The sequence below is a fragment of the Exiguobacterium artemiae genome (assembly GCF_033342815.1).
Taxonomy (GTDB): Bacteria; Bacillota; Bacilli; order Exiguobacteriales; family Exiguobacteriaceae; genus Exiguobacterium_A; species Exiguobacterium_A artemiae_A.
Genome location: NZ_JAWPEN010000002.1, coordinates 230,687 through 288,357, shown reverse-complemented (window position 1 = coordinate 288,357; position 57,671 = coordinate 230,687). Strand labels below are relative to the sequence as shown.

General features: G+C 47.3%; 59 protein-coding genes (2 of these 59 running past the window's edge). 15 read left to right on the top strand and 44 right to left on the bottom strand.

Going from position 1 to position 57,671, the window contains the following annotated elements; translation table 11 throughout:
* The 8 genes in view from R7V76_RS04000 to R7V76_RS03965 are tightly spaced (at most 17 nt apart) and all read right to left on the bottom strand, a layout consistent with a single transcriptional unit that may run on beyond the window.
* A protein-coding gene (locus R7V76_RS04000) for an aldehyde dehydrogenase family protein (protein ID WP_318091364.1) crosses the window boundary here: on the bottom strand, positions 1–1,328 show its 5' portion. 181 nt of this gene lie to the left of the window's left edge; 1,328 of the gene's 1,509 nt are visible here — the first part of the coding sequence; its start codon is at positions 1,326–1,328; the stop codon falls past the left edge of the window.
* 14 nt (positions 1,329–1,342) lie between these two features.
* Complete coding sequence (locus R7V76_RS03995) at positions 1,343–2,119, bottom strand: enoyl-CoA hydratase/isomerase family protein (RefSeq protein WP_318091363.1); 777 nt, start codon at positions 2,117–2,119, stop codon at positions 1,343–1,345.
* Positions 2,097–2,420, bottom strand: a complete 324-nt coding sequence (locus R7V76_RS03990) for an EthD family reductase (RefSeq protein WP_012369301.1) — start codon at positions 2,418–2,420, stop codon at positions 2,097–2,099. The genes R7V76_RS03995 and R7V76_RS03990 overlap by 23 nt, the downstream gene beginning before the upstream one ends.
* A 15-nt stretch (positions 2,421–2,435) precedes the next feature.
* On the bottom strand, positions 2,436–2,930 hold the full coding sequence (gene paaD / locus R7V76_RS03985; protein WP_318091362.1) for a 1,2-phenylacetyl-CoA epoxidase subunit PaaD: 495 nt from the start codon (positions 2,928–2,930) through the stop codon (positions 2,436–2,438).
* A 14-nt stretch (positions 2,931–2,944) separates the two neighbouring features.
* Positions 2,945–3,730, bottom strand: coding sequence for a 1,2-phenylacetyl-CoA epoxidase subunit PaaC (paaC, locus tag R7V76_RS03980; protein WP_318091361.1), 786 nt, complete (start codon positions 3,728–3,730; stop codon positions 2,945–2,947).
* Entirely contained in the window at positions 3,727–4,071 is a 345-nt protein-coding gene (gene paaB, locus R7V76_RS03975) for a 1,2-phenylacetyl-CoA epoxidase subunit PaaB (protein WP_012369298.1), read from the bottom strand. The genes paaC and paaB overlap by 4 nt, the downstream gene beginning before the upstream one ends.
* Before the next feature lie 13 nt (positions 4,072–4,084).
* Complete coding sequence (paaA, locus tag R7V76_RS03970; RefSeq protein ID WP_071499513.1) at positions 4,085–5,056, bottom strand: 1,2-phenylacetyl-CoA epoxidase subunit PaaA; 972 nt, start codon at positions 5,054–5,056, stop codon at positions 4,085–4,087.
* A gap of 17 nt (positions 5,057–5,073) precedes the next feature.
* Positions 5,074–6,345, bottom strand: a complete 1,272-nt coding sequence (locus R7V76_RS03965) for a phenylacetate--CoA ligase family protein (protein ID WP_318091405.1) — start codon at positions 6,343–6,345, stop codon at positions 5,074–5,076.
* 349 nt (positions 6,346–6,694) lie between these two features.
* Between R7V76_RS03965 and R7V76_RS03960 the strand changes: the two genes are divergently transcribed.
* The 7 genes from R7V76_RS03960 (at position 6,695) to R7V76_RS03930 (ending at position 13,571) form a co-directional block, all read left to right on the top strand.
* Positions 6,695–7,090 (top strand): thioesterase family protein, encoded by a 396-nt coding sequence (locus R7V76_RS03960; protein WP_318091360.1) that lies wholly within the window; start codon positions 6,695–6,697, stop codon positions 7,088–7,090.
* Between the two features lie 44 nt (positions 7,091–7,134).
* Entirely contained in the window at positions 7,135–8,277 is a 1,143-nt protein-coding gene (locus R7V76_RS03955) for a Glu/Leu/Phe/Val family dehydrogenase (RefSeq protein ID WP_318091359.1), read from the top strand.
* Positions 8,278–8,291: 14 nt separating this feature from the next.
* Positions 8,292–9,344, top strand: coding sequence for a pyruvate dehydrogenase (acetyl-transferring) E1 component subunit alpha (gene pdhA / locus R7V76_RS03950; RefSeq protein WP_318091358.1), 1,053 nt, complete (start codon positions 8,292–8,294; stop codon positions 9,342–9,344).
* A 1-nt stretch (position 9,345) separates the two neighbouring features.
* Positions 9,346–10,344 carry an alpha-ketoacid dehydrogenase subunit beta gene (locus tag R7V76_RS03945; protein WP_318091357.1) on the top strand — a complete coding sequence of 333 codons (999 nt, stop codon included), beginning with the start codon at positions 9,346–9,348 and terminating at the stop codon, positions 10,342–10,344.
* A 12-nt stretch (positions 10,345–10,356) separates the two neighbouring features.
* Complete coding sequence (locus R7V76_RS03940; RefSeq protein ID WP_318091356.1) at positions 10,357–11,571, top strand: dihydrolipoamide acetyltransferase family protein; 1,215 nt, start codon at positions 10,357–10,359, stop codon at positions 11,569–11,571.
* Positions 11,572–12,972 (top strand): dihydrolipoyl dehydrogenase family protein, encoded by a 1,401-nt coding sequence (locus R7V76_RS03935; protein ID WP_318091355.1) that lies wholly within the window; start codon positions 11,572–11,574, stop codon positions 12,970–12,972.
* A 77-nt stretch (positions 12,973–13,049) separates the two neighbouring features.
* Positions 13,050–13,571, top strand: coding sequence for a methylated-DNA--[protein]-cysteine S-methyltransferase (locus R7V76_RS03930; RefSeq protein WP_318091354.1), 522 nt, complete (start codon positions 13,050–13,052; stop codon positions 13,569–13,571).
* A gap of 110 nt (positions 13,572–13,681) precedes the next feature.
* Here R7V76_RS03930 and R7V76_RS03925 read toward each other — a convergent pair whose 3' ends face one another.
* The 16 genes from R7V76_RS03925 to R7V76_RS03850 form a co-directional block, all read right to left on the bottom strand.
* Positions 13,682–14,701 (bottom strand): aldose epimerase family protein, encoded by a 1,020-nt coding sequence (locus R7V76_RS03925; protein ID WP_318091353.1) that lies wholly within the window; start codon positions 14,699–14,701, stop codon positions 13,682–13,684.
* Positions 14,698–16,197 carry a UDP-glucose--hexose-1-phosphate uridylyltransferase gene (locus R7V76_RS03920; RefSeq protein WP_318091352.1) on the bottom strand — a complete coding sequence of 500 codons (1,500 nt, stop codon included), beginning with the start codon at positions 16,195–16,197 and terminating at the stop codon, positions 14,698–14,700. Before R7V76_RS03920 ends, R7V76_RS03925 begins: the two co-directional genes overlap by 4 nt.
* 20 nt (positions 16,198–16,217) lie before the next feature.
* The gene (gene galE, locus R7V76_RS03915; protein WP_318091351.1) at positions 16,218–17,216 is read right to left on the bottom strand and encodes a UDP-glucose 4-epimerase GalE; all 999 of its coding nucleotides are present in this window, start codon (positions 17,214–17,216) and stop codon (positions 16,218–16,220) included.
* Positions 17,217–18,389 carry a galactokinase gene (locus R7V76_RS03910; protein WP_318091350.1) on the bottom strand — a complete coding sequence of 391 codons (1,173 nt, stop codon included), beginning with the start codon at positions 18,387–18,389 and terminating at the stop codon, positions 17,217–17,219. It lies immediately after the preceding gene.
* Positions 18,386–20,518 (bottom strand): alpha-galactosidase, encoded by a 2,133-nt coding sequence (locus R7V76_RS03905; protein ID WP_318091349.1) that lies wholly within the window; start codon positions 20,516–20,518, stop codon positions 18,386–18,388. The genes R7V76_RS03910 and R7V76_RS03905 overlap by 4 nt, the downstream gene beginning before the upstream one ends.
* Positions 20,519–20,532: 14 nt before the next feature.
* Complete coding sequence (locus R7V76_RS03900; RefSeq protein WP_318091348.1) at positions 20,533–22,527, bottom strand: beta-galactosidase; 1,995 nt, start codon at positions 22,525–22,527, stop codon at positions 20,533–20,535.
* Positions 22,528–22,552: 25 nt separating this feature from the next.
* On the bottom strand, positions 22,553–23,338 hold the full coding sequence (locus R7V76_RS03895; protein WP_026829378.1) for a carbohydrate ABC transporter permease: 786 nt from the start codon (positions 23,336–23,338) through the stop codon (positions 22,553–22,555).
* A gap of 13 nt (positions 23,339–23,351) precedes the next feature.
* On the bottom strand, positions 23,352–24,317 hold the full coding sequence (locus R7V76_RS03890; RefSeq protein ID WP_114597049.1) for a carbohydrate ABC transporter permease: 966 nt from the start codon (positions 24,315–24,317) through the stop codon (positions 23,352–23,354).
* A 74-nt stretch (positions 24,318–24,391) separates the two neighbouring features.
* Positions 24,392–25,702: an ABC transporter substrate-binding protein gene (locus tag R7V76_RS03885; RefSeq protein WP_131503376.1), complete on the bottom strand. Its 1,311-nt coding sequence runs from the start codon at positions 25,700–25,702 to the stop codon at positions 24,392–24,394.
* A gap of 29 nt (positions 25,703–25,731) precedes the next feature.
* Positions 25,732–26,214 (bottom strand): hypothetical protein, encoded by a 483-nt coding sequence (locus tag R7V76_RS03880; protein ID WP_318091347.1) that lies wholly within the window; start codon positions 26,212–26,214, stop codon positions 25,732–25,734.
* Between the two features lie 235 nt (positions 26,215–26,449).
* Positions 26,450–27,577 carry an ROK family transcriptional regulator gene (locus tag R7V76_RS03875; protein ID WP_318091346.1) on the bottom strand — a complete coding sequence of 376 codons (1,128 nt, stop codon included), beginning with the start codon at positions 27,575–27,577 and terminating at the stop codon, positions 26,450–26,452.
* 179 nt (positions 27,578–27,756) lie between these two features.
* Complete coding sequence (locus R7V76_RS03870; RefSeq protein WP_318091345.1) at positions 27,757–28,461, bottom strand: hypothetical protein; 705 nt, start codon at positions 28,459–28,461, stop codon at positions 27,757–27,759.
* Positions 28,462–28,580: 119 nt separating this feature from the next.
* The gene (locus R7V76_RS03865) at positions 28,581–28,709 is read right to left on the bottom strand and encodes a hypothetical protein (RefSeq protein WP_318091344.1); all 129 of its coding nucleotides are present in this window, start codon (positions 28,707–28,709) and stop codon (positions 28,581–28,583) included.
* Positions 28,710–28,796: 87 nt separating this feature from the next.
* Entirely contained in the window at positions 28,797–29,648 is an 852-nt protein-coding gene (locus tag R7V76_RS03860; RefSeq protein WP_318091343.1) for an MBL fold metallo-hydrolase, read from the bottom strand.
* A 74-nt stretch (positions 29,649–29,722) separates the two neighbouring features.
* Positions 29,723–32,392, bottom strand: a complete 2,670-nt coding sequence (locus tag R7V76_RS03855) for an MMPL family transporter (protein WP_318091342.1) — start codon at positions 32,390–32,392, stop codon at positions 29,723–29,725.
* Between the two features lie 35 nt (positions 32,393–32,427).
* A complete protein-coding gene (locus tag R7V76_RS03850; RefSeq protein ID WP_318091341.1) occupies positions 32,428–32,871 on the bottom strand; it encodes a MarR family winged helix-turn-helix transcriptional regulator in 444 nt (147 codons plus the stop codon).
* A 147-nt stretch (positions 32,872–33,018) separates the two neighbouring features.
* On the opposite strand from R7V76_RS03850, the gene R7V76_RS03845 reads away from it, so the two are divergent.
* Positions 33,019–33,210: a hypothetical protein gene (locus R7V76_RS03845; protein ID WP_318091340.1), complete on the top strand. Its 192-nt coding sequence runs from the start codon at positions 33,019–33,021 to the stop codon at positions 33,208–33,210.
* Between the two features lie 68 nt (positions 33,211–33,278).
* Here R7V76_RS03845 and R7V76_RS03840 read toward each other — a convergent pair whose 3' ends face one another.
* The 3 genes from R7V76_RS03840 to R7V76_RS03830 form a co-directional block, all read right to left on the bottom strand.
* Positions 33,279–33,728 carry a universal stress protein gene (locus tag R7V76_RS03840; protein ID WP_318091339.1) on the bottom strand — a complete coding sequence of 150 codons (450 nt, stop codon included), beginning with the start codon at positions 33,726–33,728 and terminating at the stop codon, positions 33,279–33,281.
* A 29-nt stretch (positions 33,729–33,757) separates the two neighbouring features.
* A complete protein-coding gene (locus R7V76_RS03835) occupies positions 33,758–34,207 on the bottom strand; it encodes a general stress protein (RefSeq protein WP_318091338.1) in 450 nt (149 codons plus the stop codon).
* 78 nt (positions 34,208–34,285) lie between these two features.
* On the bottom strand, positions 34,286–35,014 hold the full coding sequence (locus R7V76_RS03830; protein WP_318091337.1) for a hypothetical protein: 729 nt from the start codon (positions 35,012–35,014) through the stop codon (positions 34,286–34,288).
* Between the two features lie 114 nt (positions 35,015–35,128).
* On the opposite strand from R7V76_RS03830, the gene R7V76_RS03825 reads away from it, so the two are divergent.
* Positions 35,129–35,761, top strand: coding sequence for a FusB/FusC family EF-G-binding protein (locus R7V76_RS03825; protein WP_318091336.1), 633 nt, complete (start codon positions 35,129–35,131; stop codon positions 35,759–35,761).
* Positions 35,762–35,805: 44 nt separating this feature from the next.
* On the opposite strand, the gene R7V76_RS03820 is transcribed toward R7V76_RS03825, so the two are convergent.
* The 4 genes from R7V76_RS03820 to msrB all read right to left on the bottom strand — a co-directional run bounded on the left by R7V76_RS03820 (position 35,806) and on the right by msrB (position 44,376).
* Positions 35,806–37,326, bottom strand: coding sequence for a GGDEF domain-containing protein (locus tag R7V76_RS03820; RefSeq protein WP_318091335.1), 1,521 nt, complete (start codon positions 37,324–37,326; stop codon positions 35,806–35,808).
* 191 nt (positions 37,327–37,517) lie between these two features.
* A complete protein-coding gene (locus R7V76_RS03815; protein WP_318091334.1) occupies positions 37,518–40,055 on the bottom strand; it encodes an ATP-binding protein in 2,538 nt (845 codons plus the stop codon).
* Positions 40,056–40,216: 161 nt separating this feature from the next.
* Positions 40,217–43,129, bottom strand: a complete 2,913-nt coding sequence (locus R7V76_RS03810; protein ID WP_318091333.1) for a S8 family peptidase — start codon at positions 43,127–43,129, stop codon at positions 40,217–40,219.
* A gap of 146 nt (positions 43,130–43,275) precedes the next feature.
* Positions 43,276–44,376, bottom strand: a complete 1,101-nt coding sequence (gene msrB, locus R7V76_RS03805) for a peptide-methionine (R)-S-oxide reductase MsrB (RefSeq protein ID WP_318091332.1) — start codon at positions 44,374–44,376, stop codon at positions 43,276–43,278.
* A 185-nt stretch (positions 44,377–44,561) separates the two neighbouring features.
* On the opposite strand from msrB, the gene R7V76_RS03800 reads away from it, so the two are divergent.
* Positions 44,562–44,948 carry a DUF302 domain-containing protein gene (locus R7V76_RS03800; RefSeq protein WP_318091331.1) on the top strand — a complete coding sequence of 129 codons (387 nt, stop codon included), beginning with the start codon at positions 44,562–44,564 and terminating at the stop codon, positions 44,946–44,948.
* 226 nt (positions 44,949–45,174) lie between these two features.
* Here R7V76_RS03800 and R7V76_RS03795 read toward each other — a convergent pair whose 3' ends face one another.
* The 13 genes from R7V76_RS03795 to R7V76_RS03735 form a co-directional block, all read right to left on the bottom strand.
* On the bottom strand, positions 45,175–45,951 hold the full coding sequence (locus tag R7V76_RS03795; protein WP_318091330.1) for a sulfite exporter TauE/SafE family protein: 777 nt from the start codon (positions 45,949–45,951) through the stop codon (positions 45,175–45,177).
* 54 nt (positions 45,952–46,005) lie between these two features.
* A complete protein-coding gene (locus tag R7V76_RS03790) occupies positions 46,006–46,233 on the bottom strand; it encodes a sulfurtransferase TusA family protein (RefSeq protein ID WP_318091329.1) in 228 nt (75 codons plus the stop codon).
* Between the two features lie 37 nt (positions 46,234–46,270).
* A complete protein-coding gene (locus R7V76_RS03785) occupies positions 46,271–47,407 on the bottom strand; it encodes an MBL fold metallo-hydrolase (protein ID WP_318091328.1) in 1,137 nt (378 codons plus the stop codon).
* Between the two features lie 32 nt (positions 47,408–47,439).
* A complete protein-coding gene (locus R7V76_RS03780) occupies positions 47,440–48,006 on the bottom strand; it encodes a sulfurtransferase TusA family protein (RefSeq protein ID WP_318091327.1) in 567 nt (188 codons plus the stop codon).
* 48 nt (positions 48,007–48,054) lie between these two features.
* A complete protein-coding gene (locus R7V76_RS03775; protein ID WP_318091326.1) occupies positions 48,055–48,351 on the bottom strand; it encodes a rhodanese-like domain-containing protein in 297 nt (98 codons plus the stop codon).
* A gap of 22 nt (positions 48,352–48,373) precedes the next feature.
* The gene (locus R7V76_RS03770; RefSeq protein WP_440137038.1) at positions 48,374–48,733 is read right to left on the bottom strand and encodes a rhodanese-like domain-containing protein; all 360 of its coding nucleotides are present in this window, start codon (positions 48,731–48,733) and stop codon (positions 48,374–48,376) included.
* A gap of 21 nt (positions 48,734–48,754) precedes the next feature.
* A complete protein-coding gene (locus tag R7V76_RS03765; protein WP_014969361.1) occupies positions 48,755–49,234 on the bottom strand; it encodes a DsrE/DsrF/DrsH-like family protein in 480 nt (159 codons plus the stop codon).
* A gap of 56 nt (positions 49,235–49,290) precedes the next feature.
* Positions 49,291–49,554 carry a metal-sensitive transcriptional regulator gene (locus R7V76_RS03760; protein ID WP_318091325.1) on the bottom strand — a complete coding sequence of 88 codons (264 nt, stop codon included), beginning with the start codon at positions 49,552–49,554 and terminating at the stop codon, positions 49,291–49,293.
* Positions 49,555–49,681: 127 nt separating this feature from the next.
* Positions 49,682–50,323 (bottom strand): response regulator transcription factor, encoded by a 642-nt coding sequence (locus tag R7V76_RS03755; protein ID WP_318091324.1) that lies wholly within the window; start codon positions 50,321–50,323, stop codon positions 49,682–49,684.
* Positions 50,320–51,339, bottom strand: coding sequence for a sensor histidine kinase (locus R7V76_RS03750; RefSeq protein ID WP_318091323.1), 1,020 nt, complete (start codon positions 51,337–51,339; stop codon positions 50,320–50,322). The genes R7V76_RS03755 and R7V76_RS03750 overlap by 4 nt, the downstream gene beginning before the upstream one ends.
* 64 nt (positions 51,340–51,403) lie before the next feature.
* A complete protein-coding gene (locus tag R7V76_RS03745) occupies positions 51,404–52,783 on the bottom strand; it encodes an MBL fold metallo-hydrolase (RefSeq protein ID WP_318091322.1) in 1,380 nt (459 codons plus the stop codon).
* Positions 52,784–52,789: 6 nt separating this feature from the next.
* Positions 52,790–53,338, bottom strand: a complete 549-nt coding sequence (locus R7V76_RS03740; RefSeq protein ID WP_318091321.1) for a hypothetical protein — start codon at positions 53,336–53,338, stop codon at positions 52,790–52,792.
* Between the two features lie 11 nt (positions 53,339–53,349).
* Positions 53,350–54,552 (bottom strand): FAD/NAD(P)-binding oxidoreductase, encoded by a 1,203-nt coding sequence (locus R7V76_RS03735; RefSeq protein ID WP_440137039.1) that lies wholly within the window; start codon positions 54,550–54,552, stop codon positions 53,350–53,352.
* A gap of 175 nt (positions 54,553–54,727) precedes the next feature.
* On the opposite strand from R7V76_RS03735, the gene R7V76_RS03730 reads away from it, so the two are divergent.
* The 5 genes in view from R7V76_RS03730 to R7V76_RS03710 are tightly spaced (at most 56 nt apart) and all read left to right on the top strand, a layout consistent with a single transcriptional unit that may run on beyond the window.
* Complete coding sequence (locus tag R7V76_RS03730) at positions 54,728–55,435, top strand: cytochrome c biogenesis CcdA family protein (RefSeq protein ID WP_318091320.1); 708 nt, start codon at positions 54,728–54,730, stop codon at positions 55,433–55,435.
* A gap of 32 nt (positions 55,436–55,467) precedes the next feature.
* On the top strand, positions 55,468–56,154 hold the full coding sequence (locus tag R7V76_RS03725; protein ID WP_318091319.1) for a response regulator transcription factor: 687 nt from the start codon (positions 55,468–55,470) through the stop codon (positions 56,152–56,154).
* Entirely contained in the window at positions 56,141–57,196 is a 1,056-nt protein-coding gene (locus R7V76_RS03720; protein WP_318091318.1) for a sensor histidine kinase, read from the top strand. Before R7V76_RS03725 ends, R7V76_RS03720 begins: the two co-directional genes overlap by 14 nt.
* 56 nt (positions 57,197–57,252) lie before the next feature.
* A complete protein-coding gene (locus R7V76_RS03715; protein ID WP_318091317.1) occupies positions 57,253–57,639 on the top strand; it encodes an OsmC family protein in 387 nt (128 codons plus the stop codon).
* A protein-coding gene (locus R7V76_RS03710) for a hypothetical protein (RefSeq protein ID WP_318091316.1) crosses the window boundary here: on the top strand, positions 57,629–57,671 show its beginning. Its footprint extends 572 nt past the window's final position; only the first 43 of its 615 coding nucleotides appear in the window; the start codon lies at positions 57,629–57,631; its stop codon lies beyond the right edge, outside the window. The genes R7V76_RS03715 and R7V76_RS03710 overlap by 11 nt, the downstream gene beginning before the upstream one ends.

Sequence of the window (57,671 nt, the reverse complement as noted above, 5' to 3'; positions counted from 1 at the left end):
ATTTGATTCGCAATCCGTGTCGCCCGTGCTCCGTCTTTTGTCCAAATCGCTGATCCGAGTCCGAACTCCGTATCGTTTGCGAGACGGACGGCTTCTTTTTCGTCCTTGAACTTCATCACGACGACAACCGGTCCGAAGATTTCTTCCTGGACGGCTTTCATCTCGTGTGTGACATCAGCAATGATCGTCGGTGCATACCAGAACCCTTCTTCAAAGCCGGCTACCTTCTCGACTTGACCCCCAGTCAAAATCGTAGCGCCGTCCGCTTTTGCCGACTGGACATAACCGTCGATGACATCGAGTTGCTGTTGATCGATGATTGCCCCGACGTGTGTACCTTTATCAAACGGATTACCGAGCACTAATTGTTTCGTTTTCGCGACGAATTGTTCCATGAACGTATCGTAAATGTCTTCATGGACGTACAGGCGTGAGCGCGCTTCGCACGACTGACCGCTGTTGTAGAAGATTCCGAACAGCGAACCGTCGACGGCTGCCGTGATATCGGCATCCTCAAAGACGAGGTTCGGTGATTTACCGCCAAGCTCGAGCGTGACGCGCTTCAGACTTTCCGACGCCCGGCCCATGATATCTTTTCCGACTGGTGTTGAACCGGTGAAAGCTACTTTATCGACATTCGGATGCTCCACCAAATGGTTGCCGATTTCACGGCCCGATCCCGGAATGACGTTGACGACGCCCGCCGGTACACCAGCTTCGAGACAGATTTCACCCAGGATGATCGCTGTCAGTGGTGTCAGTGTCGCCGGTTTCACGACAACCGAACAGCCTACGGCGATAGCCGGTGCAACTTTCCACGCCGCCATCATCAACGGATAGTTCCACGGAATGATTTGGGCACAGACGCCGACCGGTTCTTTTTCCGTATAGTTATGGAATTGACCCGGCACATTGTTGACGGCGCCGCGGTGACCGACGATGGCACCGGCATAAAATTCAAAGTCTTCAATCGCTTGCGCGATCTGTCCCTGTGCCGCAGCGAGTGATTTCCCTGTATCCAGAATCTCAAGTTCTACGAGCTCATTGAAACGTGAACGCATGATGCCGGCAATTTTATTCAGGACTTGGGACCGGCGACCGACCGGCCACATTTTCCACTTCCCGTGATCAAAAGCATCACGCGCCGCCTGAACAGCACGATCGGCATCGGCTTTTGACGCTTTTGCGACTTCCGCGATGACTTCGCCCGTTGCCGGATTATACGTTTTGAATGTCTCACCTGATGCCCCTTCGACCTGTTCACCGTTGATGACCAGATGATAGACGGAACGTTTCATCTCAATTGTTTTTTCATGTACCGTTGACATAGCTCCCACTCCTTTTAGTTTCCTTTGAATGTCGGTTGGCGTTTTTCAACAAAGGCTTGCATGCCTTCCGTTTGATCGTTCGTCCCGAATAGTAAGTAGAAATTTCGTCGTTCATGATCCATACCGTCTTGCAACGACAGATCTCCTGCTTTATCGACCGCATCTTTAATCAGACGCACGGACATCACCGGTTGTGCCGCAATCCGGTCAGCCACCGTCAACATATGTGCTTCAAGCTGATCTGCCTCCACGATCCGGTTGATGATACCGAGTTGCTGTGCTTCCGACGCCGGCATCCGGTCTCCCGTCCACAACCATTCCAAGGCACGCGTCCGTCCGATCCGTTTCGTCAACCGTTGTGTGCCGCCGGCTCCCGGCATGACGCCGAGTCCGACCTCCGGAAACGCAAACTGCGTCTCGGGTGTCGCATAGATTAAGTCGCAGGCGAGAGCGAGTTCAAACCCTCCGCCGAGCACAAAGCCATGAACGGCCGCAATTAGCGGTTTATGCAGTCGGCTGATTCGGTCCCAATCCGCAAACGGATCAAGCAATTCCATCGAAACCGGTGTTGCATCGACCATCTCATCGATGTCGGCTCCGGCGGAAAAGGATTTTCCTTCTCCGCTCAAGACGATGACCGCAACCGTTTCATCCTGATCGAACCGCTCCATCGCTTCGACGATTTCCCGGATCATCGGTCGGTTTAAGGCATTGTAACGCTCCGGACGGTTCAGTCGGATTCGACCGATCCGGCCGTCGATACTCGTCTTAACGTACTGTGGCGTCAGCATGGACTTCTTCACCGATCATCAGCGTCACAAGATCTCCTGCAAAGCCCATCAAATCTTTCCCGGATGCTTTTCCTTCAAGCGAACGCATGCCGGCTTTCATCGTTTCATGGCTTTCGTAGACCATTTCGCACATCAGATAATATTTACCGTCTCCGCCCATCGGTGAACCGACGATTTTCGTGACCGTCATCTGTTGCAGACCGGGAATTTTTGCCGTCAGTGGACCATGGACATTAAAGTAATGCTCGTCAAACTGTTCCTTGTTTTCCGGATGTGTATAAAGCGCGATTAGTTTTACCATAATGATTACCTTCCTTCACATGAGAGTAGAGACGGGTTTCATCGCCTCGAATGGATTTTTGCATGATTTACAGTATAAAATGCTGCGACAAGCCGTCGGACCAAACAGATTTTCAATCGAGACGAATGTCGATCCGCAGTACGGACAGTCGATTTCCCATTTCCCATCGACGACCCGCGGCGGGGCAATCCCAAACGACTTCAGACCGGAAATCCCTTGTTCCGTAATCCGGTCCGATGTCCAGGGTGGATCAAACAGGAAGACGACATTGACCGTATTGACCCGAGGTACTTGCAACAACGCGGATTCCGTATTTTTTTGAATGATATCAAGCGCCGGACATCCTAAAAATGTCGGCAACAGTGTAACCCGGACATCGTATCCGAACGGTGTCTCGGTCCATTCCGTCGCTTCGACCATCCCGAGATCGAGGATGCTGACCGCATCGATTTCCGGATCCTTGACCGTATCGAGTGCCTGCCGGATCTCCTGTTCTAAACTTGTCGTCATCTGCCGTTCCCCCTTCACCATACCGCTGACTGATCGAGCAGATACACTTCCCCGAGCGTCGATAAGGCATCGTTCAAATCAGGGGAGTGCTCACCGTTTCGTCCGTTGTAGGTCATCTTCATTTCCGGCAACGTGACGTTTAGATCAACGAGCACCGGTGTCAGTGCCTGATACCAGCGATCCAGTAAAATCCCCTGACCTTCAATCAACCGCATCTCATCAATCATCTCTGTTGCTTCCCCGTAATCGAACAGATCACCGAAGTCTGCCAGCACCCGTTCAAGGGCGGCGTCCATCTTCTGACGGGCGGTTTCGGTTGATTGATACAGCTGGGTGAACCATGTCTGCCAGTGCAGCAGATGATAATACAACTCCATGTTGATCTTGACGGCGAGGGCCGCAAGCGGCGCATAACTGCTTTTTTTCAACGAATCAATCCGAACCTTTTTCGCGAGCGTGTAACAATAGTTGCGGACAACGGCGTAGGCCCAGTCGTATTCCGGATTTTCCATATAATAGCCAGGTCCGTTGACGCGTTCGACGAGAACGGAGTTTTTCCGTTCGTGCGCAAGCCGGACGTGTGCGAGTGCATCGGCTTTTCCTTCTCCGATTTCTTCAAGCAGCTGATAGTACATCGCTGCATGTCCCATCGAATCCTGGGCAATCGAGGATGACGCGACATCTTCTTCGATATGCGGAGCGAGCCCTAACCACTCTGATCCCCGGTAGGCGTATAAAAAGTCATCATCCGCCAGTTGATAGAGCAGTGAAGCCAACGCTAAACGTTCTGTTTCCGTCATTTCGAATCGCCTCCTTGCCAAGACATGATTTCTTTTTCGTCGAGCATCTGTTGCTCATAATGACGCCATTTTTTCTTCAAATAACCGTACCCTTTCGTCGTCCGGTAATCTTTATTGTCGAGCCGTTGCAGCATCAGCTTTTCATCCGGTGTCATTCCCCGGATATCGGCCCGTTTGACGACCCAGATGTCGACGACCGGTTCGCGGCGCATGAAATTTTCCTGCGCCATCAGTAAAGCCATTTCTTTATTCGGTGCCAGTAAACTGAACTGGTGCGTAAAGGCTGCATTCGGCGTCCGCTTACTGAACACTTCGAACTCTTGATAAAACGTTTCCGTCATGGTCTTTCCTCCTTCAGCCGATCGTCTCAGCAAGTGCCTCGCGCACCCATGCATTGTTTTGATATGAAGTTTGGCGTAAGGCGAGCCGTTCCTTCGAACGGGGACCGCCGCCTTGAATGATTTTCTTGAATTCCGTCCAGTCCGGCTGGGCGTAGATCCATTGTCCGGTTTCCTCATCAAACCGTAATGTCGGATCCGGAATGACGAGACCGAGCGAACGGATGCGGGGAACGTATTTCGTAAAGAAGTTTTGCCGCAACTCTTCGTTTGTCTTCGTCCGGATTTTATAAGCGATTGTCACGTCCTGTTTAGACGTGCCGGTCGTCTCTTTTGACGCGGGTCCGAAGAACATCAGCAGGGATTCCCACCACTCGTCGAGGGATTCCTGAATCATCGCTTTTTGTTCCGGTGTCCCTTCGGCCAGAGCCATGATGATCGATTCGCCGTGCTGGGCATGGAACACTTCTTCTGCACAAATCCGTTGCAACGCCCGTGCGTATGGTCCGTAGGAGGCTCCGAGCATGTTCGTCTGGGTAATGATTGCTGCCCCGTCGACGAGCCAGCCGATTGTCCCGGCGTCTGCCCAGGAACGGGTCGGCATGTGGAAGACGTTATGGAATTTAAGACGTCCCGTAAACAAATCGTCCATTAAATCCGCCCGCGTTTTTCCGTACGGTTTCATCAAATCCTCGACGACCCGAAGCAGGAGTTGACCGTGCCCCATCTCGTCCTGGACTTTTGCCATGATCCCGAGTTTTCGGCGTAAGGACGGCGCTTTCGGCACCCATTCTTTTTCCGGTAAGGCACCCATGATTTCACTGATTCCGTGCATCGAAATCAATTTAATCAGCGTGTCCCGGTAGAAATCAGGCATCCAGTCGTCGGCTTCGATTTTTTCCCCGTTTTCGATCCGTTCTTTAAATCGTTCCAATTTTTCCTCTTCGGTCATGACCGGTGGTTCAAAAAGATGCGTCGCATCGTACATTTCAGTTCCTCCTCTGCTTAAACAAACTTCTTCTCAGACTCTGCGCGACGGTCAATGATTCGGACGGCCTTGCCTTCAGACCGCGGAAGACCATATGGCGGGTGACAAATCAGATCCACTGATATCAGACATTCTGTTTTCATCGCATGACAGATGACCCGCTTCAGTTCATCGGCAACTGTCCCGGCTTCGAGCTCGATGTGCAGTTCCAGCGCTTCAAGCCCGGCCCGTTGAATCCGGTGAATTTGATAGTGCGGTGTGACACCCGGTTGTTGCAGCAGCACCCGTTCGATTTCGGACGGGAAAACATTGACGCCCCGGATGATCATCATGTCGTCCGTTCGTCCTTTGACCCGTGACATCCGGGTCGTCGTCCGGCCGCAGGCACAGACTTCCGTCGTCACAGATGCCAAATCTCCGGTTCGGTAACGGATAATTGGAAGCGCTTTCTTTTTTAAACTTGTAAAAACGAGTTCCCCGACCATTCCTTCTGGTAGCGGTTCGCCCGTTACGGGATCAATGACTTCTGTGATGAACAAATCATCCATCAGATGCAATCCGTTTTGTTCCTGACATTCCATCGCGACACCTGGACCCATGATTTCGCTGAGACCATAGATGTCAAACGCCCGAATCCCCCACTTGTCTTCAAGGGTCTGCCGCAGCTCTTCCGACCACGGCTCGGCTCCGAAAATCCCGTACTGGAGGCTGCTCGTCTTCGGATCGAGACCCTTCTCTTCCATCCGTTCCGCAAGATGCAACATATAAGAGGGTGTTCCGCAAATTCCGCGCGGCTGAAAATCTTCAATCAATGTGATTTGCCGATCCGTATTACCGCCGGACACGGGAACAATCGTCATTCCGAGCTGTTCAGCTCCGCTGTGCAAGCCGAGTCCGCCGGTGAACAGACCGTAGCCGTAGGCGTTGTGCAGCAAATCGGTTTTTTCAGCACCGATGGCGACCAGACCACGTGCAACAGCGGTCGACCAGTCATCCAGGTCGCCTTGTGTATAACCGACGACGGTTGGTTTTCCGCTTGTTCCGGATGAGGCATGGATTCGGACGGCTTCATGCGGCGGAACCGCAAACAATCCGAACGGATACTGTTCCCGAAGGTCGCTTTTATACGTGAAAGGCAACTTTTGAATATCCGCCATCGTCTGTAATGCTTCGGCATCAAGTCCCCGTTCCTTGAAGCGGGTTTGATAAAACGGAACATGTTCCATCACATGACGAACGGTCTCTCGTAGACTTATCAATTGTAAGCGGGTCCGTTCTTCCGCTTCCATCGTTTCCAGGATTTCGTTATACAAGTGGCACCCCTTCCCCCGTCTATATAACACAATAAATAAACGTTCGTTTTAAAATGGTTATACCATTAAACTACGATACGTTCACAATGTTGTCAATCCTTCATTTTGTTAAAAGCTCCCAACTTTCTTAAGATTCGTCTTTATTTCGATGAAATGTGCAAATAAAGACCTTTCTTATAGAGAAAGTCAGAAAATGATATTTCTTTTTGGAAAATATTCCTGAAATTGTTTGCTCATTTTGTAACTGATTGATAAAATATCGTGTGACAAGTGTTATACTATTTTTGGTAAGACCAGCTCTGGTCAGGGGTAAGGGGGAATCGATGTGAAAAACGGTTTGTCGCTCGGCGACTCTGCGGTCATCGAAACGACTGTCACAGAAGAAATGTTTGCTCAGTTTGAGGGTGTGGTTGTTCATCCCGCCTATTCGACCGTTTCGATGGTCTATCATATGGAATGGGCTGCCCGAAAACTCATTCTTCCTTATCTGGAAGAACAAGAGGAAGGTGTCGGCGGGGCCGTTTCCTTGAAGCATGTAGGAATGGCGACACTCGGATCCACTATCCGGATCGAAGCCGTCGTCAGTGAGCTTACCCCGGGTCGCGTATTGGCAAAAGTCGAAGTCAGACACGGTGATCGTGTCATCGGTCTTGGAGAAGTCAAACAGATTATCTTAAATAAGCAGCTGATTCAGGAAAAGTTGACGCCGCATGTTTTTTGAACCTAAAAATGAAAGCGCTTACTAATGTCAGGAGGATGTATTTTATGAACATGTTGAACCCATCCACAAATCCATCACTATCAATCATGGAAAAGATTTCTGGTCACGAGCAGGTCGTTTTTTGTAATGATCCTGTGTCCGGTCTACAAGCCATCATCGCCATTCATGATACGACACTCGGCCCCGCCCTCGGTGGTTGCCGGATGGCACCGTATTCGACCGTCGACGAAGCTCTCGATGATGTCTTGCGGCTGTCACGCGGCATGACGTATAAATGCGCCGCAGCCGACGTCGATTTCGGCGGCGGGAAAGCCGTCATCATCGGCAATCCGGCGACGGACAAAACACCTGAATTGTTCCGTGCTTTCGGACGATTCGTCGATTCGCTCGGCGGACGATTTTATACCGGAACGGACATGGGCACGACGATGGACGATTTCGTACATGCCAGCCGGGAAACTTCACGAATCGTCGGGATTCCGGAAGCCTTCGGCGGCAGCGGCGATTCATCGATTCCGACGGCAGAAGGTGTCATTTACGGGTTACGGGCAACCGTCGAAACCTTATATGGATCCGATGACTTAAGCCGGGCGAGTTATGCCGTCCAGGGACTCGGAAAAGTCGGTTATAAAGTCGCCGAACAGTTATTGTCCGCCGGCGCCAATCTGTATGTATCCGATTTGAGCGAAGCTGTTCTCGCTGCTCTCGTCGAGCAGGCGGAGAAAACACCGGGAACGGTTCGTGTCATTGCTGCCCATGAAATTCACCTGACGGATGCGGACATCTTTGTCCCTTGCGCCTATGGCGGTGTCATCCAGTCAGCGAATATCGGACAGTTGCAGTGTAAAGCCATCTGCGGATCGGCCAACAACCAGCTGGCCGACGATGCGCTCGCACTCGAATTACAGCAACGCGGTATTTTATATGCACCCGATTATATCGTCAACGGCGGCGGTCTGATTCAAGTCGCCGACGAACTATACGGGGCAAACCATGAACGTGTCCTTTTAAAAACGAAACATATCTACGACGCGGTGCTCGAAGTGTTTAACGAGTCGCATGCAGAATCAATCACGACACTCGAAGCCGCCAACCGGATGTGCAACAAACGGATTCAGATCCGGTCTCGTCATAACAATATCTTTACGAATACGATCAAACCGAAATGGAACATCCGCAACGACTAATGGAGGTGACACCAATGGAAACTGAATTTCCGATTTACCGGATCCTTGATGATGCGGGACAAGTGACGGATACATCTAAAACCGATTTGCTGACAAAAGACTTGAGCCTCGCCTTATTTACACATATGAACCGAATCCGGACATTTGACCGGAAAGCGATCAATCTCCAACGTCAAGGACGGCTCGGCACCTATGCGCCGTTCGAAGGACAGGAAGCGGCACAGGTCGGCAGTGCGTATGCGTTGCAGGACAAAGACTGGGTCTTCCCGACATACCGGGATCACGGAGCGACACTGACGTTTGGCGCCGACATGGTTCGGACGTTCTTGTATTGGAACGGGCGCGTCGAAGGCTGTGTCCCGACAGATGAGTTGCATATCTTCCCGCCCGCTGTTCCGATCGCCACACAAATTCCGCACGCAGTCGGTGCGGCATGGGCGGAAAAACGAAAAGGATCGACCCAAGTTGCTGTTGCTTACTTCGGAGACGGAGCGACGTCGGAAGGTGATTTTCATGAAGGCATGAACTTCGCCAGCGTCTTCCAGGCTCCGGTCATCCTGTTTAATCAAAACAACGGCTATGCGATTTCCGTCCCGATTCAAAAACAGATGCATTCGGAAACGATTGCCCAAAAAGCACTCGCGTACGGTATGCCAAGTGTACGGATTGACGGCAATGACGTGTTCGCCGTGTATTTCACGATGCAAAAAGCACTGGAGCGGGCCCGTTCCGGCGGTGGTCCGACATTGATCGAAGCGGTCACGTGGCGCTTCGGTGCCCATACGACGGCGGACGATCCGTCGAAATACCGCGATCAGGAACGTTCCCGGGACCGGGTGGATCCCCTCGAGCGACTGGAAGCATTCATGAAAGAACAGGGATTTTATGATGAGCAGGAGATCGAAACGATTCGCTCCCGCCATCAAGAAGAGGTCGAAGCCGCCGTCAAAACGATGGAAGCTTTCCCGCCGCCTGACGTCAATGATTTATTTGACCATACGTTTGCAACATTACCGGATGATTTAGTCCGTCAAAAAACGGATTATCTGACCGCAAGGGGGAATTGACATGGCGACACCTATCAATCGGCAAACGGAGATGACGCTCGTCCAGGCTGTCACCGATGCCTTACGGACAAAACTGACGGACGATGAGACGACGCTCGTCTTAGGCGAAGATGTCGGGAAGAACGGCGGTGTTTTCCGGGCAACGGACGGTTTGCAGGAAGAATTCGGGGAAGACCGGATCATCGATACGCCGCTCAGTGAAGCGGGAATCGTCGGGACATCGATCGGTCTCGCGGTCAACGGATTTAAGCCGATTGTCGAAATCCAGTTTCTCGGTTTTATCTACCCTGCTTACGAACAGATCATGACCCACGTCTCACGGATCCGGATGCGGACGATGGGACGTTACGGTGTACCGATGGTCATCCGTGCACCTTATGGCGCCGGCATCCGGGCACCGGAAATCCATTCCGACAGTACGGAAGCGCTGTTCACTTCGATGCCCGGTCTGAAAGTCGTCTGCCCTTCGACACCGTATGATGCCAAAGGGTTATTGATTGCGGCAATCGAAGATCCGGACCCGGTCCTGTTCCTCGAGTCGATGCGGAGTTACCGGGCCTTTAAGGAGCCGGTTCCGAGTGAAGCATATACGATTGAAATCGGGAAAGCCAACTGTATTACCGAAGGGCAGGACGTGACCCTGATTGCCTGGGGGGCAATGGTTCAAGTCGCACAAAAAGCTGCGACGGAAGCCGCGACCCGCGGCATCTCCTGCGAAGTGATTGATTTACGGACCCTTTATCCGCTGGATCGTGAAACGATTGCGGCATCGATCCAAAAAACCGGTCGGGCCGTGATCATTCATGAAGCCCAGGCAACGGGTGGTCTTGGAAATGATCTGCTTGCGCTGATCAACGATACTTCGTTCTTATATTTACGGGCACCGGTTGCCCGCGTCACCGGGTTCGACGTTCCTGTTCCATTATTCGCCCTGGAGGACCATTACATCCCGACGCCGACGCGTGTGCTTGAAGCGATCCAGCGTACGGTCGATTTTTAAGGAGTGAACGTGATGATTGAAGTAAAGTTGCATGACGTCGGTGAAGGAATGACGGAAGGTGAAATCGCGAATTATCTCGTCCAAGTCGGAGACCGGGTCACGATTGATCAGCCCGTCGTCGAAGTGTCGACCGATAAAATGGTCGCTGAACTGCCGGCTCCGGTTTCCGGTATCGTCACGGATCTTGTCATTCCTGTCGGTCAGACAGTCTCCGTCGGTACAGTCTTGTTGTTGATTGAAGCCAACGACTCGGAAACTGCTGTAACAGTTGAAACACCCAAGCAGACGACACGAATCGACGTGCAGCCGCCTGTCATCCCGCCCCCACCAGCGTTTTCATCAGGTAACCGACGCGTCTTGGCTACGCCTTACACGCGTAAAATCGCACGCGAGCATGGGATCGACTTGGAGCAGGTCCCGCCTTCCGATCCATCAGGTCGCGTAACAGAAGAGGATGTCCGGCGATTCCTCGATACGCGTGTCGTTGTCGAGGAGACACCTGCCGTTGAACCGCTCAGCCCGTCTTCCGTTGCCCCTGCGGAAACGATTCCGTTCCGAGGCATCCGGAAGCAGATTGCTAAAAAAATGACACAGTCCCTCTTTACGATTCCGCATGTCACGCATTTCGAAGAAGTGGATATGACCCGCCTGCTCGCCTTACGCGAAGAATTAAAAGCGGCCGGTAAACCGATCAGCGTTAATGCTTTTTTCATTAAAGCCCTGATCGTCGCATTGAAAGACTTCCCGGTCTTTAACGCTAAACTCGATGAGACCAATGAACAGATCATTCTCGAACAACAGTATCATATCGGCGTTGCGACCGAGACGACGGATGGACTGATTGTGCCGGTCGTCCGTGACGCCGACAAATTGACGATGCAACAGTTGCACACGCGCGTCGCAGAGCTGTCGGCCCGCGCTAAGACCGGCGATTTACGCGCTGCAGACCTGAAACCAAGCACCTTCACGATGAGTAATGTCGGTCCCCTCGGAAGTACGGGAGCCACGCCAATCATCAATTATCCGGAAACTGCTTTGATTGCCTTCCATAAAACAAAAAAACGGGTATGTGTTGACGACCATGATCAAATCGTCATCCGTTCGATGATGAATCTCTCGATGTCCTTTGATCACCGTGTCGCCGACGGCGCAACGGCCGTTGCTTTTACGAACCGGTTCGCCGGATTGATCGAACACCCCACTACTTTATTGATGGAGCTGATTTAAATGGTCGTAGGTGAACTGACGCAAGAACGTGATTTAGTGATTCTTGGCGGTGGTCCAGCCGGTTACACCGCTGCGATCCGTGCCAGTCAATTGGGTCGGACCGTCACTTTGATTGAACAGGCACAGATCGGCGGACTTTGTTTGAACAAAGGATGTATTCCGTCTAAAGTCGTTGCTCATGCCGCAGAAGTCAAATTGCAGACGAAACATATGACCGCTCTCGGCTTCTCGTTTCATACGACGCATGATTTCAGTCAATTGGTCGAGTACCGCGAACGGACCATCCGTCAATTACGAACCGGAGTCGAGGCGCTCTGTCAGACCAACGCAATTGAAGTCGTACACGGAACGGCTTCCTTCTTGGCGGATGACCGGATTGGTGTCGAGCTCGGGCATCAGTTTGATACGTACCGGTTTAACGATGTCGTGATTGCGACCGGTAGTCACAGCATCGAGCAAGATGCGCCTTCCGTACTGAATGCCGAACAGTTATATCAATTGACCGAGTTACCCGAACGTCTCGTCATCATCGGACAGGACTATATCGCGATTGAAGCCGCCATGAGTTTTCAAGCTCTCGGGACGTCGGTCACACTGATTGCAGATGCATTCGATTTTGACCCGAGTCTCGACAAAGAGTTGCGGCGTCTCTTTAAAAAACAAAAAATCCAGTTGGTCACAGGTACCGTGACCGCAATCGAAGCTCAGGAGGACGTGACCGTGACTGTCGTCAAACAGGGACAGGAAACGACCTGGTCCGCTCCTTTCCTGTTTCACTCGTTACCCCGGGTTCCGCATACGTTGGAGCTTGGACTTGAACGAATCGGTGTGACTTTAGCAGAAGACGGAACGATTCCCGTCGATCCATTCGGACAGACGAACCGTCCTCACATTTATGCCATCGGCGATGTGACACCTGGTCCCGCCATTGCGACACGTGCCATCCACGAGGCAAAACGGACTGCTGAACATCTGGGCGGACAGTCAGCAGATGCGACCGTTCCCTATTACCCGACCATCATCCGCTCCCTTCCGCCCATCGTCTCAATCGGCTTGACGGAACAAACGGCGACAGACGCCGGTCATTCGCTCCGGACCGCGCAGTTCGCACTTAACGCCAATGGAGCGACGACCATAGAAGGAGGCAGCGGATTCATCAAAGTGATTTCCGATGCGACGACCAGTCTCATCCTCGGTATTCATATGATCGGCGAAGGTGCGATCGAACTGGCCGGTGTCTTTGCTCAGACGCTTGAACTGCATGCGAAAGAAGAAGACGTCCGCTTCCCGGTCATGCCGCATCCAAGTCGGAACGAAGCCTTTACGGAAGCCGTCGAAGCCTTGCTCGGACAGGCAATCCATTTACCGCCTCGTCAGCAGGATGTCTTAACGAAGTCGTAAGTTGCAACCGGACCGTTCCTTTTCCTAGGTAACGGCCGGTTTGTTGTTTGGATTTTTAGTGCGAAGGAGGTTAGATGATGGAAGTCTACTTTACACGGCTGAACTGGAACGACACATCCTTTCCCATTGCGGCAACGGAAACCGGACTCTGTTATGTCGGTGCGTTAAATGAACCGTCGGACTTATTTGACGACTGGATCCGAAAGCATTTACCCCGGGCTGAACTGATTGAGCATCCACGTATCATGCAACCGTATCAAGAACAACTCCTCGAATACTTAGCCGGGACACGCACCCGGTTCTCCCTCCCGCTTCATTTGATCGGCACCCCCTTTCAATTGGAAGTCTGGCAGGCCTTATGTCAGGTTCCGTACGGTGTGACGGTGACGTATTCAGATATCGCTCAACAGATTTACCGGCCGAGTGCGACGCGCGCTGTCGGGACCGCCATCAGTAAAAATCGTGTTTTGATTGTCGTTCCCTGCCACCGCATCGTCGGCAAAAAAGGCGACTTAACCGGTTACTGGGGCGGTCTGAACATGAAACGTCAGCTGTTGGAAATCGAACAGGTATCGTCCTCGAAACTCCCTTTCCCGTGATTGAATCATATCGGGAAACACTTGATTCATACAGAAAAAGAGAGTTGGCGGATTTTAATCCACCAACTCTCTTTCCATCAAAAAATGTATTTACCAGCCTTCCGGTTGGTTCAGCCGTTACTTACACCAAACCGATAAGTCGTTTCCCAGTAGTAGGTCTGATCCGCTTCAACCAAAATGTCCGGGAAATTAGGTTCATTCACTGCATTCGGATGAACCTGCGTTTCAAGACAGAGTCCAAGTGAAGGACGGGAACGGACACCGCGGATCTCATAATCCGTCTCGAGTTGTGTCCCGGTGTAGAGAATAACAACCGGCTGATTCGTCGTTACTTCGACGTACCGTCCACTCGCTTCCTCTTCCAACCGGATTGGCTGCCCTGATAAAAGAAATGGATGATCGTAGCCGTTTCCTGCGGCTGCCGTTTCCGGATGACCGGATTCCGCTCCGCTTCGAATCAGTCGTCCTGTTCGGAAATCAAGAGGTGTTCCTGTTACGTCCTGCTGTTGACCGGTTGGCAGTAAATCCGCTCCGACAGGCAAGTACGTTTCACTCGGAATCGTCAATTGATGGTCAAGGATATCCCGTTGTAAGTTCCCCGACAGATTCCAGTACGTATGATTCGTCAGGTTTAACGGTGTCGTCTGATCCGTCGTCGCGTGCATCGTCAACGTCAAGGCGAGACCTTTGAGCTGATAGACGGCATCGAGTGTGACGTTGCCGGGATACCCTTCCGCTCCGTCCGGACTGAACAGACGGAGATGAAGGCGATCCGTCGCGGCCTCGACGACCTCAAAAAGCGCTTGATCAAATCCGTGGATTCCTCCGTGCAGATGATGGGTTCCATCGTTTGCTGCGAGCGGATAGACGGTTCCTTCGACTTCCATCTGCGCTTGTCCGATGCGTCCGGCGACCCGTCCGACGATTGCCCCGAAGTACGGGGAGTGGTCCTGGTATTCCTTGACCGTATCAAAACCTAAGACAACACTCTCGATTTGCCCGTTTCGATCTGCAACGCGGATATCATTGATGATGCCGCCGTAGTTCCAAATCTCGACTTCGATTCCCGGTTGCGTCAGTGTGTGACGAATGAGATCCGTTTCCCGGATCAACGCTGTCTGTTTCGTCATCGCCGATCACCTGCCACTTGGCGGCTGACCGTTTCAAGAAAGCGGTCAAGTCCCGCCTGCCCGTCCGGCGTCTGTTTAAAGACACCACAATCTTCGAGTCCGCGGACAAATTTTGCTGCGACCGCTTGCCGGACATAGTCCGTCACGTCTTGTCCGGTGTACGATGCCTTCAATTCCGTTGCCCATTCTTGATGCGAAGGAGCTGTCGAAGCAGCCGTCCCTACGATGAACTGTTCGACTTGCTTGAGTTCACTTAACAGACGGGCCGGCAACACCGCGAGTCCCATTACCTCAATCAAACCGATATTTTCACGTTTGATATGGTGAATGTCGGCATGCGTATGGAAAATGCCGTCCGGATGTTTTTCCGATGTCCGGTTGTTGCGCAGGACGAGATCAAGTTCAAACCGTTCGCCGCGCATCCGGGCAATCGGTGTCACCGTATTGTGGCGGATACCGTTCGTTGCCGCAAGAATCTCATGTTCGGCATCTTCGTATGTCAACCAGGTCTGATAGACCTCATCCGCCGCATCAAGTAATGCGGAAGCGTCGGTACTGCTCAGACGAACGACCGTCAACGGCCAATGCAATGTTTCGCCGGTGACGTCCGGGTGATCCGGTAAGCCAAACTTCTGTAACGTCTTTGCGCGGTCCATCGCAAATTCATACCGGCCGCCCTGATAATGATCATGCGTCAAAATCGATCCGCCGACAATCGGCAGGTCCGCATTGGATCCGGCAAAATAATGCGGGAACTGCGCGACGAATTCAAGCAATCGCGCAAAGGCTTGGCGGTTAATGACCATATCCCGGTGCTCCTGCGACAGGATGATGCTGTGTTCGTTGTAATAGACGTACGGTGAATATTGTAACGCCCAAGACTCGCCACTGAGTGTCAGCGGTACAATCCGGTGATTCGCACGGGCCGGATGATTGCTCCGTCCGGCATAGCCGACGTTTTCAACACACAAGAGACAGGTCGGGTACGTTGATTCGATAATTTCTGTCTGGGCCGCCGCAATTTCACGGGGATCTTTTTCCGGTTTTGACAGATTGATCGTAATATCGATTTCCCCGTAGACCGTGTCCGCCTGATACTGAATATTTTTAGCGATGCGTTTTGTCTGGATGTAATTGTTCGCTTGACTGAGCTGATAAAAATAGTCAGTCGCCTGTTGCGGATGTTCCGCGTACAGCTGACGGAAAGTCGAAGTGATCTGAGACGGGCGATCGACGAACACATCCATCAATTCTGCCGCTAACCGTTCTTTTTCGTCCAGACGCGGTGCCAGTTTCCCGGCCGTGATCTGTTGTTCAATCATCTCGTCCAAAAGATCAGGAATCGGACGCGTCCCGACGGTTCCCGGATCCACGTATGCAGCTTCCCCGAGCAAGGATAAGAGCCGGTTTCTTGCATAGACCGTATCTTCCGGTTCGATCAACCGTTGACGGACCGCCTGCTCTGTTAATTGTTTGATGAGTTCATTCATCGCCATTCACTCTCCTAACTCTCTCTTTACCGTACAGGTGTTTTGTAGCCTTGCGGACGCTGTTCGTGCCAACGCCATGCATCTTGAATGATCGTGTCGATTTCTGTCCGGCGCGGTGTCCAGCCGAGGAGCGTTTTCGCTTTATCAGAACCTGCAATCAACGTACTCGGGTCTCCGGCGCGTCGTGCGACAACCTGTTCCGGAATTTCATGTCCCGTTACGCGGCGTGCCGCTTCAATGATTTCCCGGACTGAAAAGCCGCGGCTTGAACCGAGATTAAAGACGTCACTCGTGTTGCCTTGTTTTAAATATTCCAGTGCCAACAGATGGGCATCGATTAAATCCTCGACATGGATGTAGTCGCGGATACACGTGCCGTCTTCCGTCGCATAATCATCGCCGTAAATCGAAATCACCGGCCGCTGACCGTTAGCGACTTCGAGAACAAGCGGAACCAGGTGGGTTTCCGGTGTATGATCTTCTCCGATTTCACCCGTTGCACGTGCTCCGGCAACATTAAAGTAGCGGAGCGCGACATAGTTCAGACCATACGCCGTTTCACACCAACGCATCATCTTTTCCATCATCAGCTTCGTTTCCCCGTAAGCATTCGTCGGATTCGTCGTGGCCGTCTCAAGAATCGGCATCTGTTCCTGTTCACCGTACGTGGCAGCTGTCGACGAGAAGACGATTTGCTTCACATCATGTGCCATCATGGCTTCAAGCAATACTTGTGTGCCGTAGACGTTGTTATCAAAATAAGCGAGCGGGTGCTCCATCGATTCGCCGACTAACGAAAAGGCCGCGAAATGTACGACCTGATCGATGGTTTCCGTCTCAAACACCGTGTCAAGGAAAGCACGATCCCGGATATCCCCTTCGTAAAAACGGGCTTTCGGATGAACCGCTTCCCGGTGTCCCGATTTTAAATGATCGATGACAACAACATCTTGTCTGGCATCGACCAATTGATAGACTGCGTGTGATCCGATATACCCTGCTCCACCTACTACGAGTACTGCCATTTAGATGACCTCCTGTTCGACTTCTCGTGCTCCATCGCCAACGGTTGCGGTATAAAACGATGCCGGATAACCGATTTCAGTCTCATATGCGTGTCCGACTGCCGTCATGAATGTTTCCACTGTGTCGTCTTCGACGATCGCAATCGCACAGCCGCCAAAACCGGCACCTGTCATCCGGGCACCAAGAACTCCCGGTTGCGCCCAAGCGGCTTCGACCAATGTATCAAGTTCTTTCCCCGTTACTTCATAATCAACCCGTAACGAACGGTGGGAAGCATTCATCAGTTGACCGAATGCTTCGAGCCGGTCTTCTTTGAGTGCGTCCAGTGCCTGCAACGTCCGTTCATTCTCAGAAATCGCGTGCCGGGCGCGTCGTTCCAATCGTTCGTCCTCAAACGAAATCGTTTCGAATTCATCCATCGACCATTGACCGAGTGAGGCATACGGACGGTACTGTTGCAGATAAGCTAGCGCCGCTTCGCATTCCGAGCGGCGTTCATTGTATTTTGAATCGGCCAGTTCACGGCGTTTGTTCGTATTCATGATGATGATCGTATAACCGGATAAATCAAGCGGCGCATACGTGTACTCAAGCGTCTCACAGTCAAGCAACAGTCCGGATCCGGCTTTGCCCATGCCGATTGCAAACTGATCCATGATGCCGCTGTTGACGCCGATGTAATGGTTTTCGACCTGTTGACCGTATTTAACGAGTTCAATCCGATCGATATCCAGATCGTACAGTTTATCGAGTAAGACACCGATGACGAGTTCGAGTGACGCGGACGAAGATAATCCGGCACCATTCGGAATATCCCCTTTAATTAAAATATCGCACCCTGTATCGATCCGGTAACCGGCTTCCCGTAAGACATGAATCATTCCTTTGGCATAGTTGGCCCAGCCGTGAGCAGATTGAGGCGTCAAGTCATCACCTGCGACTTCAATGATCCCGTCATCTTCAAAATTCAGCGAATAAAACCGAAAGACCGCATCGTCCCGTTTTCGGGCGACCGCATGGGTGCCGAGCGTCAAGGCACACGGAAAGACATGACCACCGTTATAATCTGTATGTTCTCCGATCAAGTTAATCCGGCCCGGTGCAAAAAAGCGGTGGGTCGACGATTGACCGAATTGTTGTTCGAAAATCTGTTCTAATGTCTGGTCTGTCATACGATCGGCTCCTTTGACTCTGATGTAGGGATGCTGCGATGAACCGGTTGGATCCGCAGGCAACGTGCTTCATAATCGTTCGTGTAGTTCCAGGTCAAACCTTGTTGCATCAAGTAAGCACCGCTCAGTTGACGGTCTTCAACCTGATAAAGTGTGGTCGCTTCAAGGCCGGCTAACCGGAAATGGTAGTGACCGATTCCGTGTTTGCGCATCGGTGCGACCGCCAGGATAACGGTTTGATCGTGTGACGTATACTGCATCAGCGAGGTCATCACGCGGTCCGCCTTCAACCGGTACTGACGACCGAACTGAACGGTTTCCCGAATCGTTTTGTACGTCGCAATCCATTCAGCTGCTTCCGCCAATTCTTCCGTTGTCCATTCGCTTAAATTACCGCCGATGCCGAGTGTTCCCTGCATCGAAGACACAAAGCGTGTCGCAAGCGGTAAATCCCGCCCGTTGAGCCAGTTTGGACCATCCGTCACCCAGCAACTCATCATCTTCGCATTGTAGGCAAATGAGAAATCGTGTTGAATCGTCAAACGATCCAGTGGATCCGTGTTGTCACTCGTCCAGACTTGTTCCGTCCGTTTGAGAATTCCGAGGTCGATCCGTCCGCCGCCTCCGGCACACGCTTCAAAATCAACTTCCGGATGACGGACGCGTAATCCGTCAAAAATCCGGTACAGTGCATCGACATGCCGCTTCCATAATTCCTGTTGTTCTGCCGGTGTCGCACCCGGGAGAGCCGGTTCCGAAAACGCACGGTTCATATCCCATTTGATGTAATCAATCGCGTGGGTTGCGAGCAGTTCATCCATCATCTCGAACACAAATTGTTCGACTTGCGGTAAACCGAGGTTCAGGACAAACTGATTGCGTGATGTCGTCCGGCGGGCACCGGGACTGTGATAAATCCAGTCAGGATGCGTCCGGTAAAGATTTGAATCCGGATTAACCATTTCGGGCTCAACCCACAAACCAAATTGCATGTTTTGTTGTTTCACGTAGTCAATCAACGGCGTCAGACCGTTCGGGAATTTCTCCGGATTGACGACCCAGTCACCGAGACCGGCCTGGTCGGAGTTCCGTTCCCCGAACCAGCCGTCATCGACGACAAACAGTTCACAGCCGATGGCAGCGGCTTGATCCACCAGTGTCCGTTGACCGTGTTCTGTCACGTCAAAATAGGTCGCTTCCCAGGAGTTATAGAGCACAGGCCGGACCTTGTTCCGGTCCGATTCCGGCATGATGATGTCACGCTGGAAATCATGTGCGCGCGCACTCATCCCGGCAAAGCCGTCTGCCGCGTATCCGATATAAAATTCCGGTGTCGTAAGATGCTGACCGGCTTCAAGTCGCCAGCTGAAATCAAACTCATTCATTCCGCCCGATAGTTGGACGAATCCGAAGGCATCCTGCTCGAAGTGCATCGACCAGTTGCCGGAATAAGCGAAATGTCCGTAAATAACTTCGCCGGCTGATTCTGTTGCGCTGTGTTCCAAAGCGAACCACGGATTTGCCTGGTGACTCGTCACACCCCGTCGGCTGTCAATCGTCTTACGTCCCGGAGTCAGCGGTGTGACTTGTTTTTGGAATTCACCGGTCCATGTTCCCGCGAAGTGGTGTAAGTTCAAGTCCGGTCGTTGTAAAATTCCCATCGCAAACGATTGGGCCGTCGTCAACCGGACGGATTGTGTTCCTGTGTTTTCAATCACGAGTGATCGTCCGATCATATCGTACGTTTCGTACAGATCGTATTTGATACCGACCCGGAGTTCCTGTAACGAATCAAACAACCATAAAATCAATCCATTATCGGATTGTTCGGCGCGTTCAAAAACGAACTGACTGATTCGTTGCCCGTCCTCCCGTTCTGATTTTAAAGTCGGTTCTGTGTAGACCATCTCACCAAATGGAATGAAGTCATAGACCGCAACCCCGTCCGGCGATTCAAACGAGCTGTGTGCCAGGACCGGATTCGGTAAGGCTTCATAGTCGGATGGATACGGCAGGCGGGCTCCAAAATACGTATGCAACACTTTGCCGTGCTGTCCGATTGTCACGACATGCGCGACGTGTTGTCCTTCGAGGACGAACCGCTGATTCGGCAGTTCAAGAATGGCCATGGTCGTTCTCCTCCTTACGTTGTCAGAATCAGCGTCTCGAGTGGGGCGAGCGTCACTGTTCCACTGTATGTCTCGTTCGTATTTAACTCTTGATAGGCAGCATCGAGCACAACGTCCCGGCTTGCTTTCGTATCGTGATTCATCAGGAAGAGAAAATCACGTGTTTCCCCGTGACGGCGGACAATCTCGACTTGATCCGGTGCTTCAAACGTTTGAACACCGGCATCAAGAAATGCTTGCCGGTAAATTGTATCGATCATCGCATCGTCGATCGATGCGCCGATATAGGTAATCGTTCCTTTGTATTCGTTGCGTGTCACGGCAGCGACGCCGTCATAAAACGTATCGCGGTAGACAGCAAGCGGTTCAGCTGTCGTCGGTGTAATCAAATCACACCAGAGACGGGCCGGTGAACCTTGTCCTTCGAAGGCACCAATCCCTTCCACCCGGTTTTCCTGCACGGCCTGCAACGATTCGTACTCATCGATTTCGATTCCTGCGTACGGTGCGAACTTCCCTGGCAACGTCAGTGGCAGGACATTGTTATGCGGATCCTTGACACCGGTCCGGTACGTAAAGATGACGTGTCCGCCCTGCTCCATATAATCAATTAACGACTGGTCAAACGTCGGATTCGTCAGGAAATACAGCGGAACGATAATTAATTTATATTGATCCAGTTTGTCCCCCGGGAAGACGATATCCGTCGACGCTTGACGCCGGACAGCACCACCATAGAACCGGACGAACTCGGTCCGGAAATCAAACGCATCACTGTGCGGCTGATGGGTCCAGGCCCAAACGTTCTCTTGATCAAAATAGACGCCAACTTCCGCCTGATAGCGGCTTGCATTGATCTCGTCACCAAACGTGTTCAGTTCAGTCATGATTTGTTTGACTTCATTGAATTTACGCTTCGGTTTTCCATCGTGATCGATGATCCCGTGGCAAAACTCTTCTGTTCCGAACAAAGCCGCCCGGAAACGGAAATAGACGATAGCTTCCGCACCACGTGCGACCGCCTGATACGTCCACAACCGGATGTGACCGGGACGCGGCAAGTAACCGATTTTACTCCAGCCTTGCGCGCCGCTGAGTTGCTCCATCACCCAAAAACCTTTCCCTTGTTTTGAGGAGCGGCAAAGGTCATGATCGCTCGCCATCTTCTCGAACCGGTTCGGTTCCGGCAATCCACCCCAGACCGGATAGTTGTCAAAGGCGACGTAATCAAGATCCTGTGCCATCTGCTGTTGATTGACGGCCATATCACTGTACACGAGGTTATGGGTAATAAAGGCATCCGGATGAATGTGTTCCCGGAGGGCATCGACTTGCAGTTTGTTGTAATGGTTGTAACCGTCAGCACAAAAGCGGTCGAAGTCGACGAGTAATGACGGATTATGTTCCTGATAGACTTTCCGCGGCACCGGGATCTGCTCCCATGCCGTATAGGTCTGACTCCAGAAGACGGTTCCCCATGTTTCATTTAACGCATCAAGCGTGCCATAACGGTTTTTGAGCCAAACCTGGAAAGCAGCCCGGTCGACATCGCTGTAGGAACGGTCTGATTTCTCATGGCCGTATTCATTGTCCGTCTGCCAGCCGATGACACGCGGATGTTTCCCGTACCGTTTCGCCATTTCTGTCGTGATGGCAACGGAAAAACGTTGGTACGTTTCGCTGTGAACCGTATAGTGGCGACGGGCTCCGAAGCTGATTGTCACGCCATGCTCGTCTGCCGGAAGAATCTCCGGATACTTGTGACACATCCATGCCGGTGGTGTCGCCGTCGGTGTCCCGAGGACGATATCAAAACCGGCGGCACTCAAGCGTTCGATGATATCGTCCCAAAACCGGAAATCGTAAACTCCTTCTTCCGGCTCCATCATCGTCCAGGCGAATTCCGCCAACCGAACGACGTTGACACCAAGTTCTTTCATCAATCGGAAGTCTTCCTCCCATAACGCACGTGGAGTTTGTTCCGGGTAATAATCGACGCCTAAATACATTGTGCTCCCCCTGACTCAAAACAAATTATTTTACTGCACCTGCCGTCATTCCTTTTTGGAAGAAACGTTGGAAGAAGATATAGAAGACCATTGTCGGTAAACTGATTAATACGAGTGACGCATAGATTTTCCCCGGATCACCGCCGAGCGCATCTTTGAAGAAGCTTGGTGCCATCGTGACCGTTTGATAAGCCGGATCCGTCATGAACGTCAAGACCATCAAATACTCATTCCACGAGTTGAGGAAAGCATAGATTAACGCTGTTGCCAGTGCCGGTTTCGCAAGCGGCAACATGACTTTAAAGAAGACTTCAAGAATCGTCGCGCCGTCAATGTACGCGGCTTCCATGAGTTCGTTTGGCAGCTCGTCAAAATATCCTTTGATCAGCATCAGACCGAACGGCAGGAAGAATGCGACTTCCGCCCCGATCAAGCCCCAGTGGTTATTCAGACCGTCAAACGACCGTAACGTGAAGAATAACGGAACGATCATGGAAGCGACCGGTAACATCAGACCGGCAAGTACCATGTTGAACAACAGACGTTTTCCGGCGAATTCGAGTTTCGAAAAGGCGAATGCTGCAAACGCGAGAATCGTGATCGAGATGATGATCATGAAGAAGGCGACGAAGAAACTGTTAAAGACGAATGTCGGGAAGTTCGGGTTTTGCAGCGTTGCGATATAGTTTTCAAATCCGTTGACACGTAAGCTCTCCTTGAACATGACAAAGATCGGGAACAGCCAGACGATCGAAGCAAGCATCAGGACGAGGTTGATTACCCAACGGCTTTTTTTAGATTCTACATTCATGGGACGTTCCTCCTTAGTTATCCATTTTCTTTTGAACACGTAACTGGATGTACGTAATCAGTAAAGCGATTGTCAGCAAGATGATGGCAACGGCACTTGAAAAACCGACTTCTTGTTGCAGCATCGATTTACGGAACAGGTACGTCGAGATGAATTCTGTTGAAGAACCGGGGCCACCGGCCGTCGTGATCCAGACCAGATCAAACGTCTTCAGACCACCGATTACACCGAGAATCGATAACGTGAACGTCGTTCCTTTTAAGTTCGGGAAGACGATACTCCAAAGCGTCCGGAAGAATCCGGCACCATCGATTTTAGCGGCTTCAAAGATTTCTTTTTCAATTGTCAGCATCGCCATGTAGTACATGACCATCGATGAACCTGTCCATTGGAAGATGTTGATGGCAATGACCGAGTACAACGCGATATCCGGATCACCCAGCCAGTTTTGTTCTAAGCTGCCGAGACCGATTGCCCGGAGAAATTCGTTGATGTAACCGAATTGGAAGTCATAAATTTGTGAGAACGCGGCACCGAGTACAACCGGACTCAGGACAACCGGGAAGAAGAAGACCGATTTCATGGCAGTCCGTAACGGTCCCTGTGTGTGCAGGAAGTACGCGAGAACAAGACCGATAAAGGCTTGAATCGTAACCGTTAAAATCGTGAAGATGAACGTGTTTTTAAGCGAGAGATAGAAATCCGGATCACGGAACATTTCCGCGTAGTTTTCAAACCCGACGAAGACTTTATCGAACGAAATCCCGTCCCATGAGAAGAAGGAGTTATACGCGTTATAGAAAATCCCGTAATAAATAAACGCGACGACAAACAGGACGATGGGTCCGACGAACGCCCAACCGACCATGTTTTGCTTCATTTTGCCTTTTCTTTTCTTTTTCGGAACGTTTGAACGGGGTGCTGGTTTCAGCGTTTCCGCTTTTGGTTTGATCGGCAATTCTTGTTGCTCTGTCTGCATAACGATTTCCCCACTTTCTTAATCTTAAAAATCAGGAAGTGGCACGCAGGGCGCACCACTTCACTGTATCGTTCTTATTTTTTCGATTGATCGGCTGCATCCTGAACACGTTGGAGTGCTTCTTTCGGATTTTGACCCGTCGCGATGTTTTGAAGTTCCTTACCGAGGATATCGTTAAGTTTTGTATCACGGATACCACGGCTTGCTACAGCTTTAGAAAGTGTTTCGTTCAGCATTTTGTACGACTCTTTTTCCCCTTCGGATGTGAAGGCTGCATCTGAATCAATTTTGACCTCTTTGATTCCCGGTGCCATTTCGAACTCGCCCATGTAGACTTCCTGTCCTTCACCTTGGCTCATGAAGGCAACGAACTCAGCTGCACCTTCTTGTTGTTTTGATTCTTTGTTGACGGCAAGCGCCATGTCGATTGATGCGATGATTGGTTGTTCTGTTCCACCTGCAAGGTTTGGAAGTGGTGTGAAGCCAAGCTCATCTTTGATTTTCCATTTGTCTTTTTTCTCAGCTGTCGTCATCGAGTGCGCTTCCCATGAACCGATGACCCACATTGCTGCTTTTTTATCGAAGAACTGGTTCATCCCGTCATTGTATGTCGCAAGTCCGAGTGCACCTTCTTGGAAGACTTTCTTTTCAAACAGATCTTGCCAGATTTGCGCTGTCTTGACCATCTCGTCGTCTGTCCATTTCGCTTCGCCGGACAAGACTTTTTGGATGTAACCCGGTGCTACCTGGTGGCTTAAGACGTTGTAGACATCGATATCGATCCAGGCATCTTTTGCTCCGAGCATCAACGGAATGACTTTATCACCGGACGCTTTGATCTTTTTGACAGCATCGACTGTTTCTTTGTAGTTTTTCGGTGGCGTCACGCCGTATTTATCAAGCATCGTTTTGTTGTACATCAAGTAGGCTTGACCCGTAAAGCCGATTGGAACTGCATATTGTTTGCCGTCAATCGTCGTTTGATCAATTCCGAGCTCGACGAATTTATCTTTCCATCCTTTGCCGGCTGCTTTATCCATGTAAGAATCGACCGGTACGACACGGTCTTTGTATTGTTGAATCATTGGTTCTTTTAAGCCGATGATGTCTGGTCCCTTACCAGATAACATCGCGACTTGAAGTTGCTTTTCGTAATCTTCACTGTACCGTTTGAATTCGACGACGTATTTGTCTTGTGATTTATTGAAGGCATCGACGACTTCCTTACCCGCTTCAGGCTGAGGTGCCCAACCCCACCAGGAAATGATGGTTTTTCCGTCTTTTGTTGTTGCCTGTTTTTCATCTTCGCCACCACAAGCGGCAAGTAATGCCGATAATGTCAGAACTGATGCGGCTGCAAGTACTTTGGTTTTTTTGAATTTCATGTGAGTGATCCCCTTTTGTATGTGAGTGGTCAAGCGTACTTTCTCAGCTGTTGCCCTTCAAGCTTTGCGTGTCGACACCATTGTTCGATGACTTCCATGCCAATCGGCATCCGTTGGAGTTGAATCAAGACCCGTGCAATCAGTCGCAGACGATAGTCAAGCGTGTCCACTTCCGGTGTCACGAACAGATAAAATTCTCCACCGAGCGTCAAACAACCGGCGGTGCGCATGTGTTGCATCAACACGCGTAGTTCAATGTATCCGTTCTCATTTTTTCGAAGATGAAGTTCTGAAGACCGAATCGTCAGTACCCCTTGTACGGACGACATTCGAAATTGAAAGACTCCATCTTGTCGTGGCCGAACGAGCACGCCGTCTTGATTTGCAGACCGCTTATCTCCCGGCTGTTGTTCCGTCATGTCTCCTGTCAAACGGTTCACGTAAAAGCCACGGATTGCTCCGTAACGCCCGAAAGCTTCACGGTAGGAAACCCATAAATCCTCTGTTTCCATCTGCGCGACGCCCCCTTCTTTCTGTTTCAGCTTAACCGGTCCCTGCCGGTCTGCATCCACCTCCACTAGTTGATGAAAACTTAGTAAATTAAATTTATTATCTAACTTTAAGAAAACTATAGCATATGCTGTTTTGTTTTGTAAACGGTTTCAAAAAATATTTTTTTCTTTGCTCTTTTCATAAAAAAAAGCTTGTTGGATCCGGTGAAAACACCGTCATCCAGCAAGCTGTGTTTTAAATGGTTTGAAAAATACTGTTTGTTGCGAGTGCCGCTGCACTGAGTGCCCCTTGTTTTTCACTCCAGGGGACCATTTTGACATCGGTTTCACGTGAAGCCGTCGTCAAGGCCGTGTGCTCAACCCGTTCTTTGATTTGGTCAACGATGGAAGGCGCCAGTTCAAACATCGGTCCTCCAAGTAAAATACGTTTCGGATTGATCAGATGAATCGTATTCAGGACACCGATTCCGATGTATTCGCCGGCCCGGTGGTATGCGGCTTTCGCATACGGATCCCCGTCCGTCAGACGTTTTCTCAGTTCCGTCAGTGTCTTGACTTGCGGGTCAATGGCTTCAAAATCACGCAACAACGCTTTTTCCCCAGCCAATGCTTCGAGACATCCTCGATTCCCGCAGGAACAGATAGGGCCGTCCAAATCAAGCCGCATATGCCCGACCTCACCTGTAATGTGATTTTCGCCGTCAATCAGCTTCCCGTCCAGGACATACGCGCCCCCGATCCCTTCTCCGGCATACAGGTAGAAAAATTGATCCACTCCGACACCTTCTCCGAATAACAATTCGAATGAAGCGAGAGCCCGGACATCATTTTCGATGAAGACGGGATAAGGAAAACGTTGCTCCAAATGTTCTTTTAACGCCACATCATGGAGATGAAAACGAGGGGCAAACAGAATCACTCCGGTCTCCGGATTGACCATCCCGTGAACGGATATTCCGATGCCATGAATCGTTCCGACCTGCTCCGTCGCCTCAATCAGTTCTTCACACAACAAAACGACAGCCTCCATTAATTCTTCGTTTGTATCAAATTTACCCATCGTTTCCACTTCGTGAATCGTATTTCCGCTTAAATCCGCGATGACTCCGATGAAACGGTGACTTGTCGCATCAATCCCGATGACATATTGTTCTTTTGCCACAAGTTCAAGCAAAATCGGCTTTCGTCCTCCGTTTGAGACGCCGAGTTCACGCTCTGTCACGAGTTGGTCGGCAATCAGTTCTCCGACGATATTCGAAACGGTCGGTTTCGTCAGTTTTGTTTGTTGTGCCAGTTCCACCCGTGAAATCGGTTGATGCATCCGAATCAAACGTAATACCAGTGCCCGATTGTAGGAACGCATCCACTTGGAATTTCGTGGCAGCTCTTTAACCATGTTCGTCCCGCATCCCTTCCATTCTTGTCTCTATTTCTATTCTCGCATATTTTGTAAGGGATTTCATGGTTACCTGAAGATTCGTTATGATTTAACTTTTCCGTCAACACCCGGGTCAATTCACACGATCTCATTGTGCTTTATAGTCACGCTTCATCATATGGTTGTTCGATGACAAGGACACGGCTTCCATCCGGATTTTCTGTCAGTTCCATTTCGATGATCGCTGTTCCGACTAACACGACGACCGGGAGATCCGGATCAGTTTTCCGGAAAAATCCGACATGTCCCTGATACGTGTCCATATAATCCGCGAACAAAAATGTGCCGTTGACATGAATCTCATCCTGACTCGGATTGAATTCCAGGTGAGGCACTCCAAAACGGGCTTCTCCGTTTAAATACAGCAAAGGTTTTTTTCCGATGACTTCACTTGATTCCCGCCGCATCTCAATCGCTCCTTCAGTCTCATAGTACAATCGATCGGTTCCCCTCGTCGCAATGACAATCGGGTTTCCCTGATATAAAACGATTTCTAAAATTTCATCCGCCTGTTCCACGTAATATCCGGTCGCGTCCGCCGTCGCAAAACTGATCGTGTAGAGTTGCATCCACGCGACGATATCCGAAACTTCAACCGGCTTTAAAAAAAGGGCGGATACGAGATGTGCACCTTTTTCAGTCATGACAAGATTGACATAGATATCCGCCAACTGAATTGTCCGTACTTGGGTTGAAGGATACGATTCATCATAGTTTGATACCAATACCGCTTCGTAATAATCATCCATCTCTCGCAATTCAAGTGGCGGCATACGACGATCAAAGTCGGCAATCTGGATGCGTTTCATGGGGAAGTGCCTCCTTTTTGTGAGTTCTCTTTTTGTCCTCAATTAAGGATTACCCAATATCTGGTTCGCTTGCACTCCCCTAAAACAAAAAAATCACCCTGCAACCCAGGGTGATTGAATCATTTCCAATACAATTGATACAGCAGGTATAGGGCAAACCCAATGACTAAAATGACAGTAAAGATGTTGGCTGTTCCGAAAAAAACACGGTTGGCCGTTTCGTTCCGATCTTCCGGCTTACGGTCCATCATGAGAACTCCTTTGCTAAAATCCATTTTTTTCTATCTTATACATAAGGAATTCTCGGGGTGACCGGAAAGGACCTGCTCGTTTTATTATTTTTTCGTACCGTTCGCGAAAAAGACAAGCGTTTCTTCTTCATCTGTCGTCAGTTCCCGTCCGACGAGTTCCCGGTACAGTCGTTGCATCCCCGATAGATGGCCTGTCGCTTGTTGCGTTACTTCAATGATTTGGCGTAAGATGTGCACTTCTTGCTCAAACGCCTCTTTGGTCATGGCTTCGCCGTGAGACCAGACATAATAATCCGCCTCATACGCAGCAATAGTATCCAACAACCGTGTCATCTGATCAACCGTATAATTCCACTCGGCTGAAAAAATATCCGCATACATCGCGTCCCCTAAAAATAAGACACGTTCTTCCGGAATGTAGACAATCGCACTCCCCGGTGAATGATCATTCTCTACTTGACGCAACAGACATGTCACGCCTCCGAGACTGATTTCCAGTTCCCCTGTAAAACGAATTGTCGGCAGGATGACTTCGATGTCCCGTTCCTTTCCGAACTCCAGCTTGATTGCATCGGCGCAAAACGGAATTTCAATACCTTGGCGGATCCGGTCTTCTAGTGCCTCATCCGACCATTCGTAATCGAGCATTTTTTGCATTTCTTCGACTGTCCGGTTGGTTGCAATCGTTGGTACAGCCATCTGTTTCATGCCAAATATATGATCCCAGTGCCAATGCGTTAATGCCACGAGATCCGGTCGTCTCAATCCGTGTTTTTCCACCTCATCCAAAAAGAGTGCCGCATGCTGACTTGAGTTTCCGGCGTCAATCACAAGACTCCGCTCATCCCCCGTAATGACGGCAACAATCGGCCGATCCGTTTCACTGACGGGCGTTTGATACCAGATCCGGTTCGTCAATTGTTTAAACTGTTGCATCTTTATCGCCTCCTGTCTCTAGTATAACGAAACAGCCCATCCGGATGATGACCGGACGGACTGTTTCGTGTGTATTACTTCTTATTCTGTTTTGGACGGAACGGCCACCAGACACCCTGTCCAAACGATACCGTGATCGCCGGAATCAGGAGCGGTAAGACAATCAATCCGTACAGGAGCAGACCTGTGATGACAATTGTAGCGATTTGAACCAGACTCAGCACACCGGACGGCATCATCGCGCCGAACGTTCCGGCAAGGATGATGGCCGCTGTGATGATGACGGATCCCATCTTCTTCATCGAGATATACATCGCTTCATTTGTCTCCAGTCCGTTAATTGTTTCTTCACGGAATCGGTCGAGCAGGAAGATCGAGTAATCAATCCCGAGCGCGACGAGCATGACGAATCCGAAGAATGGAACCGCCCAGCTGATGCCGTCATAACCAAGACCGTTGACGAAGATCAGTTCAGCAATCGATACCGACGTATAGTACGTCAACAGGAGCGAACCGATCATAAACAGCGGCATGATCAATGAACGGAACATGATCGCAAGGACGATGAACAAACTGATGATCATGATGACGACCGTCCGTGAAAAATCGGCTTTAGACGTATCATTTAAATCACTGTTGATGCTTGAGATACCGCCGTACGCAACTTGTGCCTGTTCAAGCGGTGTATCTTTCAGTGTGCTCGCTGTCGTTTTCTTGATGGCAGCAACCGTTTCGATCGCTTCCGGTGAATACGGATCATCATTCAGGATGACTTCGAATTTCAGACCGGTTTGATCATCAATCGTATAACGGTCAATGACAGGTTCGAAGTCTTTACTCGCTAAGGTATCTTTCGGAATGAACATCCCGGTACCGCGAATCGTTTTGGAGTTCCCCATCTCTTTCAGGAAATCGGCAGCTTCCGTTAATCCGTCTTCAATTTTACCAAGCCCTGCATTGGCAGATCCGACACCATCCGCCAGTTGGGTTAATCCGGTACCGAGTTGACCGGCTTGTGCACCTTGTGTTTCAATCCCGGTTGCCGCTTGTGCGATCCCCGTTTGAATTTGGGTCAATTGACCGGATAATGCTGTCAATGTCCCGACAGTTTGCGGAATGTTTTCCGCAGATTGTAACCCTTGACCAACAAGCGTTAACTGTTGATTGATTTGACCGAGACCGTCTGCGGCCTGCTGCAGCTGTGCTGCTCCTGCCGACGCTTGATCTCCGGCCGGAAGCTGACCACTGATAGTCTGTAAGTTGTCTTCTACAGTCTGAAGACCCTGTCCGACTTCACCGAGTCCATCTTTTGCATCCGTCAGACCGGATGCTACTTGTTTTAGTTGTTGATCGACGTATAAATCGTTGATCACTTCACCCGTTGGACGCGAAATCGAACGAACGGCTTTGACCCCATCCAGTTTGACGAGTTCACGGCTCAACTGTTCTGCATACGGAACTGTTTTTTCAGTCACGATGTTCTGATCGTCCTTCAGGATGATATTGACCGGCAATGACTCACCTGCACCAAAGCCGTCTGAAATGGCATTTAATCCTTTGACCGTTTCATATTTTGCACCAATCTCATCAACAGTATTGAACGACAGATCGTCATCATATGTGAACAAGGTCGGAATCGTCACGACCGCGACGATTGCCATCGCAAGTAAAGGACGACGAATCGATAATCCTCCGTACCGTGCCCACAAACGGCTGTCCTGGTGACTCGCCGCATTTTTCGACGGCCAGAACAGTTTCTCTTTTAACGTCGCCATGAAAAACGGCACCAGTGTAAAGAGAACCAATAATAAGACCGCAATCCCGACTGCAACGGCGACCGACGATTTAAAGATCGGGAAATCAGCAAAACCGATTGCCGAGAACCCGACGAGGACGGCAAGACCACTGATGAGCAGCGTCCGTCCCGCTGTTTTGTACGTGTTGACGATGGCTGTCTCGACATCGTGTCCGGCTGTCAATTCTTCTTTATACCGGCTGAGAAGCAAAATACAGTAATCCGTCCCGATCCCGAAGAGAATCGCAACAAGGAAAATCTGTGTGAAGTTCGAGACAGGGAATCCGAACCAATCGACGAAAAAGGCAACAAACGATTGACTCATTAAATACGTCACCCCAACAGCGAATAATGGAACAAATGGTGTGACAATCGAACGGAACACGATTAACAACAGACCAAAAATCAGACCGACTGTGATCAATTCCGTTCGTTTCAATCCTTCTTGTGAACTTTTATTAACATCGGCATTGATCAGTGACTCACCGGTCAGATAAATCGTCCGGTCGTCCGGTAAGAGATCACTCCGGATGTCTTCAGCGAGTGCCGTGATTTCTTCCTGCGAACCATCGACGGTAATCGGAACGAGGACCGTTTTTTTATCTTTTGAAATCAATTGTCCTTCCGTTTCCTTACTTTCAAACGGATCGAGAACTCCCGTCACCGGTTTATCCAATTTCTCCAAATCTTTGACGATTTGACCGATTTCGGTCCGATCCTGTTTCGTGACGGCTTCCTTTAACGGGATAACCAGCGAAATCGTTTCTTCACTTGCACCGGCTGCCTTTAAAATATCGGCTGCCCGTTGTGAATCCGTGTCACTCGCGAGCTGAATGGCACCCGCATCTTCTGCCTGTTTTGATAAGTTTGGTGCCGCTAAAAATAATCCGACTGTCGCAAGCAACAAGACGACTACGATTGGCCAACGCCATTTGACGATTTGTCGCATTCCCATTCCACCTCTTCTTTGTCTGTTTTTCTGAATTAATCTTCAATCTTTAAAATGGCTTTGACTTTTCGGAACGTCTCGATGAATTGTTTAATTTCATCATCGTCGACCTTTCCATCAATCAACTGTTCCAAATAACTGTAAATCGCTTGATCTGAAGCTTCGACGACTTCTTTTCCGGCATCCGTCAAAATAATCCGCTTGGTCCGGTGATCATCTTCTGAACGTTCGACCTCCACCAAGCCGTGTTCATTTAACTTTTTCAGACGATTGGAAATCGCACTTTTATGAACCCCTTGGATAACGGCAATCCACCCGGAAGCAATCGGTCCGTATTTACCGACCAGCTTTAACAAATGCAGCTGCTCCGGTGAATAGAGACGCCACACCGGTGAATCGACTGATTTCAAGACACGTTCCGTCCCATGAATCATCACTTCTTCAAATAACTGAACGGCTTCCCGAAGATTTTCTTTCATGATTAGTTTACCCCCTAAACTCATACCAGTAGTTTAGCCCCTAAACCAGATTGCGTCAACTCCAAACTGTCACAAATACTCTGACATTTACACCCAATTTTCGTTATGATGAAAGAGAGGATTCATCCGAATGAAGGAGGGCTGAACATGACCATATTATTTTGGATTGCTTTAGTAATCTGTGTACTTGGACTTATTTTTACGTTAATGGTCGGACAGAGTCGAAACGAAGAAACTTACAGCAACAGCCAGACAGCCAAAAACATGTCCTGGATGTATTTAGTTTTGTTACCGGTCATTTTGATCATCTTAGGAATTTTTTATTATTTATTGACTTAAAACAATCTGACAGGACATCAAACAGGCTGCTTCGATAGATGATCGAAGCAGCCTGTTTACGTTTTGATTCAGTTGAGTGTTTTCGGGCGAACGATATAGATATCACACTTCGCATAACGGGCAATGTTTTCAGAGACACTTCCGATCATAATGCGTTCCATTGCATTCATTCCGACAGCACCGCAGACAATCAGTCCCGCTCCGACACGCGGTGCGATGACTTTAGGAATCAGTGTTTTCGGCGATCCGCTTTCGATGACTAGTTCGACTTCCGTTACCCCTTCCTCGACCGCCCGGTTTTGATATTTATCGAGCAGTTCCTGGGCGTATTCCGTGACATTTTGATCGATGAATCGTTGATTCGCACGGACATTCGCAAAAGTTTGAATGTCGATGACATGCGTGATGACGAGTTTCGCTTGGTCGAGCTTTGCGAACTGGACGGCTTTTTCAAAAGCTAAATCCGCGGTTTTGGAGCCGTCGACTGCAACTAAAATCGTATGATAATGGCTATCCATCGTCGTTCACCCTTTCCACTCTGGCACGATTACAACATCCGGTCGTTTTCGTTCTCAAGTGCCCGGTTTTCGTGGTCAAGCTTCCGCTCGGCCTCGATGCCTTCCGGTTCACTCTCTAAAATACTTTGGGGCTCCGGTTTAGGACGTCTTGCGCCTTCTTCATCCGCCAGCAGAACGTAAGCCCCGTGTTTGACGCTCGCCACATGCCGTTCCATGTCGCCTTCAGCCAGTCCTAGGGATTCAAACGCTTCACGGGTCTCTTCATCCGTCACCGGCTTCCCTGTAAACCGTTCAAATAAAGTCCGTTTTCCCGAAACCAGCTGGGCTGCCGATTGACCGCGTAACATCGCCATATCGGTTTTATCCTGCAAGACGATATATAAATCTTCTTCCAGGTATCCGGCAAAGTGTAAATCTTCAATCTGACGAATCAAATCCGTCTCATTCTCATATGTTCCGATCAACTGCTTTTTCCCCATTGGTCATTTCCCCCTTTTATACTTCTATAAGGCATATACCCCAAAAAACCAAAAGCAATGACACCAACTGCCGCTTTCTTATGAAACGGGTCTTTTTTCTTCGGCAAACAGCCGGTCCCGTTTCCGAAAGACAAGAATGACCGCTGCCAGAACGGCAATCACACTAAAGACCGCCACCCCTTGCTGAAAGTCCGTCAACCGTCCGTTAAAGAACAGACCGACGTAATACCAAATCATGACGAGACCGAATACCCAATCGGTGTGGACGAAAATAAAAAATACGATGCCACAGGCAAATAAAATCAACATGATCGTCACCCACTCCGATGTCGTCAGTCCAAACAAATCTTCAAACCGGAAGTCACGCAAAATACGAAATGGTAAGATTAACATCTGGATGCTCGACCAGGCGAGAAATACGGAAAATGGAGAACGCATCCAGGGGGAACGGTTCGGATGATGTTGTACTTTCATATAGATGATACATAAACTGATAAACGAAATTGTCATTAATACAAGTTCCCACGGAGGACCGACGATACTGCTCGCTCCGTATCCGAGCATCGTCAATATAAACCAGCCGCTGATATCAAAAATTAATGTCCGGTCAGCCGGGTACGCTTGCACAGGCCGGATACACCAAATCAGCAAAGTCGTATAGACAACACCAAACACCGCATCTGTAAATGATGCCGGCATGATGGCAAGAGGCTCTCCCGTCGGCGGTTCATACCAGACGACACGTGCTAAAAGGACAAATAAAAAGCTGATTAAATTTAACAGGCGAAGTCCGGTCAATGCTTGCATTCCTGTACACCTCCTCAGGTATTTATTTCCCGGGTGTTACATGAAGAAAACAAAAAAATGCCGTTTCGCTGAAACTGATTTCGTGAATAAAGAATTACAAAGGAGCGATATATTATGGAACCTTTCATTCAACCATTTCAGTATAATTTCATCCGCAGTCAAGTCGACTCGATGATTCAACAGTTGGGCGCTGTCCATGACCCGGACGTCCGGGACGCTGTCGTCTACAGTGCCGCCAAAAAAATCTTTGATCTGCTTCCTGTTTTGACTGCTGAACAGGAGGAGTTGTTAATGAGAGTTCGGACCGTTCAAACTGAGGCGGATTCCGCTTTGTATCTTGAGGATATCCAACCAGTCGTCCGGTCCTTCCCGTCGATTACCGAGATCCAACTGCAACAACTGTTCCGAAAAACGAAGAAGTTACGACACCCGCCCCTTCACTCGATCGATTTTCTTAAGACAACCTATTTAAGTTGGAACGATACCGGGAATAAAAAGAAATTCTTCGTCTATCCATTGAACGGAGAATGGGTCGGAATCGAAGGAACATATCTGCCGACGATTCAAAAAGGCATCTGTACCATCTGCAATCAATACAGTGATGTCACTCTCGTCTCCGCCCGGACGAATCCATCCGCTGATCAATACCGGGCAATCGGAAACTACATTTGTATCGACAGTGACCATTGTAATGAGCAGGTGACCAGTCCGGCTGCTTTGGAGAAATTACTGGGTAAGATGAAATGAGTCAAAAAGAGTCCCCGACAGTTGTCGGGGACTCTTTACTTGATTCAGACTTCCACATGAAATTGATTTTTCCCGCGTCGTTTTGCCTCGTACATCGCAATATCTGCTTGTTCAATGAGGGCCGTCCGGGAAGTGGCATGCGTCGGATAAACCGCACCGCCAATACTTGCCGTCATGAAGACCGGCGTGTCCTGAAGAATGAACGGTCGTTCGAATAACTGAACGAGCTGTTGACCGCACGCTTCGATGTCCAATTCGTCTTTAACGTCAAACAACAGCAAAACAAACTCATCTCCGCCTTGTCGTGAGATGACTGTATTGTGCGGTAATTTTTTTTCGAGACGGCTCGCGATATCGATGATCAACTGATCCCCGATTTGATGGCCGTATGTATCATTGACCTGTTTAAAATGATCAATATCAATGAAAAACAGACCGACAAACCGTTGATGAACCTCCGCCCGGCGTAATTCTTCTTTAAACAGGCGGGCAAACAAATACCGGTTCGGTAAGTTGGTCAGCGCGTCATGATACGCCATATGTTCCATCTCTTCCAGTGCCTGTTCCAGTGCTGCCGTCCGTTCTTCGACTTTCGCCTCAAGATTTTCCCGCAACCGCTGATTGTCCATTACGATCCGAACCTGTCTTGAAATCAGTAAAGGAACCGCAATCATTAGACCAATCGTCAATCCATTCCAACTGACGGCCTGACGTGCCATCGTCACAAACAAAATCAACAGGAAAACATACGGTGTTACGAGACGAATCCCGTCGAGAATCCGCCGGTTAACGTTAAATCCAAGCGGCCGTTCATCGACATCAAACAACATGCCCGCTCCGCCAATCAATAAGACAGTCGCAAGCCAAATCGGATCGAGCCACATTACGGAAACCGGAAAATCGGTTCGATACAAAACGACATATAATAAATCCGCAATCAATTGCAGGTGAAAACCAATTAAAATCATCAATAGCGGGATACTGTTTCCTCGTTTCATCACACCAAAGAACAGAATCAGCATTCCACCGAGTAACAATAAATCACCTAACGGATAACGAAGTAACAACAGTGTCTCCATGCTGAACAGTTCAGCCTGTTCCAAGTACGGAGTGACAAGATAATGCCAGGAAATCGCACCTGTCACAATCAAAATAATTAATTCATCAAATAAGAAAAACCGCAGATTGACTTCTGAACGGCGACTGATTAAAAAATAACAAAAAGCCAGCAAATAAAATCCGATTTGCAGACTGAATACTAAGTCGATTCCGTCAAACGTTCCGGAACGTTCCAAATGTCGTTGCGCTGTAATCAGCTCTGCTGTTTCACCAATCGCTAAAGACATATTTCCGAATAAGAGGAGTAAAAACAGGCGTTGGGTGAAAGGACGATCCGGATGACGTCGCGTAGCTATAATCAACATGATCGTCGAGACAACAGCACCAAGAATCATGAACAAGCTGTTCCCTGTTCTCGAAAGGTCCGATGACGTACCGATGATTCCTAACCATAACGAGTGAGTCAGAACCCATCCGCCGATGATCGTATAGATTAGTTTATACATCGTTCACGTCCTTTCCTTTGTCCTAGTTCGTTTGTCCTATATAATTATCGGCAAATCCTGCTGTTTTTTAACTATCTTTTCATTATATTTAAATATTCACTGAACGTCTTGTATTTTTTCTAACTGATTGAAAAATTATTGTAAAACCAAAACAGGCACCGGTTGCCGAAGCAATCCGATACCTGTTTGGATTAGACATTTTCCAGTGCGTGCAATGGCAGGGCAACCGTAAAGGTACTTCCCTTTCCAACAGTCGATTCGACATGAATCACACCGTCATGTTCTTTGACGATTTCCTTACAAATCGAGAGACCAAGTCCCGTACCCCCGATTCGCCGTGTATCTGAATTATCCACACGGTAAAATTTATCAAACAGATGGGCAAAGGCATATTGCGGAATCCCGATACCGTGATCGGTAATCTGAATTGTTGCATTTTTTTGATCCGTGCTGACTGTAATGTCAACCTGTCCACCATCCGGTGAATACTTGATGGCGTTGTTGACTAAATTGTTCAGCAACTGCTTGATCCGTGTTTCGTCCCCAATAATCGCCGGTCGTTCTACACTCAACAAGTGAAGCTGAATATCGTGAAGACCATTTGACGCATTATAGACACCAATCACTTGATCGACAATCGAATATAAATCCAGGTGAGCCATTTGATAACGTTGTCCACCGGATTGCATCCGTTGAACATCGAGGAAATCGGTTACTAAATTCGACAACCGTTCTGTTTCATTATGAATCGTCGATAAATATTTCCGTTGTTTCATTGCATCAATCTCCCGATTGAGCATCAATTCCGTAAATCCGTAAATCGAAGACAGCGGAGTCCGCAATTCGTGAGACACTGTCGAAACGAGTTCTGTCTTCAGACGATCCGCTTCTGTTTCCCGGGTAATATCACGGATGACGAGGATGACCCCTTTCCAACCACCTTCAATATCGATTCGTTCGGCATATACTTCAAGATGTGCTGAATTACCACGGACATCAAATTGAACTTTATCCGGAGACACTTCCCCGGAACGTATCAAGTCCAAGTAATCGTTAAATCGTTCGACATCATCGACGATATTACGCATCACTTCAATCACATAACTGGCTGACGATAAAGTCCGGTCCCTCGTAAATTCGGATTGCAATTCTGGTATCAGCTCGAACAATGGACGGTTGACGTATAATTCATCATTTCCGTCTTCCAGATAGATAATCGCTTCTCGAATTGAGTCGAGTACCTGCTCGGTCTTTTGTTTTTCTTGTTTCATCTCGTCATATGAACGCGTCCGTAACAGGGATAAAGTCATCTGTTGCGAGAACTCACGCATATCCGCCACCTGTTGTGATTGATATGGAGACTGATAACGAACCATGTAGACGGCAGCCATCAACTGATGTGTCGATGGATCATAAATCGGCAAGGCAACTTCATACATACTGAAACTGTATGGTGTGTCGTTTGTCCGCGAAACCCGTTTTTCTGACTGAACGACTTTTGTCCCTAACCGCATCCGGTTCAATAAGGACTTCTCATCATCCAGCAAGGACTGAACCTGTTGTATCTTCATGCCGTTTGTCGTCGCACCGATATATACACCATTGTCATACAATAATAAAGCGCCATACTCGGACGACGTAATATCAAGCATTTTTTGAACAATCGCCGGGTACGATTCAACCGTTTCACGGACAGCAAGTGCTTCCGTTAATTCGCTGCGCATCTTCAGCTTCTCTTCATTTTGTTTCGTTGTCTGATACGCTTCTTCGAGTTCTTCTTGTTGCGATTGCAATTCTTCTTGTTGAGCCAATAATTCTTCACTCTGCGCCTGTAATTCTTCATTTTTATTCTGCATCTCTTCTTTATGCAGATTGGTCGTGATTGCCATCTGATTAAACGAGGAACGCAACATCCCAATCTCATCTGTCCGTTCTTCTAGGATATCTATCTCAATCGGTTCGTTTCGCGACAGCTTTCGATTATCCTCAATCAGGCGCAATAACTGTTTCGTCATTCGTTTCAGGAAAGGATGCACAAACAGCAAAATAAAGATAATCAGGACAAAGATACTCGAAATCCAGATCCACTTTGTCTTCGCAACTTCGCTTCGCAAATTGGCAACAGCCGTATCCTGCTGTTGTTGTAAATTGTCGCGGTATTCATTTAATGCCGAAGAAGCTTTTTCGATATCCGGTTCGACATCAATCGAACCGTCGGCCGTCTGCTTTAGTTGACCTTGTTCCACCAAGCGTTTGGCAATCGGTAAAGAGAACAAACTATCACCTTGTAAAAAATCTTCATTGATTTTGTTCGCTTTTTTCTCATTCACATACGATTGGGTCAAAGGAAACAAGGCGCCATAATACAAGTTATACATATTCGTCATTTGAGCAGCGAACTCTTCTTCTTCATCCGTTTTGGCTTTACGGGTAAACCAATCCGTTTCGCTTTTAATTTCGGTCCGCAACTCCTGGATTTCATCAAAACGTTCCTGGTTACCGAAAATGACAAATCCCCGCAAACCAAACTGGACGTTCTGCCAGCTATCCCATAAATGATCTGCGCGACGATTTTGTTCGCTAATGACTTCTAAGTTATCGCGTGATGATTCGATTCGATTTTCCATGTAACCGTAAACCAAAAATGAAATCATCGAAACCAAAAACAGTAAGACATAAAATACTGCCAATAATTGCCGTCCGATTCGTCTCCGAATCCAATTAATCATGAAATATCCTCCTCATCATCCGATTGGAATGATGCTTTTCTAAAAAATAATAGAATCAATTAAAAATAGCATATTTTCAAAAAAATACTTTAAAAGTAAGACAACCCCTCAAAAAAAAAGCAGCCTTTTTCGTTTTACCCGAAAAAGGCTACTTTCAAGACTTATTTCTTCGCTTTTTTGACGACAACTGCTGTTTTAGTACTCGTTTGTTTCAAGTCATTTTTAAGATAAACATACAGTTTCGCTCCTGCTTTTTGTTTCGCAATCTTCACAGAGAACGTTCCTTTAGAAGTGACTGTTCCTTTAGCGTTGACTTTTTTCTTTGCGTTTTGAATATAGACATGCGCTTTTTTCTCACCTGTACCGGTTACTTTCGTTTGACCGGCTGTTACCGGATTCACTTTTGGTGCAACTGGCGGAGCAAGGACCGTAACAACAGTCGCTTTACTTGAACGATTGGCAATGTCTTTGACCGTGACGGCAAGACGGGTATTTGGTTGCAGTGCTTTAACTTTAACCGTAAACTTCCCTTTGCTGTCGACGACCGCTGTTCCGACTACTTTGTTTTTCGCATCTTTAATCGTAATCTTACCGTTCGCAATCGCTGTACCGGTTACTTTCGTTGCTCCAGCCAACACGCGGTTTACTTTCGGGGCAACCGGTGCTTTTCCTGGCAAGACTTCCGTCCGTTCCGATGTCACGTCAAGACCATTTGCATAACGGATTGTCAAAACAGATGCTTTTTCCTGACGCGGAATCGTCACACTGTATTTACCGGCTTTTGCCGTTGTCTTCGCTAATCGTTTAGACGTATCCTTTGTATCTGTCAATTTCTTCGTCGACCAAACCTCTACTGTTGTACCGGTTTTGACTTGCCCGCTGACAACAAGCTGATTGTCATAAACCGGATTGACTTTACCGTTTAAGTGCAGTTGAGAGATGGCACGCGTGATATTGACTTTTCCGTATCCCGATACCGGGCTGACGAAAGCTGGGAAGTCCGGTGTCATTTCTTTTTCATATCCCGGTGGATACTCATCTTCCATATCTTCGTCTTCATCGTACCAATCATTTGGATTTTCAAAGGCAAGCGGTTCTGCGCTTGTCCGTAAGATCGTTTCAATTTGTTTTGGTGTTAACTTCGAATCGAGTGATGCAAGGATTCCTGCGACTGCCGCGACGTGCGGTGACGCCATGCTTGTTCCATCCATATAAACGGTATTACCGTCCGGAACAAGACTTGCGATTTTTGAACCTGGTGCGACGACATCAAGTCCGATGCCGTAGTTCGAGTAATCAGCGACCATACCGAGCGGGTTTGTCGCTCCGACGGAAATCGCATACTCTGAGCTGGCTGGGAAGCCGACAGACATATCATATTCGTTACCTGACGCTGCGACGACCGTTACACCGTGATCTGCCGCATACTTCATCATATAAGCCATCGTCCGGCTTTCGCCGCCGCCAAGACTCATGTTGATGATTTTCGCACCGTGATCGACCGCATATTTGATTCCGAGTGCGATGGCATCTGTTTCTCCTTCACCGTTGGCGTTCAACACCTTGACGGGAAGAATCTTCGCTGACTGATGGATACCGCGAATTCCGTAATCATTTTCGAGCGCCGCTGCGATGACACCGGAGACGTGCGTTCCGTGACCGTTATCGTCAAGTGCATTTCCGTTTCCGTTCACATCAACGTAGTTCTTTTCCTGGGCAATATCAACTTTTCCTTGCAAATCCTTGAGGCGGTAATCGACCCCTGTATCGATAACTGCAATCGTCACAGGATTTAACTTTTGACCGGCATTATTTTTCAAGAATTTTTCGAATCCGATTCCCGCATCTGGGAACTGTTCGACGCTCGATTTTTGATTGAGCGACCATTGGTAGTCGTAGTTGATATCTCCTGTTGCGCGGTATGTCTGGACTTGTTCGACATATTCAACAGCACTTGATTTTTTCAACGATTGTTTCAGGACTGCTGCCGACTGACTTTTAACTGTCGGATCTTCCGTGACGATGATAAACTGACCTGTTCTTCCAAGCGATAACTTCTCAACGTCTGTTGCTTGTGTCCCAGCGATTTTCATCGTCCGCTCGGTATGCCCCGGTTTCAATTTAACGATGAACCGTGTTTTCGCTTCTGATTTCACCTGAATACCAAACGGTTTAAACGCTTCTGTTAAATCTGAACCGCCGATGCTTTCAATGTTCGCCGTTTTTGCGACTTGATTGATTTCCGTTGCAATGACTTCCGGTGAAGCGTCACGTGTCAATGCGTATAAGCGATTGACAGCTGCTTGATCGGTTTTTGTCAATGTGTACGCTGTCCCGTTGACAAGTGCACTCATCACCGGCTTCAGTGATTTTAAATCTTCATAAGCTTGTGTCCGTTTGTCCTTGTTGAACAACAATGTTTTAACGACGTACGGCGAGGCTTTGTAGTACAACGAAGTTAAGTTGCGTCCTTGTTCCGATTGGCTCAATACTTGTTTTTGAATCGCATGCATCAAGGCAAGCATTGGTTTTTCATCTGATGATTGTTTGAGTGCTTCTTCCGCCATACAGCTCATATCACTGATCGGCTCGTATTCGACTGCCAGTTTGACATTGTTGTATGTCAACTTGACGTTTGCTGGTTTGACCGTTTTAACTTCTTCCGTCTCTGGATAATAATCGACTTTAACGTAGTACGGTCCGTCCCAGGCATAAGGAACCGCCAGTTTTGTGACGTCTTTGTCGCTTGGTTCCGCATATCCGCGGTAACGGTCAAAGGTCTCATCCTTCGAAGCCATCTCTTCACTCGGGTAAGCCGTTATTTCAATCGGCTGATCCGTATCAATTGATAACTCAAAGTGTGTCGCCGTTTTTTCAATTCCGGCCTGATGTTCGACCTTATACCAGTATGTATTCTTTTTCTCTACTCCGGTTTCAAGAACTGTTTCCTGTCCTGCTTTTAATAAGACCGCTTCCGACAATTCACTTGCCGCTGCCGTTTTCACAGCTGATGGTCCGATTCCGAGTGTCAGAATCAAACAGCTCAGCATGAGCCAAATCGTTAACTTTTTCACGATGTTCCTCCTCAAGATATGATCTTACATTGTTTATAGTATAAACAATATTTGGATAAAATGGATAGTTATTTTCGAAGCGGCTACCTTACATTTTCGAAAGAAAAAGGGACTTTTCACAAAAGTGAAAAATCCCTTTTAGCTGATTATTTAAATTCAGAAGCATACTGACCGTAACCTTCTTTTTCAAGATCGGCTTTCGGAACGAACCGTAAAGCAGCTGAGTTCATGCAGTAACGTAAACCGGTCGGCTCGGGACCATCGTTAAAGACATGTCCAAGGTGGGCATTTCCGTGCCGGCTTCTGACTTCCATCCGCTTCATGCCTAAAGCAAAGTCGCTTTTTTCAATGATGTTTCCTTTTTCTAACGGTCGGATGAAGCTCGGCCAACCAGTTTTCGAATCGAATTTATCTTTTGATGAAAATAACGGCTCACCGGAAATCAAATCGACATAAATCCCGTCTGCTTTTAAATCATGGTACGGATTATCAAAAGCAGGCTCCGTTCCATCTTCCTGGGTGACTTTATACTGAATATCCGTCAATTTCGCTTTGATTTGATCGTCGGTTAATTTCGAATACTTCGGTATATCCAGTTTTGGCTGATCATTCCAATATTGATTGATGAACTCATCACGTCCGGACGCTGCCCGGTAGAATTTATATTTCTTTTCACTCTTCAAGTAATAATCTTGATGATACGCTTCCGCCTCATAAAACGGACCGGCTTCAATCAACGGTGTGACAATTTTTTTATCAAAGATACCGCTCGCAGCCAAATCCTTCTTCGATTGGTCCGCAATCTGTTTTTGTTCCGCATTCGTGTAGAAAATCGCTGTCGTATACGACTCACCCTGATCAACAAATTGACCGTTCGGATCGGTCGGATCGATTTGACGCCAGTACACATCCAGCAGTTGTTTATACGAAATAACATCAGGATCAAACGTAATCAGGACCGCTTCCCGGTGACCGGTCGTCTCCGCCGATACTTGGTTATACGTCGGATCTTTCACTTCTCCGCCGGTATAACCGGAAACCACTGACTTAACCCCTTTTAACTCTTCAAACGGCGGCTCCATACACCAGAAGCAACCACCTGCAAGAATGGCTGTTTCTTCTTTAACATATGTCAGCTCTTTACTGCCGCTTGATTTTGCCTGTTGCTGCTGAAAGATAAAGTAGCCGCCAATCATAATGGCAATCAATGCTACGACTGAAAGAATCGTCAACATTCGTTTTTTCATCTCCCTCCGCCTCCTTTTTTAAGCTTACGTCCCCCGTTGCCTGACGGATGTCTTTTTTCTAATGTACCTTGATTTCCCACAGTTTGTCGCCCGGTCTGCTTTTACTCAGCACATTAAAAAGGGGATTTATCTTTTTTAGACAGGGAATAACATAAAAGAATCCAAAAACACCAGGAGGGGTATTTATGTTTGATTACACTGTCAGTTCCAACCATTCAACGGAAGAAACGATTGAACGTCTGAAGACAGCACTTGCCGAGATTTCGTTCGGAGTCTTATGGGAGTTTGATTTAGCGAAAAAGTTCGCTGAAAAAGAGTTACCGTTTGAAGACCGATACCACATCCTCGAAGTCTGCAATCCGAAAGAAGCCCACCGTGTCTTATCGGCTGAACGACGGGCCGGCTACTTCTTACCGTGTAAACTCGCTGTCTATACGGAAGATGGACAAACGAAAATCGGCATGCCGCGCCCAACGGCACTGATTGGTCTGGTCAAAGAAGATGAGTTAAAACAAGTCGCACTTGATGTCGAACGACAACTGGTTGATGTCATTGAAAAGAGTCGTCTGTAACTCCTCAAAAAAAGAGCCTGACTCAAAAGTCAGTCTCTCTAAAGAAAAGAATCACTCTTTTTACGCTACTCCTACAGGAAAAAGCGCAAGACGACTTGCGCTGTCAGAGACAAACGAGCCCCGCTTTCCTGCCTGAACGAGGCAGGAAAACTGGCTTGTGTCTCGCCTGAGGAAAGGGCGTGAAAGAACGAGTGATTCTTTTTTGAGTCAGCCCTTTGATGTTCTTTTACAAGATATCAATCCAAATTTTAATGGCTGTCGCTAAGATTAAAACCGCAAGAATGATTTGCAGAACTTTTGTATTCATCTTTTTTCCGGCAATTGCGCCAAGCGGTGCCGCAATCAGACTGGCGATAACCATGATGGCTGCCGGTCCCCAGTCGACCTGCCCTGTTGTAATTTTTCCGATCGTTGCACCGATTGACGAGATAAACGTAATCGCGAGCGACGAAGCAATTGTCATCCGGGTCGGGATTTTTAAGACGACGAGCATGATTGGAACAAGCAAGAAGGCTCCCGCCGCCCCAACAATTCCTGCCCCCACACCAACGATAAATGCGGCACTCGCTGCAATCCCTTTATTGAAACGAACTTGATCGAGCGGAATGTCATCCAGTCCTTTTTTCGGTACGAACATCATGACAGCTGCCGTCAAAGCGAGAATACCGTAAACGAGATTGATTGTATTTTCCGCGAGCACATTCGATCCGTAGGCACCAATAAAACTTCCGATCAGAATGGCACCACCCATCGTGACAATCAATGACTTATTCAAGTAACCGCCCTTTCGATACGCCCAAACCCCACCGATAGTCGCGAAAAAAACTTGAATCGCACTGATTCCGGCTACTTCATGGGCCGAAAAGGCGGCAAATCCGAGGATTGGCGGAATGTATAACAGCATCGGATACTTGATGATTGAGCCACCGATTCCGAGCATTCCTGAAATATAGGATCCAACAAATCCAATCAAAAAAATTGTGATGATAAAACCAATTTCCATTCGATTCACTCCTTTAAAAAAGGAGGACTGTCGCCAGCCCTCCTTCAACTTGAATTACCCTTTTTGGATCCAGAATTTCAAGACACTGGCCTCTTCTTCGTGTTTGACCAGCTCATGACCACCTGATTTTGCCCACGCTTGTAAATCGTTTTTCGCACCTTTGTCTGTTGCATGGATTTCAAGAATTTGTCCCGATTCAAGTCCTGCGATAGCTTTTTTTGTTTTGACGATTGGCATTGGGCATGCAAGCCCTTTAGCGTCGAGTACGAGTTCTGATTTCATAATGATAATTCCTCCTGAAGTAAATTGTTTTTTTAGTTTAGCGAACCGCACAGCGGTTTGGTCCGACTTCCATTTCGCGTTGTGCTTCGAGATCCGGGGTCTGTTTTCCCATATTGGTCTCGCGGATTTCCTGATACGCATTTGGTTGCGGTGGCAAGTTTTCTGTCACCATTTTTCGGAATGTTTCTTCATCTTCAATATTCAAACCGTGATTGTTCGCGAGTAATACATCAAGTTTTTCCGCTACACTGCCGTCTTCGTTTAATTCTTCAATCAACATGAAGTGAGCAGGTAGCACGATAAGATTTTTTGAAAGTTCGCGATACGTGTTGTAGAGCGAATCCCGCAGGTCGCCGACCCAGTCTTCTGCAAGACCGGCTAAATCCGGACGACCAATCGAATCGATGAACAGAATGTCACCCGTCAAGAGATACCGATTATCGACGACAAACGAAGTTGAGCCGATTGTATGTCCCGGGGAATACAGAGCCCGGACATCAATTTGTGTATCACCTACCTGAACGTGGCTTCCATCTTCAAGCGCGGCATAGTCAAATGTGACATCTGTCGCGTCTTTTGGCGGCAACCAGTATGTCGCTCCTGTTTTTTCAGCAATCTCGCGTCCACCGGAAATATGGTCGGCATGAAGATGCGTGTCGAAAACATGCGTGATTTCAAGCTGACGCTCTTTTGCATAGTCGAGATAGACATCCGTCATTCGTGTTGCATCAACCAGGACAGCTTCGCCTTCGGAAATGATCATATATGACAAGCAGCCTTTACCAATCCGGACGAATTGAACGACTTCTCCGCGATCTGCCCCTGTTTCGTTTAATGCTCCGAGCGAAATCGGCTCAAGGTGTTCGCTCCAGGCTTTCATACCACCTGCGAGATACGAGACGGTCCGTCCTGCTTCTTCCAATAGATCCGCGACAAAAATCGAAGATCCTTCTTTTGCACAAACGACCAGCACGTCCTGATCCGTCGGCAGTTGATCCAAAATGTCTTCGACACCATCGAGCAAATCAAAGTACGGAACATTTAAATAAGAAAACTGTTCGCCTTCAATTTTCCAGTCTTGAAACGCGTCTTCATTCCGGACGTCCAAAATAAATAATTTTTCACGGCGAATGATTTTTTGCGTCACTTCTTTTGTTGTCATTGCTTGTGCCATCTGTCTGATTCCTCCTGATCGTAATTTACGAATTAAACGGTTTGATTTGTGTCGTACTTCCAGTCACTCATACCGGGAACAACGTTCTGTACATTAAATCCTTTAGCCGCCAGTTGTTGGCAGGCCAGGTCACTCCGGCTGCCCGTCCGGCAAACGACATAAATCGTTTTCGACGAATCGAGTTCTTCGGTGCGTTCTTCCAGTTCACCGAGTGGAATGTTTACCGCATTCGGGATATGTGCAAAAGCATATTCCGCCGTTTCCCGGACATCGAGAACAAGTGTATCGGCGTTTTGACGAGCGGCTTCAACCGTCTCGTTATTGACGACTTGGTCGAACGCCGGTGCTTCCTGGTCACTGCCCGAAGCTTTCCGGACGTAATGACGCAGGACATCACCGTCTTCAATCGTTCCAAGGTATTGATTGCCTGTACTGTTCGCCCAGGCCCGGAGATCGGCTGTCGATCCCTTATCTGTCGCTTGAACTTCCACGACTTGACCCGGTTCAAGCGTCTTCATCGTCTTTTTTGTCCGGACGATCGGCATCGGGCAAGCTAAACCGCGTGCATCAAGTACGATATCTGTTTTAATTGTCTGCAAAAGTATTCTCTCCTTTTACCTCTGGGGGTATAATTAAGATTAAAAAAATTAGTTGGTTTTACCTTCGTACGACATCATACCGCCATCCATATTGATAACATCAAAGCCTTGTCCTTCAAGATAGGTTGCTGCACGGCCACTGCGGGCACCAGAACGGCACACCATGACGTATTGTTTTTTCTTATCGAGTTCATTCATTTTAAATTCAACGAGACCGAGTGGAATATGAATCGCTTCCGGAATTTTTCCTTCTTTGACTTCGTCCACTTCGCGGACGTCAATGATGTTCAATTGTTCCCCGTTTTCAAGCTTTTCCTGTACTTCTTTTGCTGTAAGTCGTTTCATTTGTAGTTCCTCCTCCTATTTTTTAATGCCACGCATTCATTCCGCCTGACACTTCTGTTACGTTGGTATATCCTGCTTTTTTTAATTGTTTGACCGCTTGTTTACTGCGCATGCCGCTCTGACAAATCACGACAACTTCTTTGTCTTTCGGAATCTTATCGAGTTGCGTCGGCAATACTTGAAGCGGAATGTTCTTAAATCCTTTAATATGATTTCCTTTGAATTCGCCCGGTGTCCGGACATCCAAATAAAATCGGTTACGGTCACCTAAATGCTGCTTCAAGTCGGACGTCGACAATTTGTTGACGCCTTTCGTTGGTGCAAACATGCGATAGGCGAGAAAAGCGACAATCACCAGAAATACGATGGTCAAAATGTCCACTTACATCAGTCCTCCTCGAGATTAGATAAACAGGTTGACGTTTCCGTCTTCAGCATCAGCGAGATACGCGGCGACACCGGCATATTCGATGCCGTCATGCAATTCTTCTTGTTTTAATCCGAGCAGATCCATTGTCATCGTACAGGCAACCAACTTCACGTCTTGTTCTTTTGCCAGTTCAATTAAATCTGGAAGTGGCATCGCGTTGTGTTTTTTCATGACGTTTTTGATCATCTTTTGACCAGCACCACCAAAGTTCATTTTTGAGAGCGGCATTTTGTCGGCACCGCGCGGCATGAATTTACCAAACATTTTTTCAAGTAGTGTTTTATCCGGTTGAATCGGCTCGTCTTTACGCATCGCGTTTAATCCCCAAAATGTATGGAAAATCGTGACCTCATGGTCGTAAGCGGCTGCTCCGTTGGCAATGATATACGCTGCCATGACCTTATCGTAATCTCCACTGAACAATACAATCGTTGTTTTTTTAATCTCTGACATCTGAAAAATTCCTCCATCTATTTTACCCTATAGGGTATTAATCATTGTAAATTTTTTTATCTGCTCTTCAGTAAAAGTTGAACAGCTTCTGCTACAGACTGTTCGTGATTATCAGCTGTTTCGTCATTCGTAACACAATCGATGAGGTTTTCACTCACGACGAGTCCGATGACGCGATCAATCGCGCTCCGTGTCGCACTCAGTTGAGTGACAACATCTTTACAGGACGCTTCTTCTTTCATCATTCGGGTAATACCGTGAAGCTGACCTTCAATTCGGTTCATCCGATGAATGATTTTGTCTTCATATACTTTTTCCATGTGAAGAACACTCTCCTTTTTTCCGTGTGACCTTTGTCATATCTGTTGGCTACATTCCATACAATAATACCTACAGGGGTATATGTCAACATATAAAATTCAATCTTTTATATTTCATTTCGCCAAATCAATCCAAAAGATGATTTTTTAATGCAAAACGAACCAATTCATGCTTATGTTTGATGTTTAACTTTGTCATGATTCTCGCCTTATGATTTTCTACTGTCTTTGGGCTGATAATCAGTTTTTCTGAGATTTCAATATTCGTATATCCTAATGCCGTTAAATGAACGATTTCCAGTTCACGCCGTGACAACTTTTTTTTATGTTGTCTTCTTCCAAGCAATTGGTCAATTTCTTGGTTGGATAAAGAAGTTTGATAGTACACCTGTCCGCTGTATACCTTTTTAATGGCACCAGATAATTCGGATATATCACTGCTTTTGGATAGATAGCCGGGTATATTTTGTTCAATTGCTTTTCGAACATAGGCATCTTCATCATGCATCGTCAATAAGATGATTTTACTTTCAGGAGCTTCTTCTTGTAAGGCACGACTTGTCACGAATCCATCCAATCCACCCGGCATCGTAACATCTAACAAAATAATATCTGGTTGATATTGAATGGCTAACTTTATTGCTTCTCCACCTTCTTCTGCTTCCGCGACTACTTCTAAGCAAGAATCCTTTTCAATCAATAAACGTAGTCCGTTACGGATAAGTGCATGGTCATCTACGATTAACAGGCGAATCATCCGATTTTTCATTCAAATACCTCCTTCAAATTTAATTTAATGCGGATGCTGGTTCCCTGTCTCTTATCACTGGTGACATCAGCCGTTGCACCAATTGCTGACGCTCTCTCTTGTATGTGCTGTAACCCTAAACCAGATTGATGGTGCTTTACATCAAATCCCGCTCCATTATCTTGAATCACTAAAAGTAGATATTCATTTGATTCAATCAGTCGAATCACAATACGCGTTGGATCTGCATGTTTTAAACTGTTCATGACCGATTCCTGGACGATTCGATACAGGTTGATTTCAATTGTCGCCTTTAATCGAATTGTACGAAGAATATATTCTGCTTTAAATTGAATGTTTGGCTTTTGTTTACGAAATCCGTCCAACAGACTGTCAAGAGCGACTTCTAATCCGAATTGATCAAGTTCTAAAGGTCTCAGTTGTTTCGAATACAAACGTAAGTCTGACATGACTCGCTTCATTTCAGAAGAGACTTCATTTAAATATGCTGTTGTTTTAGGATCTACAGTATCTGTTTTCAAAGAGTCTAGTGCAAGCGATAAACCAAACAATGATTGTCCTACTCCATCATGTAACTCCATCGCCAAACGTTTATGCTCTTCTTCACGGGCAGCAATCAGTTGTTGAACCATCTGTTGTCGCATTTCATGCTCCTGCTGTTTTTTTCGTTCGGAAAAATCACGCAGTACTAACAGGTAATAAGTCGCCCCGGTTTGATTATCGTATAGAATCTTTGCAGTACTCATTTCCACATCCACCAGTTCTCCTGAGTAAGTGGGCATCTCAGAAGAAAAATAAGGCGACTGTTCATGTGTCACTAAATAACAGCGTTCTTGTCCTGACGGTATTTGCCGGTGTTGACAAAACGAACAATAGGGAACCAGTCCACCTAACCGCCACCCTGTCAATTTTTCAGCAGATGGATTTAGCGCTACAATATTCCGTTTTTGATCCATTACGATGATTCCATCTTGAATGACCTGAAAAATCTGTTGCCCAAGTTGATCAATTTCCATACTAATACCTCCTTACTGAAAAACGACCATGCCTCGTAAGACACAGCCGTTAATTATTTTCATCTTACGATTGAACGACAGGTTTGTCAGCTTTCTTCCACCCCTGATATCCTCCATTTAAATTATAAACTTGTTCAAATCCTGCTCGTTTCATGAGACTTGTCGCAATGGAAGAACGTGCCCCAGATTGACACTGCATCACGATTTTTTTATCTTTCGGTACCTGTTCAAGTTGATCTTCAAGCGTCCCTAACATGATGTGATGAGCCCCTTCAATATGACCCGCATCCCATTCAGACTGATTTCTGACATCAATCAAATAAACGTCATTTTTATTGAGGTGCTCTTGTAATGTCATTGCGTCGATTTCCGGATATTGTTCTGTAAAGGACACTTTCTCAGCATCCAAATATCCAGCGATTCGATCTACACCAATCGAATGAAGGGTTTTTAGAATATCTTCTATTTGATCCTCATATGCAATCAATACAAGATCCTGGTCGTAAGGCAACAACCATCCTGACCAATTCGCAAATGATTTATTGTACGGAAGATTCAACGTTCCTTTTTTAAATCCTGCTTGATACGCTTTAGCTGATCGTGTATCGATGATGACATGATCCTGTCCCCCGTGCGTCAGTTTCGGAATTTGTTCCGTCTCATCGACAAGTTCTGGTCCCCTTTTATTTACCCGTTTCATTACTGCAAAATATGTCGGGGGTTCTGGTTGACCTGATAAAAGTTCTTGCACAAACTGATCTTCATTATCAATTTTCAGAGCCCAATTGTTTATTTTTTCATATCCTACAGTCGTCATTGGAACGGCACCTAATGATTTCCCACAGGCACTTCCTGCTCCATGCCCAGGCCATACTTGGAGATAATCAGGAAGCTCGCGGAATCGGGACAGTGACTGATACATTGAGTGCGCCCCGCTCTCAGCTGTACCCTGGACTCCAGCAGCCTTTTCTAATAAATCTGGACGTCCAACGTCACCGACGAATACAAAGTCTCCTGTGAATATACCCATAGGTACAGATGAACCGCCACCCTCATCCGTTACAACAAAACTAATGTGTTCTGGTGTATGTCCGGGTGTGTGTAGGACATCAAACCGTATATTTCCTACGTAAAAGGTATCTCCATCCTTCAGCAACACTATTTTTTGTGGCATTTCGTATTGGTAAGTCCAATCGTTCCCGCCTTCATCTGAAAGATAAAGCTGGACATCATGTTGCGCAAGTTGACGAGCACCCGAAACAAAATCTGCATGAATGTGTGTTTCAGTAGCAGCTGTAATGCGTAGCCCTTCTGCTTTTGCAATCTCGTGATACTGCGAGATATCGCGAGCCGGATCAATCACGATTGCTTCTCCTGTCCGTTGGCATCCGACAATATACGAAAATTGAGCGAGCTTTGAATCAAAACATGAGCGGAAATACATCTCTTGTCATCCCTTTCTTTTTTGATTTAAATCCACTACGTCCATAAAACTCTCTATATATATAAAACTTTTTTTCCACATCGGATGTTTGATTAATCGCCAGATTCGCCGTAAAGAAATTCGCTTTTTCCGAGTTTCTTTCATTTCATAATGGAGTCTTGTTTCTTCTAAAAGCGGAATTTTCGGCCGAGCCATTAACAGTTCTTGCATGGTCCGTTCGTCTTCGAGTACAGACTTGGCAAAGAGCAGTCCTGTCATTCCTTGCTTTAGAAGCGGGGCGACTTCCGGAAGAAGACGTGCAATATCCAATAAGGCGTCAACATGCACTTTTGTTAGTCCAGTTTGACCTATTCTCCGTTCCACTTCTTTCGTAAGCGGTACAATGGATTCTTTATCTTGTATGACATGTTCAGCAAAACTGACACTTTTCTCTAATTGCTCCAATCGTGAAACGAGAACCGGTAAATCTCTCAAGAGTTGTGCCAATGCTGCTTGTTGTTCCGGTTCCTGTAATAAGGTTTCTACCGGATTCGGATCTTTCATCTCGATTCCCATGTCTCTCCTCCTCACATTAAGCCTTTAAGCATGCCGTCCCAATATAAAATAGGTAAAAAGTGTTTTTTCACTAAAAACATCGAGAGCCTCTCTTCTGACTGATCAATCGGAAAACTTTCTGCCGGTTGTTTATCGTAATCAAATTCCGCCATTACCAAGCTTCCATATCCTGTAACGAGTGGACAAGATGTATATCCGTCATATTCTGCTTCCGCAGATTTTTGATGCTCCATAAGACGGATCAAATTTTCTACGACAACCGGTGCTTGTTTGCGGATTGCTGCTCCGGTTTTCGAAGTTGGCAGATTGGAGCAGTCCCCTAATGCAAATACATTTGGGAAACGATCATGTTGCAGGGTTTTCGCATTAACATCGACCCACCCTGTATCATCCGTAATCGGGCTATTTTTCAAAAAATCCATCGGTCCCATCGGTGGCGTGACATGTATTAAATCAAAGTGATGGATAAACCGTTCTTTTGTGTCTAAATTTTCAAACGTTGCTACTTGTTTTGGTCCATCGATTTCGATCAGTTCTGTTTTAAAATGAGTCTGAATGTTTTTTCGGCGAACAACCTCATTTAAAGTTTTCTCATATCGGGGAACCGCAAACATATTCGGAAGTGCTGTCATGAAGTGGACACTTGACTGACGACGAACACCGTGTTCTTCAAAATACTCTTCTGCTAAATACATGATTTTTTGTGGAGCCCCGCCACATTTAATCGGTGTACTCGGCATTGTAAATAGTGCCTCGCCACCTTTAAAATTAGAAATTGCCTCCCAGGTTGAAGCGACGGTATCAAACGAGTAGTTACTGCATACACCATTTTTTCCAATCGTTTCACGCAGTCCCGGAATCGCTTCCCAGTTCAACTGAATCCCACCGGCAATAATAAGATACTCATATTGAACAGCCGTCCCTTCTTCTGTCACAAGATGGTTTTCTTTAGGTATAAAAGTTGTTACACTCTCCTGCAACCAACTCGCACCTTCCGGAATCAAAGAAGCCATCGGACGGGCAGTCGACTCTTTTTTCACATCTCCGGCACCGACTAAGGTCCATAACGGTTGATAGTAATGTTGTTCTGCTGGATCAATCAATAACACATGTCCCTTAAGTGCAGGACGTTTTCGTAACAACTGCGCTACAGCTGTAATACCTCCTGAACCTGCTCCGACAACAACAATTTTTGCGCTTTGATTCATACCCATTATCGTATCCCCCTTCAAATATGTTCCAGTACACTTTCATCTTAATGAAAACGTTATCTTGAGGATATAGGGGGATTCCCCTAAGTTCGATTGCTTAAAAAGAAATAGGTTTTCATCCTTCTTCATCATCCCTTAACATACAAGAGACACCTTATGGAGAGAAAGGGGTTCTAAAATGTCTGATATCACAATCTGGATTGCTTTTTTCGGAGGAGTCGCTTCGTTTTTCTCTCCTTGTATTTTCCCACTGTTACCGGCTTACATCAGTCATCTAACGGGAGGTCAACTCAAACAAACAACATTTATCGTCAATCGGAAAATCTTATTTGTCCGTTCCATCGGCTTCATTTCTGGATTCAGTCTAATTTTTATTGTTTTTGGGGCCTCCGCCAGTTACTTAGGACAATTATTGACCGACTATCGTATTTGGTTGATGCAGTTTTCAGGTCTACTCATCATTGTTTTCGGTCTTCATACTGCCGGCTGGCTGGAGATTAAATGGTTGATGTATGAGAAACGTTTTCATGTCGAAAAGCCGTCAAAAGGATTTTTCAGTTCAACACTGATTGGAATGGCCTTTGCGAGTGGTTGGTCACCGTGTGTCGGTATTTCACTTTCAACTATTCTTCTGTTGGCGGGAAACACTGATACGCTGGAACAGGGTATGTTTTTGTTGATTGCCTATTCAACCGGGATGGCTATTCCCTTTCTCATCATTTCATTTGTCGTATCCTATTCACTTCGCTTTTTACGATTAATGAATCGACAGCTGGGTAAAATTGCTCTTATCAATGGAATAATGATGGTGGCCCTAGGTTTTCTTGTCTTAAGTGGACAATTACAAAAAATCAGTGCGTGGTTAGCTCAATATTCGTTATTTTGAATGAAGAAAAGGAGATATTTGTGATAAATCAAATGTTAGTCGGAAAATCCGTTTTGATTGTAGAGGACGATATTAAAATTAGGGAACTATTAAAAATTTATTTACTTCAGGAAGGGTATGAGGTTTTGGAGGCAGGAGACGGGATCGAGGGAAAACAAATGATTGAATCATATGATCCCTGCATCGTCTTGTTGGATCTCATGTTGCCTAAGCTGAACGGGGAAGCGCTTTGTCAGTGGATTCGTGAAGATTTTAAAAGCTTGATGCCCGTCATCATGATTACAGCAAAAGTGTCTGAACAAAGTAAGCTACACGGTTTTGATTTAGGCGCGGATGATTATATAGTTAAACCATTTAGTCCTGCAGAAGTCATGAGTCGAATTGCAGCTGTCTTAAGAAGAACAGCAAGTCGTTGCGGTAAGTTAAGTTTTACAGGTTTTTTACTTAAACCGTTACGCGGGGAAGCTTTTATTAATGGGGATAAACTCCATCTCACCTCTTTTGAGTTTAAGCTTTTGCATGTTTTGATGCAGCACCCTAACCAAATCATGACTCGTTCCCAACTTCTCGATCATATTTATTTGGCCCATGAAAAAGAAGTGAATGATCGAACAATAGATGTTCATATTCGAAATTTACGTCATAAAATTCAGGAAAAAACAGATATATCTTATATTCAAACCATCCGGGGAATGGGGTATAAATTTGTCAGTTCTTAAATCCTTTGCTTCTTCCTTATTATCCCGCGTTCTCGCTTTAAACACATTATTGTTAGTACTCACCGTTTTCATCGCCGGTTTGTCGCTGACTCAATATGCTTGCTATGTGGTCACCGAACAACATTTGTCTGGAACATCTCTTAATTCCAAACTCTATACATTTTTCTTTTATATCAGTTTTGCTTTAATCTCATTTGGTATCTTTTTGCACTTTCTGTCTCTTCGTCGTTTATTGCGACCGATTCGATTTTTGTCTCAATCGGTTCTCCAGTTTAAGGAACGACGAAAGATTGTTTCGATTCCAGGTTCTGCAAGTCAAGATATTCAACTGCTCTCTCATAATTTTAGAGACATGATGTTAACCATTAAAGAAGCGGAACAAACCCAGGAGGAATTTTTACGTGATTTAGCTCATGAACTTCGAACGCCTCTCACTAATTTAAACGGATATCTTGAGGCTTTAAAACAAGGAACCGTTTTAGGGACACCTGATCTTTATGCTTCTTTACTAGAAGAATCTCAACGGATGACACGTCTTTTGAATCAACTGAATGAATTAGAGCACTGGGAACGTTCGTCTTCCCATATCATTTCTAATTCTGTTTCGATGGCCCGACTACTCAGCGAAACATTGCTCCATTATGAACTTCCTTTACAACAAATTTTTCAGGATATCGCCGTTTCCATTGAGGATGCCGAACTATCAATCGATCGTGATGCCGTATTTCAAATATTCGCAAACGTCATCCAAAATATTTTAGATTACAATACAGGATCCACGTTTCAAATTACAGGAAAAAAAACAGACTTGTCTTATCAGCTGATTTTTTCGCATACCGGTCAGTACATTGCACCTGAAGAAAAAGAACGTATCTTTGAACGTTTTTATCGTTGCGACACTTCCCGTACACTACGAACAACCGGTGCAGGATTAGGACTTGCAATTACTCGGCGGATTTTACATTCTCAACATGCCACTATTCAATTGGAGACTGATGGATATCAACATCACTTTCAGATTGAATGGCTTTTTTCTTCTTAACTTCATCGTTGCTTAACAATCAAATTGAACACTAGGAGTCGAAAGGAGTGTTATAAATGCACTTTGTCATTCAGGAACAAACAGTTGAAGGTCAATTTTCGAATGATATGTTATCCGTCTCGTCTGATCCGGAGAAAGGATTTCGGCCACTTGAGCTTTTCGTTACCTCCCTTGCCGGTTGCAGCGGAACGCTACTCCGAAATTTACTTCACAAAAAAAGAATTGCTTATACCAAGCTGATGATGGACGTCACGATCACACGGGATCCAGAACGCGCCAATCGAATCTCCTCCCTCCGTTTTCAAGTCACTGTAGAGGGGGAAATCACACCAAAACAATGTGCTACTTTATCTCCACTTGTTCTGAATAACTGCGGCATGATTCAGTCTGTCATCGATAGTATCGATATCACGTTCATGATTGAACCGTCTGATGAACAATGAATACTTCCAAGTGGAACAATTTTCGATTTCTT

Bases quoted from the DNA above. Each gene is read 5' to 3' on its own strand.
- paaA (WP_071499513.1), bottom strand. From the start codon at position 5,056: ATGTACGATGCGACGCATCTTTTTGAACCACCGGTCATGACCGAAGAG.
- R7V76_RS03940 (WP_318091356.1), top strand. From the start codon at position 10,357: ATGATTGAAGTAAAGTTGCATGACGTCGGTGAAGGAATGACGGAAGGT.
- R7V76_RS03755 (WP_318091324.1), bottom strand. From the start codon at position 50,323: ATGAAAAATCGGATGATTCGCCTGTTAATCGTAGATGACCATGCACTT.
- R7V76_RS03820 (WP_318091335.1), bottom strand. From the start codon at position 37,326: ATGTATAAACTAATCTATACGATCATCGGCGGATGGGTTCTGACTCAC.
- R7V76_RS03860 (WP_318091343.1), bottom strand. From the start codon at position 29,648: ATGCAACAGTTTAAACAATTGACGAACCGGATCTGGTATCAAACGCCC.
- R7V76_RS03890 (WP_114597049.1), bottom strand. From the start codon at position 24,317: ATGCAGACAGAGCAACAAGAATTGCCGATCAAACCAAAAGCGGAAACG.
- R7V76_RS03840 (WP_318091339.1), bottom strand. From the start codon at position 33,728: ATGGATAGCCATTATCATACGATTTTAGTTGCAGTCGACGGCTCCAAA.
- R7V76_RS03965 (WP_318091405.1), bottom strand. From the start codon at position 6,345: ATGGAAGCGGAAGAACGGACCCGCTTACAATTGATAAGTCTACGAGAG.
- R7V76_RS03930 (WP_318091354.1), top strand. From the start codon at position 13,050: ATGGAAGTCTACTTTACACGGCTGAACTGGAACGACACATCCTTTCCC.
- R7V76_RS03900 (WP_318091348.1), bottom strand. From the start codon at position 22,527: ATGTATTTAGGCGTCGATTATTACCCGGAACAAACTCCACGTGCGTTA.
- R7V76_RS03945 (WP_318091357.1), top strand. From the start codon at position 9,346: ATGGCGACACCTATCAATCGGCAAACGGAGATGACGCTCGTCCAGGCT.
- R7V76_RS03920 (WP_318091352.1), bottom strand. From the start codon at position 16,197: ATGGCGATGAATGAACTCATCAAACAATTAACAGAGCAGGCGGTCCGT.
- R7V76_RS03730 (WP_318091320.1), top strand. From the start codon at position 54,728: ATGTCTGATATCACAATCTGGATTGCTTTTTTCGGAGGAGTCGCTTCG.
- R7V76_RS03825 (WP_318091336.1), top strand. From the start codon at position 35,129: ATGGAACCTTTCATTCAACCATTTCAGTATAATTTCATCCGCAGTCAA.
- R7V76_RS03715 (WP_318091317.1), top strand. From the start codon at position 57,253: ATGCACTTTGTCATTCAGGAACAAACAGTTGAAGGTCAATTTTCGAAT.
- R7V76_RS03795 (WP_318091330.1), bottom strand. From the start codon at position 45,951: ATGGAAATTGGTTTTATCATCACAATTTTTTTGATTGGATTTGTTGGA.
- R7V76_RS03855 (WP_318091342.1), bottom strand. From the start codon at position 32,392: ATGCGACAAATCGTCAAATGGCGTTGGCCAATCGTAGTCGTCTTGTTG.
- R7V76_RS03815 (WP_318091334.1), bottom strand. From the start codon at position 40,055: ATGATTAATTGGATTCGGAGACGAATCGGACGGCAATTATTGGCAGTA.
- R7V76_RS03760 (WP_318091325.1), bottom strand. From the start codon at position 49,554: ATGGAAAAAGTATATGAAGACAAAATCATTCATCGGATGAACCGAATT.
- R7V76_RS03895 (WP_026829378.1), bottom strand. From the start codon at position 23,338: ATGAATGTAGAATCTAAAAAAAGCCGTTGGGTAATCAACCTCGTCCTG.
- R7V76_RS03905 (WP_318091349.1), bottom strand. From the start codon at position 20,518: ATGGCCATTCTTGAACTGCCGAATCAGCGGTTCGTCCTCGAAGGACAA.
- pdhA (WP_318091358.1), top strand. From the start codon at position 8,292: ATGGAAACTGAATTTCCGATTTACCGGATCCTTGATGATGCGGGACAA.
- R7V76_RS03885 (WP_131503376.1), bottom strand. From the start codon at position 25,702: ATGAAATTCAAAAAAACCAAAGTACTTGCAGCCGCATCAGTTCTGACA.
- R7V76_RS03955 (WP_318091359.1), top strand. From the start codon at position 7,135: ATGAACATGTTGAACCCATCCACAAATCCATCACTATCAATCATGGAA.
- msrB (WP_318091332.1), bottom strand. From the start codon at position 44,376: ATGAAAAAACGAATGTTGACGATTCTTTCAGTCGTAGCATTGATTGCC.
- R7V76_RS03785 (WP_318091328.1), bottom strand. From the start codon at position 47,407: ATGGCACAAGCAATGACAACAAAAGAAGTGACGCAAAAAATCATTCGC.
- R7V76_RS03865 (WP_318091344.1), bottom strand. From the start codon at position 28,709: ATGGACCGTAAGCCGGAAGATCGGAACGAAACGGCCAACCGTGTTTTT.
- R7V76_RS03830 (WP_318091337.1), bottom strand. From the start codon at position 35,014: ATGCAAGCATTGACCGGACTTCGCCTGTTAAATTTAATCAGCTTTTTA.
- R7V76_RS03850 (WP_318091341.1), bottom strand. From the start codon at position 32,871: ATGAAAGAAAATCTTCGGGAAGCCGTTCAGTTATTTGAAGAAGTGATG.
- R7V76_RS03750 (WP_318091323.1), bottom strand. From the start codon at position 51,339: ATGGAAATTGATCAACTTGGGCAACAGATTTTTCAGGTCATTCAAGAT.
- R7V76_RS03740 (WP_318091321.1), bottom strand. From the start codon at position 53,338: ATGGGAATCGAGATGAAAGATCCGAATCCGGTAGAAACCTTATTACAG.
- paaD (WP_318091362.1), bottom strand. From the start codon at position 2,930: ATGACGACAAGTTTAGAACAGGAGATCCGGCAGGCACTCGATACGGTC.
- R7V76_RS03935 (WP_318091355.1), top strand. From the start codon at position 11,572: ATGGTCGTAGGTGAACTGACGCAAGAACGTGATTTAGTGATTCTTGGC.
- R7V76_RS03870 (WP_318091345.1), bottom strand. From the start codon at position 28,461: ATGAAACGCATCCAGATTGCCGACTTTGATCGTCGTATGCCGCCACTT.
- R7V76_RS03745 (WP_318091322.1), bottom strand. From the start codon at position 52,783: ATGTATTTCCGCTCATGTTTTGATTCAAAGCTCGCTCAATTTTCGTAT.
- R7V76_RS03925 (WP_318091353.1), bottom strand. From the start codon at position 14,701: ATGACGAAACAGACAGCGTTGATCCGGGAAACGGATCTCATTCGTCAC.
- R7V76_RS03775 (WP_318091326.1), bottom strand. From the start codon at position 48,351: ATGAAACGACTTACAGCAAAAGAAGTACAGGAAAAGCTTGAAAACGGG.
- R7V76_RS03990 (WP_012369301.1), bottom strand. From the start codon at position 2,420: ATGGTAAAACTAATCGCGCTTTATACACATCCGGAAAACAAGGAACAG.
- R7V76_RS03845 (WP_318091340.1), top strand. From the start codon at position 33,019: ATGACCATATTATTTTGGATTGCTTTAGTAATCTGTGTACTTGGACTT.
- R7V76_RS03735 (WP_440137039.1), bottom strand. From the start codon at position 54,552: ATGGGTATGAATCAAAGCGCAAAAATTGTTGTTGTCGGAGCAGGTTCA.
- R7V76_RS03725 (WP_318091319.1), top strand. From the start codon at position 55,468: ATGTTAGTCGGAAAATCCGTTTTGATTGTAGAGGACGATATTAAAATT.
- R7V76_RS03835 (WP_318091338.1), bottom strand. From the start codon at position 34,207: ATGGGGAAAAAGCAGTTGATCGGAACATATGAGAATGAGACGGATTTG.
- R7V76_RS03790 (WP_318091329.1), bottom strand. From the start codon at position 46,233: ATGAAATCAGAACTCGTACTCGACGCTAAAGGGCTTGCATGCCCAATG.
- R7V76_RS03995 (WP_318091363.1), bottom strand. From the start codon at position 2,119: ATGCTGACGCCACAGTACGTTAAGACGAGTATCGACGGCCGGATCGGT.
- R7V76_RS03880 (WP_318091347.1), bottom strand. From the start codon at position 26,214: ATGGAAACAGAGGATTTATGGGTTTCCTACCGTGAAGCTTTCGGGCGT.
- paaC (WP_318091361.1), bottom strand. From the start codon at position 3,730: ATGACGGAAACAGAACGTTTAGCGTTGGCTTCACTGCTCTATCAACTG.
- R7V76_RS03875 (WP_318091346.1), bottom strand. From the start codon at position 27,577: ATGCGTTCCTACAATCGGGCACTGGTATTACGTTTGATTCGGATGCAT.
- R7V76_RS03800 (WP_318091331.1), top strand. From the start codon at position 44,562: ATGTTTGATTACACTGTCAGTTCCAACCATTCAACGGAAGAAACGATT.
- R7V76_RS03910 (WP_318091350.1), bottom strand. From the start codon at position 18,389: ATGACAGACCAGACATTAGAACAGATTTTCGAACAACAATTCGGTCAA.
- galE (WP_318091351.1), bottom strand. From the start codon at position 17,216: ATGGCAGTACTCGTAGTAGGTGGAGCAGGGTATATCGGATCACACGCA.
- paaB (WP_012369298.1), bottom strand. From the start codon at position 4,071: ATGACGGAAACGTTTTATCAAGAGTTCGAAGTGTTCAGTAAGCGGACG.
- R7V76_RS03765 (WP_014969361.1), bottom strand. From the start codon at position 49,234: ATGTCAGAGATTAAAAAAACAACGATTGTATTGTTCAGTGGAGATTAC.